Genomic DNA, 57,446 nt, shown 5'->3' with positions numbered 1-57,446 from the left:
GATCACCGGCAAATATCTATCGGGCGCGCTTGAAGTGGCGACACCCGGCGTGCGCCGTGAAGCGAAGAAGAACCGGCGCCTGAAGATCGTCGGCGCGCGCGGCAACAATCTGAAGAACGTCACCGCCGAAATCCCGCTCGGCACCTTCACCGCCGTCACCGGCGTGTCGGGCGGCGGCAAGTCGACCTTCCTGATCGAGACGCTGTTCAAGGCGGCGTCGCGCCGCATCATGGGGTCGCGCGAGCATCCGGCCGAGCATGACCGCATCGAGGGCCTGGAATTCCTCGACAAGGTCATCGACATCGACCAGTCGCCCATTGGACGGACCCCGCGCAGCAACCCCGCCACCTATACCGGCGCCTTCACGCCGATCCGCGACTGGTTCGCCGGCCTGCCGGAAGCCAAGGCGCGCGGCTATCAGCCGGGACGCTTCTCCTTCAACGTCAAGGGCGGCCGCTGCGAGGCCTGCCAGGGCGACGGTGTTATCAAGATCGAGATGCACTTCCTGCCCGATGTCTACGTCACCTGCGACGTCTGCCACGGCAAGCGCTACAACAGGGAGACGCTCGACGTGCAGTTCAAGGGCAAGTCGATCGCCGACGTGCTCGACATGACAGTCGAGGAAGGCGTCGATTTCTTCGCCGCCGTGCCCGGCGTGCGCGACAAGCTCGACACGCTGAAGCAGGTCGGCCTCGGCTACATCCATATCGGCCAACAGGCGACGACGCTGTCGGGGGGCGAGGCGCAGCGGATAAAACTCGCCAAGGAACTTTCGCGCAAGGCGACGGGCAAGACGCTCTACATCCTCGACGAGCCGACCACTGGCCTGCATTTCCACGACGTCGCCAAGCTCTTGGAAGTGCTGCACGAACTGGTCGACCAGGGCAATACGGTGGTGGTCATCGAGCACAATCTCGAAGTCATCAAGACCGCCGACTGGGTGCTCGATCTCGGCCCCGAAGGCGGTGACGGCGGCGGTGAACTGGTCGCCCAGGGCACGCCGGAAGCAATCGTGCGCGAAAAGCGCAGCTACACCGGTCAGTTCCTCAAGGAGCTGTTGGAGCGGCGCCCCGGAGGCAAGCGCGAAGCGGCGGAGTGAAGGTCGGACCCGCTTGGCGTCCGCCGGAGGGCTTTGAATGACCATTAGAAAAGCGGTGGTCGGTGACCTCCAGGCTGTCGTCTCGCTGACCACGGCTGCCTACGCTCCCTACAACGCCATACTCGACGCGCCGCCGATCCCGGTGACAGAAGACTATGCGCCGCGCATTGCGCGCGGCGAAGTCTGGCTGCTGGAGAGCGGCGGCGAACTTGCCGGAGCGCTCACACTGGAGCGGCATGAGGATCACGCCATGATCTTCTCCGTCGCGGTGTCACCGGCCTTCCAGGGCAAGGGGTTCGGCATCGCATTGCTGAAACACGCCGATGAGCAGACGCGCCAATGGGGCCTGCCGGAGATACGGCTCTACACCAATGCGAAAATGGAACGGAACATCGCGCTCTATCTCGCTTACGGCTATCGCGAAACGGGTCGCCGGCCCAATCCCTACCGGCCAGGATGGGTGCTCGTCGACATGGCGAAGGCGACGTGAATGCAGGCCGGAAGCTCCTGGGAAAACCAACTGACCCTGGATGGCGTGGTCCGCTCGTCGCATGCTTATGGCGCCGACTATTTGTCCGAATTCCAGCGCATCCTGCTGCAGCATGTGAAGCCTGGCACGCGCGCCTTTCTGGAATGGGGCATGGGCCACACGACGCTGGCGATCCTTGAGCTGAGGGACAGACTGGCCATCGACAACCTCTTTTCGATCGACGACAGCCAGCCTTTCCTCGATCAACTACTGCCGCAGCTGCCGCAGTGGAGCGGTTTCCATCCGACCTGCCTGGACCTCCAGGGGCCCAAGTTTGGCGACCGCGATCCAGAACTCAATTATTCGACCTGGCCGCTGAGCCTGAAGCGCAAATTCGATTTCATCTTCATCGACGGCCGCCGCCGCATGGAATGCGCGTTCATGGCGACGCTGCTTTGTCATGCCGAGACGATCGTGATGCTGCACGACTATCGCCGCGCACGCTATCAGCCGATCAAGGCTCTCTACGATATCGTTGAGGACGGAAATCAGTTTCGCGTCATGCGGCTACGGAAGGACCTTTACCCCTCTGGAACGCCGACAATCTTTCCCCCGGATGGGTCACCGCCTACTTGACCGAAACTGCCGGTGGCGGATCAATTTTACCAACGCAAGCCCCTCGCGACAAAACACATCGGAGGAAAAGTCCATGAGCAAATCAGGAACAATCCGCCTTGGCATTGGCCGCTGGACCTTCGGTCTTTTGATCGCGCCCGCAGAGGGAACATCGTGACCGCACGGGTTCTCATGATCGCGCTCGACGGAGCGGATGGAGCCTTGCTCGACAAGGCGAGTCGGGACGGTATGCTGCCCAGCCTCGCCGCGTTGCGGGCACGTGGCAGGGTCAAATATCTCACCGCACATGCGGGCGCGACGGATGACGCGCTGTGGGCCTCGTTCCAATACGCCGCCAGCATGGGTGAACACGGCCGCTATCACTATGAGCAACGGCTGCGCAGCGGCAAATTCGGCATGGTCTGCACCGATGAAATCGACCGCGAGACCTTCTGGGAAACGTCGCCGGATCTCAGGATAGGTGTCTTCGACATTCCAAAATGCCGCCTCCCGCGACAGTTCAATGGCATCCACCTCGCCGACTGGCTTGTCCATGGGCGCTATTTCCACGAGCCCAGAAGCTATCCGGCGACGCTTGCCGGTGACGTGGTCACGCGCTTCGGCGCAGCGCCGCCGAGCAGATGTGACCATGAAGGCCGATTGAACGACACCGAGGCTACAGCGGTTGTGGCCAATCTGCGCCTTGCGGTCGCCAGGAAACATGCCGCCGCCCTGCACTATCTCAGCAGCGAGGCCTGGGATCTGTTCATCGTCGGGTTCAAGGAGGCGCACTGCGCCAGCCATGCGCTTTGGGATCTCGTCGACGGGGCGGACCAGAAATTCGACCCGGCCCGCAACAGTCGGCTCGGCGCCCCGATCGATATGATTCTTGGCGACATTGATCGCGCGATCGGCGATCTCGTCTCCTCAGCCGGCCCAAACACTGAGATCGTGGTCTTCTCGACGACGGAAATGCAGCCGAACGCTACGCTTGCTCACCTGATGCCGGAAATTGTCGACCGTATGAACCGCATCCTTGGTGAGTCGCATTGGACGCGGTTCGTACGCCATGTCGTGAAAGCCAGGGACCGGCGCTGGTGGCCGCTTTGCGAAATGCTGCCTTACAACGAGAACTGCGCGGCTCTTCGAATCAATCCATCCGTAGTCTTCAAGGACGGTGGCGTTGAGGTCGAGCGATCAAGACTGCTCGATCAGGTTGAATCCCTCCTGATGGAACTGAGGGAAGACCAGACCAGCCAGCCGGTGATCACGATGATCGACAGGGCGGCTCGACAGCACGCTGGCGCGCGCGCGGCCGAATTGCCAGATCTCTTGGTGCACTATCGCGCTGGCCTGTGCCCAGGCGTGGTGTGCTCATCCAGACTTGGACGCATTGAAGCCAAGCCGCCGGGATTAAGACCTGGCAATCACGCCCCGGGCGGTTTCCTCATTGTCGTCGGGGACAAGCTCGATGCCTCGAAGGTCACCGGCATGCAGAACCTGGGGCCGATGGCAATGCGTGTGCTGAATGGTTCTAGTGGCTTGCCAACGGATGAGAGCGGGTTTGCCCGGTTTTCTTGATCCTCATGATATGACCGCACACATCAAGCGACAGGGAGAAAGACAGTGAGCAAATCGGGAACAATCCGCTCCGGCATGGGCGGCTGGACCTTCGAGCCCTGGGACACGTCCTTCTATCCGGACAAGCTGTCCAAGGCCAAGCAGTTGCAATATGCCAGCCGGCAGGTGCCGAGCATCGAGGTCAACGGCACCTATTATTCCAGCTTCAAGGAGCCGACCTTCGTCAAATGGGCAAGCGAAGCGCCGGACGGTTTTGTCTATGCGCTCAAGGGCAACCGCTTCGTCACCAACCGGCGTGTGCTGGGCGAGGCCGGTGAATCGATGATGCGCTTCCTCGGTTCCGGCGTTGCCGCGCTCGGCGACAAGCTCGGCCCGATCCTGTGGCAGTTCGCGCCGACGAAAAAGTTCGATCCGGACGATTTCGAAGCCTTTTTGAAATTGTTGCCGGAAAAGCAGGATGGGGTCGCATTGCGCCACGCGCTCGAAGTGCGCAACGACAGTTTCATCGTGCCGGAATTCGCGGCACTTGCCCGCAAATACAAGGCGGCGATCGTCTATGCCGACCACGCGAAATATCCCGATATCGCCGACGTCACCGGTGACTTCGTCTACGCACGGCTGCAGACCGGCTCGGACGACAATCCCGACTGCTACACGCCGAAGGGGCTCGATGAATGGGCCGCGCGGGTAAAGACCTGGGCGGAAGGCAAGCAGCCGGCCGATTTGCGGCGCGCCGATCCCGCCACCGACGCGCCGGTGCAGCCGCGCGACGTGTTCGTCTACTTCATCACCGAGGGCAAGGTGCGCGCACCGTTCGGGGCGATGGCGCTGATGAAACGGGTGACAGCCTAACAATTCCGCCAAACGCGGGCGATTGCACGAGAACCAATACTTGGAGCGGTCCGGAGGGATCCGAACCGCTCCATCAGCGTTGACCTGGCGCTTCGCGTCTAAAGCTTGAGATCGAGCCCGATGCTGATGGTATTCTGGTTGCGGCCGCTGCCGAATTGCCCGCCATAAGACGAGGTCAAGGCCAGGTTTTGCGTAAGGTTCGCCGAAAGCCCGGCCTCGACGCGGCCAAAGGCGCCTTTCTGCGAGTCGATGTCACTGAGGAAGGTTGTCGGTGAACTGGTGTAGGACGTGGACACGGAATCGTTTCCAAGGAAGCTGTCGCCAATGCCCGCGCTGACGAAGGCGCGCAGCTTGCCGCCATTGCTCATAGTCCAGTCCCGGGCCGCCGAAACCCCGACGAAGCCCTCGAGATGGTCGACTGAATAGGACGGAACATCAAGGTTGCCGTTGCCGGCGCCCGTTTCGGTATAGCCGTCGACATGCGTGCGCAGATAGGAAAGGTTGGCGAAGGGCGTGATGGTCGCTACCGGCATGTCGAATGGCTGCGCCACGCCGATCCGCGCGCCGAAGCTGCTGCCGTCGATGTCGGCGTCAGCCGTACCCGCGCCCGCAGTGCGCGAATAAGTCCAGGATTCGCTCGACAGCGAGATGCGCGCGTCGAGAATGGTGCCGGTTGGCGCCTGCCAGCGGACATAGGGCGAGACCGTATACTGCTTGTTGTCGATATCGGAATAGACCCCGCCGATGTCGCCGCTGCCGCGCGCGTAGCCACCGGCGATGCCGACCAGCAGCCCCGATGCGAAATTGTGCTCGATGCCGATGCCGGTGAGGTAACCGTTGAAATCGAGACCGCCCGCCGAGTAGTCGCGTGAGCCGGTGGTATAGCCGCCGAAGATATAGCTGCGCGTGCCGTCGACATCGGTGACAGCGACCTTGCCGCCCTTCTCGCCAATCTCGTTGGCGAGAGCGGCAGCGCCGTCCTGCTTTGCGCCGGGTGCGGTTTCGGCCGCGTATTGCAAGGCCCCGGTCGCCAATCCCGGCGCGTAGTAGCCGTTCGTCCAGATCACGGCGTCGCGGTTGAGGATGCCATCAAACGCATCATGCATGCTTTGCGACAGGCCGGTCACCGCGCCGGCCGCAGGCAGGCTGCCGTCAACCTGCACATTCCAGTTCACCAGCGTCTGAAGCTGCTCAACCGTCAGACCATCGAACACCGGGCTGTTGACGAAGAGCTGCGCCTGCTGGATCGCCAGCGCGACGTCTTGCGCGTAGACGGATCCACCGCCGTCCGGCTGGCGCGCATTGTCGCCAAACAGGATATCGACATTCATGACCGACACCGTTTGGCCAGGAGCAACCGTCAACGGATAGACGATGTAGGGGTTGTCGTCGCCATTGACGAAATGAACGGTGGTCTGGCTGAACGCGTAGTTGTTGTTGCCGTAGAGATGGGCAATGACCGGATCGGTCGATTCGCTTCCAGGAGCACCTTGGCCCGTTACCACATAGCCTGGCCCGGAGGCGTGTATGTAAGTGTTGCTATCGGAGCCAAGGTTGCCTCCGAACGCGACATTGGCGCTAATGGCGCTGCCCGTATTGTTGGTGAAACTGTCAAACCAGCGGATGGAATTGGCCGGCAATCCCGGCACTGCTTCGTAGGACTGGGTCTGACGTGCAGCGGTCAGACCGTTGAACGGCGTTGCGTAAGGGCTGTTATAGACGTTCCCGCTGGTCGTGGTGGTGCCGTAGATGGCTCCCCAGCCGTCATAAGCATCGTTGACGACACCATTGGTCGCAGAGGCTTCCGAGACGCCACCCGCGACAGACGAGGAGCCGTTCGCCGAGTCGAAGCCGGGGCCGATGTAGGACGTATTGTTCTTATTGTTGCAATAATCGTTCTGGCCGGGTCCCTGACAGATAAAGAACTGAATTACGCTTTGATCGGCGTGGGCGCTCGTCGCCGGAAGCGTAAGCGCCATGGCCGAAACCGAGGCAAACAAGCCCGCTGTCAGAAATTTCATGCTATCCCCGCTACCTTGCGAACCCGCATCGCAAAAAGCCCCATGACTTTGCGTAAGCCTCTTTGTATGCGGTAACAATCAATGTTTCCTGAAAACATTAGAGATCGGTAATCGAGTTGCAGAATAGCAACAGTTTCTCACTGGAACGCCTCATTGCGGAGGCCCGCAGGCTGCATCTTGCCGGCGATGTCAGGCGTGCCCGCGCCACCGCCGAAGCCGTTCTGCGGCAGGCCCCGCGCAATCTGCAGGCACTGGAAGTTATCGCCTTGCTCGAGATGGAACATGGCGACCTGGGCGAAGCGATTCGGCTTTTGAAACGGATCGCAAAAGAACTGCCCGCCAGCGCCGAGGCGCAATACAATCTGGCGCTGGCTTATCGCTACTCCGGACGGCTTGAACTGGCTGCCACCGGCTTCAACCTGGCGCTCAAGCTGAAGCCCGAACTAGGCCGCGCCCGCGCTGAACTGGCTGACACATACGCTAATCTCGGACGGTTCGAAGACCTCGCCCAGGTCTGCCGCGCGATGATCGAGGCTGGTCCCTACAATCCGCGCCCCTACAGTCATCTCGCTTTCAATATGCCCGCAGCCCTCTCCGAGCAGGATTTGGCGCTGATGACGAAAGCAGCCAGGGATCCGAAACTTCAGCAAGGAACAAAGGCAAGTTTTCTGTTTTCGCTGGCTGAGATCCTTCGTCGGAAGGGCATGCATGATGAGGCATTTGCTGCCCTCAAGGCGGCCAATGATCTCGTCCGGGCGACGCTTGGCAACGAAGCCGCGCCGACACGGGCGATCGCTCCGGCCGGCGAGAAACCGCGGCTGACGCCCCCTGAGGTTGCGGCAACGGCGCACACCCAGGTCTGCGACTATGTCAGGGACACCTTCACGCCGGAGTTCCTGTCAAAGTTCGGCGGCCACGGCGAGCGCAGCCGCATTCCGGTTTTCATCGTCGGCATGCCGCGCTCGGGCTCGACGCTGGTCGAGCAAATTCTGGCCAGCCACCCCAGTGTCTTCGGCGCCGGCGAAATCCCGGACCTGTCGATCCTGACCAACATGCGCTGGCCTTATGGCGGACCTAGCAGCGACGGCGGGAAGCGCCCGAAAGAACCACCTGCTCCCCTCTCCACCTATTTCCGCGATATCGGCCGCGAATACATCGCCAGATTGCGCAAAATCGATGCTCAGGCGTCGATGGTCGTCAACAAGATGCTCGGCAACTACGTCCATATCGGCATGATCGAGCTCTGCCTGCCTGATGCCGTCGTCATCGACATCAGGCGCGACGCGGTCGACACCTGCCTGGCCTGCTATCAGCGCCAGTTCCGCACCGGGCATGAATTCACCTACGACCTCGCCGCCATGGGCGCGCAGTACCGACGCTATGTCGCGATCATGGACCATTGGGACCGCGTCTTGCCCGGAAGGGTGCTTCGCCTCTCCTACGAGGAACTGGTTCGCGATCCCGAGCCGCAGATACGCCGGCTCCTGGATCACTGCGGCTTGCCTTGGAGCGACGAAGTTCTGCGGTTCCACGAGAACGCTCGCCCGGTCAGAACCGCCAGCCTGTCGCAGGTGAGACGTCCAATCAGCACGGCTTCGGTGGCCAAGTGGAAGCCCTATGCCCGGCATCTCGGACCCTTGCTCGAAAGCTTGGGCGACCTGGCAGAGGCAAACCCGATGTCGTTGCCGCGGATCGACGAGGCCGTGAAACGCAGCGAAACCCTCGCATCTTCGCCGCGATCGTAACCTTATCGACACTTCCTTGCTGCATGAATGCGGCGACGCCAAGCCGCAGAGCTGGAGCCGCCGCCGGCAGGGAAAGAGGGGCATGTCGCTCGACTACACTTCACTTCTGCTGGCTGTTGGTTTCTCCGCCGCTTGTCTGAGCCTGACATTGTTCGGCATGTGGCTGACCGCCCGCACGGAAAAATTCCTGCTGACATGGGCGATCAGCCTGGTGTTCGTGGTCGGCGATATCTTCGTCTATGACGCCTATATCGACATGCCCGGGCGCCTGCTCGGCATCGCCACCCTTGCCCTGTTGCTGCTCGGTTTCTCGACCATGCTGGGTGCTGCCTACCAGTTCAGAACCGGCGGCTCGCCGTTGCCGCGGGCGCTGTGGGGTTGCGCCTCGCTGGCGGTGGCGCTGCCTGCAATGGCGCTGGGCTATGACGGCCTCGGCTTCATGTTCGAGAACCTGTTCGCCGCCTTGCTGCTGTTCGCGACGGCATTCGAATACTGGAGGGGCCGCGATGAGGCCCCTGCCCTGACGATCGGTATCACCACACTCTACTCGGCCACCGCCGTTTCCTTCATGCTGTGCGCGGCGGTGCTGGCATGGGACGGCAAGCTGGTTCTCGGCCATGCGCCGAGCAATTGGGCGGAGGAACTGAGCCTCATCGTGGTTATTGCCAGCATGACGGGTATTGGTGCCCTGTCGCTTGCCCTCAACCAGGGGCGTCTGGCCCGGCACCACCGCCGCAATGCCTTGACCGATCCTCTGACCGGCCTGCTCAACCGGCGCGCTCTGTTCGACATGCATGGCCACGTCCCGGTCGGCGCCTTTACCGCGGTGGTTGTCTTCGACCTCGACAATTTCAAAGCCATCAACGACGAATTCGGCCACGCGGCCGGCGACGAGGTGCTGAAGGTGTTTGCCGGGGAACTCGCCGGCAATCTTCGTCAGACCGACGTCGCCGCACGCATGGGCGGCGAGGAATTCGCACTGGTGTTGAAGCGCACGCTGCCGGAGACGGTCGAGGACGCGGCAGAGCGCATCCGCACCGCCTTCGCGACGCGCTTGATAGAAACCGAGACGGGATCGCTGAGGTGCACGGTCAGTGCCGGTTTTGCGTTTGGCAGCAAGGAAGGCCTCAGCTTCGACAAGGTGCTCAGCGCCGCCGACAAGGCGCTCTACGACGCCAAGCGCGGCGGTCGCAACCGCGTCACCGCCTCTCCGTTCCGGCGCGCGAGCTAATCGCGTATCAATGTCGGGCCGGTGATTTGCTGGATAGGCGAAAGCTGCTCTATGCCGCCATGACGATCTCATTGAACGTATCGAGGTCGACGTAGAAGACCTTGGTGATCTCCTCGATCAGGTCGTCGTATTCGCAGCCCTGTGATCGCAAAATGTTGATGGCGGCGATGATGTCGACCCGTTCGGTAAGCCGCCGCTTCTGATAGTCCTCGACGAAACGTTCCATGGCTGTCCCTTAGCCTGTGTGCCCAAACGCGTTTGAACGACAGATCGCAGGAGGGAAGCTAGGAAGCCTTGCTTGCGTGGAACTTGCCCGGCCTTCGCCGCGCCCTCGATCTGCGATAACCAGACTGATACGGAAGCGGCCGACTCACAAAGCCAACAAAAGACTAGCATGCAGCCTCTGGCGCGCCAGAGATGCAGATCGATGGATGGAAGAAATATTGGACTTGCCAGGACTTTGGATCGTCAGCCGAAATGCAGCACCGATTCTAGACGGTAAGAAACTTCCGTACATCAGCCCGGTCTAAATCTTCCGCCGGGCCGGTATGGACGATCTGGCCCCGGTCCATGATGTTGACCTCGTCGGCAAGCTCGCGGCAGAAGTCGAGATATTGTTCGACCAGCAGCACCGCAATGCCGGCCTGGTCGCGCAGATAACGGATGGCACGGCCGATATCCTTGATGATCGATGGCTGGATGCCTTCCGTCGGCTCGTCGAGCACCAACAGCTTCGGCCGCATCACCAGCGCCCGGCCGATGGCCAGTTGCTGCTGCTGACCGCCAGAAAGGTCGCCGCCACGGCGGCCGAGCATCTGCTTCAGCACTGGAAACAATTCGAAAACATGCGCCGGCACATTGCGGTCGGCACGCTTCAACGGCGCAAAGCCGGATTCCAGGTTTTCGCGCACCGTGAGCAGGGGAAAGATCTCCCTGCCCTGCGGCACGAATGCGATGCCCGACCGGGCGCGGTCATACGCCGCGCTCCGGTCGAGCGCCTTCCCCTCGAAGGCAACGCTTCCGCTCGTCAGCCGGTGATGGCCGACGATCGATCTCATCAAACTGGTCTTGCCGACGCCGTTGCGGCCGAGCACGCAGGTGATCTTGCCGGCCCCCGCCTTCAGCGAAACGCCGCGCAGCGCCTGGGCGGCGCCGTAATGGAGCGTGGCGTTGGAAACTTCGAGCATGTCAGCGCCTTCTCCAGAACCGGAGAAAGGCCAGATCGAAGCGATGGAATTGAACCCGCCAGACCATGCTCATCTCCCCAGATAGACTTCGACGACACGCTCGTCGGCCGAGACGAAATCGAGCGTGCCTTCCGACAGCACCGAGCCCTCGTGCAGGCAGGTGACCTTGACGCCGAGTTCGCGCACGAAATGCATGTCGTGCTCGACGACGATGACCGAATGGTCGCGCGCAATGTCCTTGAGCAGCCGCGCGGTCTCCTCGGTCTCAGCATCGGTCATGCCGGCCACGGGCTCGTCGACCAGCAGCAGTTTCGGGTCCTGCGCGAGCAGCATGCCGATCTCGAGCCACTGTTTCTGGCCGTGGCTGAGATTGGCGGCCAGCTCATGGCGCTTATCGCCCAGCCGGATGATGCCGAGAATGTCGTCGATCTGCCGCGCCTCGGCCGCCGAGCGGCGATGAAACAGCGCCGGGAAGATCGAACGCGGCCCCTTCAGCGCCAGCATCAGGTTTTCCTCGATCGTGTGGCTTTCGAAGACTGTCGGCTTCTGGAATTTTCGGCCGATGCCCATCATGGCGATCTCGGCCTCGTCATGCCTGGTCAGATCGACCTGGCCGTCGAAGAACACTTCGCCCTCGTCAGGCCGCGTCTTGCCGGTGACGATGTCCATCATCGTCGTCTTGCCGGCGCCGTTGGGCCCGATGATGGCGCGCATCTCGCCCTTGTCGAGCACCAGCGACAGATTGTTGATGGCGCGAAAGCCGTCAAAGGAGACCGAGACGCCGTCGAGATAGAGGATGGTGTTCGATTTGCTCATGGTCCCTACTCCGCCGCCTGCGGTTCAGGTTCGGACCAGGACCATTCGCCTGGATTTCTCGCCGGCGAGCGAGCGGGCTTCGAGGTCGCGGACGCCACTGCAACCTTGGCGCCGGCCTCTTCGGCAACGGAGGCCGCGCGCAACGCCTTCGCATTGCCGCGCCAGCTGTCCCACATGCCGATGATGCCTTTCGGCAAGAGCAGCGTGACGGCGACGAACAGGCCGCCCAGCGCAAACAGCCAGAGTTCCGGCAGCACGCCGGTGAACCAGGATTTGCCGGCGTTGACGAGCAGCGCGCCGATGATCGGCCCGACGATGGTGCCGCGCCCGCCCACGGCCGCCCAGATCACCACTTCGATCGAATTGGACGGCTCGAACTCGCCGGGATTGATGATGCCGACCTGCGGCACGTAGAGCGCGCCGGCAATGCCGGCCATGACGGCCGATACGGTGAAGGCGAACAGCTTTACGTTCTCGGCCCGCCAGCCGAGGAAGCGCGTGCGACTTTCGGCGTCGCGCACGGCCATCAAGAGCTTGCCGTATTTGGAGCCGACGATCGCCCAGGTGGTGAACACGGCGAACGCCAGCATCACCGCGCTCGCCGCGAACAGGGCCGAACGGGTTGCGTCGGCCTGCACGTTGAAGCCCAGAATATCCTTGAAATCGGTCAGGCCGTTGTTGCCGCCGAAACCCATGTCGTTGCGGAAGAAGGCGAGCAGCAGCGCATAGGTCATCGCCTGGGTGATGATGGAGAGATAGACGCCAGTGACGCGGCTGCGGAAGGCGAACCAGCCGAAGACGAAAGCGAGCAGGCCGGGCACGGCGAGCACCATGATCGCGGCGAACCAGAAATGGTCGAAGCCGTACCAGAACCAGGGCAATTCCTTGTAGTTCAGGAACACCATGAAATCAGGCAGGATCGGGTTGCCGTAGACGCCACGCGAGCCGATCTGGCGCATCAGGTACATGCCCATCGCATAGCCGCCAAGCGCGAAGAAGGCGCCGTGGCCGAGCGAGAGGATGCCGCAATAACCCCAGACTAGGTCCAGCGAAAGCGCCAGCAGCGCATAGCAGAGATACTTGCCGGTCAGCGCGACGATATAGGCCGGGACGTAGAAAGCGCTGGTCGGAGATACCGCCAGATTGAGCAGCGGCACGATGATGGCCACCGCCAGCAGGATGAAGATGGTGATGGCGATGCGGCGGTCCGCGCCGGCGGCGAAGAAGCGTCCCGTGATCATGCTTCCACCGCCCTGCCCTTGAGCGCGAACAGGCCGCGCGGGCGCTTCTGGATGAACAGGATGATCAGCACCAGCACGACGATCTTGCCGAGCACAGCGCCGGCGTAAGGCTCGAGGAACTTGTTGACGATGCCGAGCGAGAAAGCGCCGACCAGCGTGCCCCACAGATTGCCGACGCCGCCGAAGACGACGACCATGAAGCTGTCGATGATGTAGCCACGGCCGAGATTGGGCGAGACATTGTCGATCTGGCTGAGCGCGACACCGGCAATGCCGGCAATGCCGGAGCCGAGCGCGAAGGTCAGCGCATCGACCCACGGCGTCCTGATGCCCATGGAGGCCGCCATGCGGCGGTTGGCGGTAACGGCGCGCATCTGCAGGCCCCAGGGCGTGCGCTTCATCACATAGAGCAGCACGCCGAAGACGGTGAGCGCGAAGACCAGAATCCACAGACGGTTCCAGGTGATAGCCAATTGGCCGATGTCGAACGAACCCGACATCCAGGAGGGATTGCCGACCTCCTGGTTGGTCGGCCCGAAGATCGAACGCACAGCTTGCTGCAGGATCAGCGAGACGCCCCAGGTCGCCAGCAGCGTCTCCAGCGGCCGCCCGTAGAGGAAGCGGATGACGCCGCGCTCGATGATCAGGCCAACCAGAGCTGAGACCGCAAAGGCGAGCGGCAGCGCGATCACCAGCGACCAGTCGAACAGGCCGGGAAAGGACGTGCGGATCACCTGCTGGACGACGAAGGTGGTATAGGCGCCGAGCATCACCATCTCGCCATGCGCCATGTTGATCACACCCATGACGCCGAAGGTGATGGCGAGCCCGATCGCGGCGAGCAGCAGCACTGAGCCCAGCGAAATGCCGTACCAGATGTTCTGGCCGGCATCCCAGAAAGCCAGCGTCGAATTGATGCTGGCGATCGCGGCCGTCGCCGCTTCCTTGACCGCGCCCGAGGCATTGGCCTCGACCGAAGTGAGCAGCGAAACCGCGCCACGGTCGCCGCGCGCGCCGATCAGCGCGATGGCCGCCAGCTTGTCTGCATCGGGCCGGTCGGAGACAAGAACCGAGGCGGCGCGGGCCTGTTCGAGCAGGGCCTTGACGCTGGCCACGCTCTCGTTGGCGATCGCTGTATCGAGCGGCTCGATGTTGGCGGCATCGGGCGTCTTGAACATAGTGTCGGCGGCGGCGATGCGGACAGTCGGATCCTTGGACCCAAGCGTCAACGTGCCCAATGCATCACGGATGGCGCGACGCAGCGTGTTGTTGACAGTGATTTTGGTTATGTCGTCTTCGGAGGCCTCGCCCGCTGCCTCGCCGCTCAGCGGGTCAAAAAGCTGGACGTTTTCGTCGCCTTCCTTGCCGACAAACACCATCGAGTCGGCCGTGCGGATGTAAAGATTGCCGTCCGCCAATGCAGCAAGCGGCCGTTCGACAGCGGGATCCCCTGTGGCTGTCAACTCTTGAACGACAGCTCCCGTCTCGGAAAAGTCGGTTACCGTAGCGAATTTGGCGATGATGCCACGCAGATCCGCCTCCGCCGCGCCCGACGACGACAGCGTCGCCAGCAGGAACAGCAGCATCAGGCCAATCGTGCGGAGCAGACTCATCGGCTTTAGGCGGCCCTTGAAGGTTGAATTTGGCGTCCGGACAGCGGAGGAAACCGTCCGGACGCGCGCGGTCTGACTAAGTCAGCCCTGGGAGGATCAGTTCGTGCCCTTGCCGCCACATTTGCCGGTTTTGACGTTGAAGTTGCCGCAGCTAAGCGGGGCGCGCCAATCGGAGATCAGGTCCTTGGAGTCCGGCAGGTAGTCAGACCATTCATCGCCCATTACCAAGCCCGGTGTCTTCGAAACCGTTTCGAACTGGCCATTGGCCTGGATCTCACCGATCAGAACCGGCTTGGTGATGTGGTGGTTCGGCATCATCGTCGAATAGCCGCCGGTCAGGTTCGGCACCGAAACGCCGATCATGGCATCGATGACCTTGTCCGGATCGGTGGTGCCGGCCTTCTGGACCGCCTTCACCCACATGTTGAACCCGATATAGTGTGCTTCCATCGGATCGTTTGTGGTGCGCTTGTTGTTCTTGATGAACTTGTGCCAGTCGGCGATGAACTTCTTGTTCTCAGGCGTGTTGACGCTCTCGAAATAGTTCCAGGCGGCGAGATGGCCGACCAGCGGCTTGGTGTCTAGACCGGCCAGTTCTTCCTCGCCGACCGAGAAGGCCATGACCGGGATGTCCTCTGCCTTGATGCCCTGGTTGCCGAGTTCCTTGTAGAACGGCACGTTGGCGTCGCCGTTGACGGTCGAGACGACGGCGGTCTTCTTGCCGGCAGAGCCGAACTTCTTGATCGCCGAGACTTCGGTCTGCCAGTCGGAGAAACCGAACGGCGTGTAGTTGGTCATGATGTCCTCAGCCGCGACGCCCTTCGACTTCAGATAGGCTTCGAGGATCTTGTTGGTGGTGCGCGGATAGACGTAGTCGGTGCCTTCCAGCACCCAACGCTTCACCGAGCCGCCGTCCTTGCTCATCAGATAGTCGACGGCCGGAATGGCCTGCTGGTTGGGGGCGGCACCGGTGTAGAACACGTTGCGCTCGCTTTCCTCGCCCTCATACTGGACGGGATAGAACAGGATGTTGTCGAGCTCGGAGAACACCGGCAGCACCGATTTGCGCGACACCGAGGTCCAGCAGCCGAACACAGCCGCGACCTTGTCCTTCGAGATCAGCTCGCGCGCCTTTTCGGCGAACAGCGGCCAGTTGGAAGCCGGATCGACGACGACGGCCTCGAGCTTCTTGCCGAGCAGGCCGCCCTTGGCGTTCTGCTCGTCGATGAGCATCAGCATGGCGTCCTTCAGCGTCGTCTCCGAAATCGCCATGGTCCCCGACAGCGAATGGAGAATGCCGACCTTGATCGTGTCGTCGGCCGCCTTGGCGGGAGCCGACATCAACAGACCGGCGGCGACCACGCTTGCCGAAAACATTTTTGTTATTGTCGAGAAATTACCCCTCATACGGAAGACTCCCAAGCTGGTTGATTGCACCGCAACAATACAATGCAACCCCCATGCCAACCGCTGCAGGGATATTGAAAAGCGATAAATAGCCAAGCGTTATCAGTCGGTTATTATATTAGATTGAACAAACCAAAGAGAGCCGGTTAAAAATTGGTTGAGAGAAATTTGCGCAGCGCACAAGGTATCTGCCTAATTTTCGCCCAATTTCACCAGATGCCTAGATTTTGAACTACGAGCCCATGCCGCGGACGACAAATGTTGCGGCACAGCGCAAAAATAGGGCAAGCTCGCTGCTCAACCGAGCGACGTCATGGCATCCCTGATTTCACGCATTTTTGTCGGCATAGTGCTTCTCGCGGCGGCGACCGGCGCCGCCCGGGCCGACTTCAGCGACGGCAAGATGCCCGACGGCACCTATCACTGCGAAGTCTACCTGCTCGGCATGTTCCTCAACCTCGGAGACATCACGATCAAGGGGAACGTCTATACAGGGCCTGTAACCTTCGGAACCGCCCCGCAGGCTTACAACTATCAGATGAATGCAAATGGCGAGATCTCGTGGCTGGGACCGCTCGGCGGCTACACCGCGGGCGGCAACTCGCTGTCGATGACCCAGGCGACGCTGGATGGCCAGAACCCGCCCTCCTTCGACATCATCATGAAGCAGCCCGACGGCGCCTTCACCGCCTCGACCTGCACCCGGGGCAGCAGCCAATAGGCGAATCCTGGCTATAGCCACCTGAACGCCTGCGAACTTGCCTCCCATGTCATCTGGATGTTGCCGAAACTGGATAGGCAGCGGTGCGCCGTCACCCATCCACATCGAGAGGCAGACACATGGCCAGCTCCCCGTCTTCATCCTCCCCTGTCATTCGCGAAATCATCGCCGAGCGCGTCTCGCGCCGGGCCCTCCTGAAAGGCAGCTTTGCTTCCGGTGCGTTGATCGCCGGCGGCAGCTTTGTCGGCTCGTTGTTTGCCGGCGAAACACATGCGGCTGCGGCACTTTCCACCCTCGGTTTTCCCGAACTGAAGCGCGTCTACGACAAGACCCACGCCGCCGCCGAGGGCTATGAGACAACGATCGTTGCTCGCTGGGGCGATCCGCTTGTCGCCGGCCTGGCGGATTTCGACGGCAACACGATCGCGGCCGCCGAGCAGGAGAAGCGCTTCGGCTACAACTGCGATTACATCGCCTTCCTGCCGCTGCCCAAGGGTTCGGTGAACTCCGACCATGGCCTGCTTTGCGTCAACAACGAATACATCTCGCCCAATGTGATGTTCCCGGGCATGACCGAGGACGACGCCGGCAAGACGATGAACAAGGAACAGGTCGATCTCGGCCTGGCGGCGATGGGCCATTCGATCGTCGAAATCATGTTCAAGGACGGCAAGTGGCAAACCGTCGAGGACAGCCCGCTCAACCGCCGCATCACGGCCAACACCGAAATGACCGTTTCCGGACCGGTGGCCGGCCATGCGCTGCTCAAGACATCCGCTGACGCGACCGGCACGAAGGTGCTCGGCACCAGCTACAATTGCAGCGGCGGTTTTACCCCCTGGGGCACGGTGCTGACCTGCGAAGAAGGCGTTTCCGACCTGTTCGGCGGCGACCCGAAAAAGGCGTCGACCGCGGACATTCTCGGCCGCTACGGCTTTGATGGCTCCGACATCTATGGCCGTGGCCGTTTCCATGACCGCTTCAACATCGACAAGGAGCCGAACGAGCCGAACCGCTTCGACTGGGTGGTCGAGATCGACCCTTACGATCCCCAGTCAAAGCCTGTGAAGCGCACGGCCCTTGGCCGTATGTCGCATGAGGCGTCGACGGTTGTCCTCAACAAGGACGGCCGCATCGTCGTCTACATGGGCGACGACGACTATTTCGAATACATGTACCGCTACGTCTCCAACAAGGCTTACGACAAGGCGAACCCGGCTTCCAGCAACGGTCTTCTGGACGATGACGTGCTCTCGGTTGCCCGTTACGACGCCGATGGCTCGATGACCTGGCTGCCGCTGGTCCACGGCCAGGGCAAGCTCACCGCCGAGAACGGTTTTGCCGACCAGGCCGAGGTGCTGTTGAAGACCCGCCTTGCCGCCGACGCGCTCGGCGCGACCCCGATGGACCGGCCGGAGGATATCGAGACCAATCCGGTCACCGGCCGCGTCTACGCCGTCATGACCAAGAACAAGAAGCGCGACGAATCCAAGGTCAATCCGGCCAACACGCGGCCCGAAAACCTCTGGGGTCACATTGTCGAACTGATCCCGCCTGGCGGTCGCGGGCCCGAGGCCGACCACACCGCCGACAAATATGCCTGGGACCTGTTCGTGCTCTGCGGCAATCCCAAGGACGCCAAGGTCGGCGCCACCTTCCATCCCGACACGTCGGACAATGGCTGGTTCGTCTGCCCCGACAACATCACCTTCGACCCGGCCGGACGGCTCTGGGTGGCGACCGACGGCGCCAATGATTTCGCCCTGCCGGACGGCGTCTATGGCGTCGACACGGAAGGCGCGGCGCGCGGCTTGCCAAAGCTGCTGTTCACCTGCCCGCATGGCGCGGAAGCGACCGGCCCCTGCTTCACCCCGGATGGCACGACGCTGTTCCTTTCGGTCCAGCATCCCTCCGAGGATGCCGAAACGCTCGATAAGGCCCAGTCGCTGTGGCCCGATTTCAAGGATGGCCAGCCGCCGCGGCCATCGGTGGTCGCGATCCGCCGCAAGGACGGCCAGCCGGTCGGGGCATAACGTCCAGCAAATGAAAAAAAGGCGCGGAACCCGGTTAGGTTCCGCGCCAGCAGGCAGTCGGGGAGGTCAGATGGTCTTGGCCGACATCTGGGCGGCGATATAATCGGCCTGGCGGATCGCCAGCGAGACGATCGTCAAGGTCGGGTTTTCGGCGGCACCCGTCGTGAACTGGCTGCCGTCCGACACGAACAGGTTCTTGATGTCGTGCGTCTGGCCATGCTTGTTGACGACGCCGTCCTCCGCCTTCTCGCTCATTCGGTTGGTGCCGAGATTGTGGGTCGAGGGATAGGGTGGCGTCGGGAAGGTGCGCGTGGCGCCGACCGCGTCGTAAAGTGCTGTGGCCTGCTTGTAGGCATGGTTGCGCATCGCCGTGTCGTTCGGGTGGTCGTCGAAATGCACGTCGGCGATCGGCATGCCGTGCTCGTCCTTCTCGTCGGCATGCAACGTGATGCGGTTCTCCTCGCGCGGCATGTCCTCGCCAACGATCCACAGGCCGGCCATATGGTCGTAATGGTCGAGCGCCGTGGTGAAGGAACGTCCCCAGCCGCCTGGATTGAGGAAAGCGGCCATGAACGGCAGGCCGAGCGACAGCGTCTCGAACTCGTAGCCGCCGACAAAGCCGCGTGACGGATCATGCCGCGCCTCGTCGCGGATAATGCCGGCCATGGTGGTGCCGCGATACATGTGCACCGGCTTGTCGAAGATGGCATAGACCGAGCCGGTGGTGTGGCGCATGTAGTTCTTGCCCACCTGCCCTGACGAATTGGCGAGGCCATGCGGGAATTTGGCCGATTGCGAATTGAGCAGCAGGCGTGGACTCTCGATCGAGTTGCCGGCCACGGCGACGATGCGGGCCTTCTGCTCCTGCAGCTTGCCGTCCTTGTCGGCGTAGACGACGCCAGTCACCTTGCCAGAAGCGTCGTGGTTGATCTTGATCACCATGGCGTTCGGCCGGACTTCGAGATGGCCTGTCGCCTCGCCCTTGGGGATCTCGGTGTAGAGCGTCGACCATTTGGCGCCCCATTTGCAGCCCTGGAAGCAGAAGCCGGTCTGCTGGCAGGAGTTGCGGTCGTCGCGCTCGACCGAGTTGATCGCCATGTTGCCGGTATGGCATTCCTTGTAGCCGAGCTTGTCGGCGCCGGCCTTGAGAACCTTGAAATTGTTGTTGCCCGGCAGTCTCGGCCAGTTGTTGGTGCCGGTCACGCCCATCTTGGCTTCCGCCTTGGCGTAATAGGGCTCCATTTCGGTCAGCGTGACTGGCCAGTCGAGAAGGTTTGCGCCCTTCACCTTGCCATAGGTCGTTGCCGTTTTGAACTCGTGCTCCTGGAAGCGCAGCGAGGCACCGGCCCAGTGCGTGGTCGAGCCGCCAACCGACTTGACGATCCAGGCCGGCAGATTCGGGAAATCCTTGGCCACACGCCAGTCGCCGGATGTGGTGCGCTTGTCCTTCCAGGCGAGTTGGGTGAATGAATCCCACTCGTCATTGATGAAGTCCTCATATTCGTGGCGGGCGCCCGCCTCGAGGATGACGACATCGATGCCCTTCTGTGCCAGTTCGTTGCCGAGCGTGCCGCCGCCGGCGCCGGAGCCGATGATGACGACCACACCGTCGTTCTTCAGATCAAATTGTGCTGCCATGGTTTCCTCCCATGAGATCGGTCAAAAGTGGTTGCGGACAGAGCGGCTCAGAGCCACTCGATGTCGTTGAAACCACGCGCGATGTAGCCGCCCTTGGAGTAGGACTCGCCCTCGTAACCGAAGATCGGCCACACCTCTTTCTGGTTGTAGAGACTGACGACAAGACCGCCGCGCACCGCCTGGAAGAAAGGCGTCTTCTCGATCTCGGTGAGCAGCGCCACGCGCTGTTCTTCCCAGCCGAGCCCGCGATAACCACCCTTGCCGGCCTTCTTGTCGAGTTCGGCAATGCCCTTCTCGATCAGCTCCTTATGGGCAGGATCCTTGGCGGCCATCTCGTCATGGCCCTTGACGGCGATGGCGTAATATTTGTCCGGCACCTGGTCATGCGGATAGATATCGCGCGCCAGCTGGATCAACGTCGCCATCGTCTCGGGCTTCAGCGCCGAGGTCTCCAGCCCCCAGGCATGCTCCGGGCTGATGATGGCGCTGCCGGAAATGACAAGCAGCGCACCGACGCCGCCGCGTTTGAGCAGCTCGCGCCGTGACAGGCCGGGCTTCCTCTCATAGATCGTGACCATAGTTTCCTCCCTGCTTGCTGTTCGCACCCCTTGAGGGGTGCCGTTGCTGGCGCCGCGCCGGTACGCGCGGCCGGTTTCCCCTATTGAAAACGTCCCCCACGCTGCAGGACCTCGATCTTGTAGCCGTCGGGATCCTCGATGAAGAAAAAGCGGGCGATGAGCGAACCGTCGCGGTTGAACTCGACGATCTTTTTCGGATTGAGACCGAGCGCGCCGAGCCGGTCGTGTTCGCTGTCGAGATCGGCGACCGAGACCGCGAGGTGGCCATAGCCGTCACCAAGCGCATAAGGCTCCTGCCGGCCCTTGTTGACGGTCAATTCGACTTCAAAAGGCGTATCGGCATTGCTGAGATAAATCAGCGTAAAAGTCTCGAAATCCAGCCGTTGGGCGATCTCCAGGCTGAACGCCTTGCTGTAGAAATCGATGGACCGGGCCTCGTCGAGAACCCGGATCATGGTGTGGATCGCCTTCGCCAAATCAAACTCCGCAGCGTTCGTGCTTTCGAAGGTGATTATGCGCGCCGGTGGAGATAAGGTGGTGGCAGCCGATTACCACGCATAAGATCGGGAAACGGGTACATACGTTAAGGACGAAAGTCCGATTGCCGTAGTCGACGGTCCGGTCGAAAATGAAATCGCAGGCAGTGATCAAAAGGCGCCGATGGCCCCGTCGACGCCCAAGACCAACAAAAACGGGAGGTTACGATGTGCAGAGTGTTTGCCGCACAGGATCCGGAAGGCTATCGCCAGATCAACCGGTCGATTCGCATCGATGGACATTCGACCAGCATCCAGCTCGAGGCGACGTTCTGGGCCTTGCTTGACGAAATCGCCGAAAGCCAGAACCTGACGACGCCCAAATTCATCTCGAAACTTTACGACGAAGCCATCGAGATCAATGGCCAGATTCCCAATTTCGCCTCCATGCTGCGCACCACCTGTGCGCTCTATCTGCGCGGCCACCGACCCAGCATGGACGAACGGATGGCTCTGAAGCAAGAAGCCGCCTAGCGCCCCTCTATGGCAACCTCGAGCGCCAGCCGGCTCATATCGGTGAAAAGCGCCTGGCGTTCCGCATAATCGGCCTGTTCGCCGGTAACCAGATTGTCGACGACGGTCAGCAGCGATAAGGCCCTCGCGCCGAAATGCGCCGCGATGCGGTAGAGCGCGCTGGTTTCCATGTCCACGGCCAGCGCTCCGAGCGCTCTTGCTTCGGCGTAGCGGGTGCGCGCTTCAGGATGGTAGAATATGTCGGTGCAGGCTGTCAGCCCGGCGTGATGGTCGATGCCGAGTTCGGCTGCCTTGGCCAATGCACAAGCGAGCAGGCCCGGATCCGGGCCGGCATCGGCTTGGTAAAGGCCAAAGACCTGACCGCTCTCGGTGTTTTCCGGCCGTGCCGCTTGGGAGATCACCAGGCTGCGCAGCTTGGCCTCGGCGCGGAGGCCGCCGCAGGTCCCGGTGCGGATCAATGTTCGGGCGCCATAATAGTCAAGCAATTCATGAACATAGATCAGAAACGATGAAACACCGATGCCCGTCGACTGAATGCTGATGGGCTGGCCGCGATAAAGGCCGGTATAACCGAGAGCACCCCGCCGGCGATTGACGCAGCGTGGCGCTTCCAGAAATGTCCGCGCCATCCATTCGGCGCGCTGCGGGTCACCCGGCAGCAGCACCGTATCGGCGTAATCGCCCTTGCCTGCCTCGATATGTGGCGTCAACCGCTGCTCCCCCAAGCCCGCCTGCCCTCTCGCCCGCAATCATGGCGTTGTCAGGGCGTTGCACAAGGCTGGCCATTGAAGAAAGCTAAATTAGGACTCCAGCATATCCTTGACGATCGTCGCCAATTGCTTGAGCGAAAACGGCTTCGGCAGGAAGCCGAAATGCGCGTCGGCCGGCAGGTTCCTGGCGAAGGCGTCCTCGGCATAGCCGGACACAAAGACGAACTTGATATCCGGCTGGCGCTTGCGCAACTCGCCAAGCAAGGTCGGCCCGTCCATCTCCGGCATCACCACGTCGGAAACGACGATGTCGACCTTGCCGCCCAGGGCTTCGAAGACTTCCAGCGCCTCGACGCCGGAGGACGCCTCATGCACGGTATAGCCACGCGAGGTCAGCGCCCGCATGCCTCCCATGCGCACGGCATCCTCGTCCTCGACCAGCAGCACCGTGGCCGACCCCGACAGATCCTTGGTGCTGTCGACCGGCTTGACCGGCGCGGCGCTCGGCGCGTCCCCGGGTTCGGCCGCCTTCTTCGCGTCCGCGATGTGACGCGGCAGGAAGATGCGGAAGGTCGATCCCTTGCCGACTTCGGAATCGCAGAAAATGAAGCCGCCGGTCTGCTTGATGATGCCGTAGACCATGGACAGGCCAAGGCCCGTGCCCTTGCCGACCTCCTTGGTGGTGAAGAACGGCTCGAAGATCTTCTTCAGCACGTCGGGCGCGATGCCGCTGCCGGTGTCCTCGACCTCGACCACGACATAGTCGGCCACGGCGAGTTCGCGGTAGGGGAAGGTCTTGCACTCCTCGGTCGTGACGTTACGGGTGCGCACGGTAAGATCGCCGCCGGCAGGCATCGCGTCGCGCGCGTTGACCGCCAGATTGACCACCACCTGCTCGAACTGGCCGATATCGACCTTGACCGGCCACAGGTCGCGGCCGTGATCGATCTTCAGCTTGATGTCGTTGCCGACCAGGCGGGCAAGCAGCATCCTGAGATCGGCGAGCACGTCGGTCAGGTTCAGCACTTCCGGCCGCAGCGTCTGCTTGCGCGAGAAGGCCAGCAACTGCCTGACCAGCGAAGCCGCGCGGTTGGCATTCTGCTTGATATTCATGATGTCGGGGAAGGACGGATCCGACGGCCGATGATTGGTCAAAAGCAGGTCCGACGCCATGATGATGGCGGTCAGCACATTGTTGAAATCGTGGGCGATGCCGCCGGCGAGCTGGCCGACCGCCTGCATCTTCTGGCTTTGCGCCATCTGCCCTTCGAGCGCCTTCTGCTCGGTGGTCTCGACGGCGTAGACGATGGCCGATTCCTCGGCGCCCTCGCCGCCGGTGCCGTCGGCGACGGCGTTGACGTAGAAACGGATGTGCCGGTCTTCGTTGCCGGGCAGCACGGTGTCGATCGGCTCGATGTCGGCCTGCCGCTGCCGGGCTTTCTCGAATGCGGCGGCAAAGGCCGGCCGCTCACGCTCATGGATCACCGTGTCGAGCCGCACGCGGCGATCCACGGCGTCCCGGTCGACGACCGAGGCAAATAGCGACAGGAAGGGCGCGTTGGTGCGCAGGATGCGCCCGCTGGCATCGACGCCCGCGATTGCCATCGGCGTCGAATTGAAGAAGCGGGTGAAGCGCACTTCCGAGGCGCGCAGATCGGCCGACGCATCCTCGCCCTGCGTGCGGTTGAGCACGATCGTGCGCGTCGGGCCGCCGATACCTTCTCGGCTGGCCGAAACGCGATGCATGAAGCGCACTGGCAGTGCTTGCCCCGACATTGTCGTCAGGTCGAGATCGATGACCGCGTTGCGCGTCGTGCCGGGGTCGGCCTTGACCGAGCGCACCAGCGCCATGCCGTCGCCGGCGACGATATCCGGCAAGGTGACGGCGCCGGGCGTGAAACTGGCGAGATCGATGCCCAGCCATTCCGCGAGCGTGGCGTTGATGTAGGTAACGCGGCCGTCCTGGTCGGCGGAAAAGAAGCCGGCCGGGGCGTGGTCGAGGTGATCGATGGCCTTCTGCAGATCGAGGAAGAAACGCTCCTGCTCGGCCCGTTCCTGCGAAATGTCGGCGAGTTGCCAGGCCAGCATCGGCAGCCGCTGGCCCGGAACGCTGAAGGTGCGGGCGCGCGCCCTGTACCAGCGGGCGCCCGGTTCGGCGCCGGGCCGGATCGATTGCGCCAGCCGAAACTCGCCGTCGCCCGGCTGGCCGTCACGCAGGCCGGAGGCCAACCGGTAAATGGTCACCGAGGCCTCGGGAACATCCGAAAGCAGCCCTTCGACCGTCTTGAGGTCGGCGGCCGAGGACGCCCCGGTCATGTCGGCGTAGGCCCGGTTGGCGTAGACGACGCGGCCCTTGGTGTCGGTGACCAGCAGGCCTTGCGCCATCGAATCGACGAAAGCCTTCGACAGTTCATCGCCGGTCGAGCGCGGCGTGACCTGGACGAAGCCGATCGCGGTGGCGAACAGGAAGCCGACGCCGATCATCGCCAGCACGCCCAGCATGCCAAGCAGGAAGGGATCGCCGAGGCGCTCGCGGAACAGGCCGAAGACGATGGCCGCGCCCGTCAGAACGACAATGAAGATGATGAGCCGGGTGACCGCGCCCGGTCGCGTGTTCTGGTCGACGATCGGTACCGGATAGAAATCGCCGCGCGCTTCCTTGGCCATATGCCCCCTGCTCGTGAAGTCCGATGTTCCGACACCCGCCCCTAGTGCATGTCGCCCAAATGTGACTTCGGTTTTGGGAAAACGACATGCATGAAAACAAGGACCTAAAGCGCGTCGCATGAATCGGCCTCAGCGCGACGCGCTTTAGCCGGTTGAATCATATTCTCCTAGTCCGGAAAAGGCCCGGGCGGCAAATGTCAGATAAAAATGATGCTGGCCGGCCTTCCCAGTGTTTCAAGCTGTTCACGATGCGTGAAAGGCAACTTGCGGTGGCCAGCCGCAACGGTCTAGTGTCGCGTCACTTTCCAAACCGATCAGGGGAAACCAATGCAGTGGCTGGATAGCGTGGCGGGCCCTGGTTATGCGGCGGCACTCCTGTGGACCTTCGCGGCGCTGATCCTGCTGGTCATCGTGCTCGTGATCATCAGGCTCGTGCGCAACCTGACATTCGGCACGTTTGTCGCGGGTGGCCGGAACCGCAAGACCCGGCTCGCGGTCATGGACGCCACCGCCGTCGACAGCCATCGCCGGCTGGTGCTGGTGCGCCGCGACGACATCGAGCATCTGCTTCTCATCGGCGGCCCGACCGACGTCGTCGTCGAACGCGACATACGCCTTGCCGCGCCACGCCGTCCGGCGCTGACTGGAGATGGCGGGCTGCAGCCTGTCCCGGCCACCGCGGCCCCGGCGGCAAAACCGCGGCCGCCTCAGCCGGCTCCCGCACCGGCACGACCGGCACCGCAACCGGTGACCGCGGCGGCGGCGCCTGCCCGCCCGCGCCCGGCAGCGCCACCACCAGCGCCCGCACCGAAACCGGTGGCGCAAACCTATCAGTCGACCAATGTCACGCCACTGCCTGCCTACGGCTCCGCCAACGCCAATGCCGTCAGGCACGCGCCACCGCCGCCAAGGCAGGAGAGCATCGACGACGCGCTGATGAAGGACCTGGAGGTTTCGCTCGACCAGCCGCGCGCCGGCGGCCCTGTGGGCAAACCGGTAGCCAAGGCGCCGCAGTCGCTCGACGATGAAATGACCAAGCTTCTGGGCGAACTTTCCAGCCAGAAGAGATGATTGGCGTCTGAGCCGTCCGCCCCGGCGATCGAGCCGAGGTTTGAATACGCTTGCGCGTGATGCAATGGATTTGCCAACAAAAATGGCCGGAAAAATCCGGCCATTTTGAGAACAATTTCACTGCAAGTGCCCTGAACCACAGCCCAGAAGCAATGCGTCAGTCGTCGCGATAGACTTTTTCGCGGCGCTCATGCCGTTCCTGCGCTTCGATCGACAAGGTGGCGATCGGGCGGGCGTCGAGCCGCTTCAGCGCGATCGGCTCGCCAGTTTCCTCGCAATAACCGTAAGTGCCTTCATCGATGCGCTGCAGCGCCGAATCGATCTTTGAGATGAGCTTTCGCTGACGATCGCGAGCCCTGAGCTCGATGGCGCGGTCCGTTTCCGAAGAGGCGCGATCCGCGAGATCGGGGTGGTTGGCGTTTTCCTGCTGCAGGATTTCGAGAGTTTCGCGCGCTTCGCGCAGTATGTCATTTTTCCAGGTGACGAGCTTTAGGCGGAAGTAGGATTTCTGCCGTTCGTTCATGAACGGCTCGTCTTCGGAGGGTACGTAATCGGCGGTAACGATGTCGTTCATTCGACTCACCCAAACTGCCCCAAATTTGGCGCCTATATATTCGCCGCCAGACGCCTGCACAAGCGCAATCGGCCATCGACTCACGCAATTGTTAAAGTGCCCGGCCGGCGCTCGTTGGAGCGGGATGCCTCTGATTCGATGGAGAAAGTGCCCTCGACCCTTTGCCAACCTGCCTCGTGCGTGATCCATTGCCCGGGGAACACGCACCGTTGTGCGCCATGTGCTTCTTACGGCTAATCGCGTATGGCTTCGGCTTTCGGCATCATTGGAGGTTGGGTGAGCAGGCTCTATCTGTTGCGGCACGCCAAGGCCGGTTGGGCGCTGCCCGGTATGCGCGATTTCGATCGCCCGCTCGACGCATCCGGCCGCGCCGATGCCGAGATGATAGGCGCCGCCATGCGCTCACGTGGCTATGTCCCCGACCTGACTTTGTGCTCCAACGCCAAGCGCGCCAAGGAAACGCTCGAAGGCCTGGCCGGCCAGACCGACACCGGCAAGGTGCTGTTTTTCGACACGCTCTACAGCGAAGACGCGGCCGGTTATCTCCGTCTTATCCGCGAGCATGGCGGGCCGGGTTCACTGCTGGTCATCGGCCACAACCCGATGACGGAGGATCTTGCCATGGCGGTTTCGGGCGACGGCGACGAGACGGCACGTGCCACGCTCAATCATGGCTTCCCGACCTCGGGCCTGGCGGTCGTGCGTTTCCTGGACGATCTGGCGAAAGCCGCCCAGGAAGCGGGTTATCTCGAAGCGTTTCTGACACCGGCCGATCTCTGATACCGGTTCCGGCGCCATTTCAAAGCCGGGTTTCAACGCCTATATCGGACGGACCGAAGCCCGAGAGATCACATTTTGGCATCATCGCTGACCACCTTCACCGACGAGGCAAGAATTGCCCTCGATACGCTGTCGGGACGCGCCACCGGGCTTTTTTCTCCGTCACTGCGGTTGGGCGTTACAGGCCTTTCGCGCGCGGGCAAGACGGTGTTCATCTCCGCGCTGGTCCACAATCTGATCCATGGCGGGCGCCTGCCGCTGTTCGAGGCGCAGAAATCCGGGCGCATCGCGCGCGCCTTCCTCGAAGAGCAGCCTGACGACGCCGTACCGCGTTTCCAGTACGAGGACCACGTCGCCGCCTTGGTCAACGACCGCGCCTGGCCCGATTCGACGCGAGCCATCTCGGAACTGCGGCTGACCATCGAATATGAATCGGCCTCCGGCTGGAGCCGCATGTTCTCTTCAGGCAAACTGTCGGTCGACATCGTCGATTATCCCGGCGAATGGCTGCTCGACCTGCCGCTGCTCGGCAAATCCTTTGCCGATTTTTCACGCGAGGCCATCGACATGGCCGCTCTGCCGGTGCGCGAGGATCTTTCGCGGGCCTGGCGGGCGATCTCGGCGGAAATCGACCCGAATGCCGACGCCGACGAGATGACGGCACGCCGCCTCGCCGAAAGCTTCGCCGCCTACCTCAAGGCCTGCAAGCTCGACGAACGCGCGCTTTCGACCTTACCGCCCGGCCGTTTCCTGATGCCTGGTGATCTCGAAGGCTCCCCCGCCCTGACCTTCGCGCCGCTGGCCGGCCTCGACAGGCGTCCGCGCCCGGGGTCGCTGCACGCCATGATGGAAAGGCGCTACGAGGCCTACAAGACGCATGTCGTGAAGCCTTTCTTCCGCGAACACATCACCCGCCTGGACCGCCAGATCGTGCTGATCGATGCCATGCAGGCGCTGAACGCCGGCCCTGGCGCCATGGCCGACCTCGAGCGCGCCGTGACCGAAATCCTCAGCTGTTTCCGCCCCGGCCGGGGCAGCTTCCTGACCGACCTGTTTTCGCGGCGCATCGATCGCATACTGGTCGCCGCGACCAAGGCCGATCACCTGCACCACGAAAGCCATGACCGGTTGCAGGCCATCGTGCGGCGGCTGGCCGACCGCGCCGTGGCGCGGGCGAATTTCACCGGCGCCGATGTCGACGTGGTCGCCATGGCGGCGGTGCGGGCAACCCGCGAAGGCACGGTCAAGCAGGGCCGCGAGACCTTGCCTGTCATCATAGGCACGCCGATCGCCGGCGAGAGGATCAACGGCGAGACATTCGATGGAAAGACCGAAACCGCTATATTTCCCGGCGACTTACCGGAGAAGATTGATGCAGTGTTCGACATCTCCGGCCCCGACCACAGGCAGGATTCCGAGGACCCGGCAATCCGCTTCGTCCGGTTCCGTCCGCCAAAACTCGAACGCACCGCCGAGGGCGTCACGCTTTCTTTGCCGCATATCAGGCTCGACCGCGCCTTGCAGTTCCTGATCGGAGACCATCTGGCATGACCCTGCCCCGCAAGCCGGCGGCCTTTCGCATCGAGCCGGAGGTCAAGCCAACTCAAGAGGCGCCAAAGCCGCGCCAGGCTGAGCTCTCGCGCAAACCCCGCGCAATGAAGACCGATGTCGCGCTGGTCATACCGGCGGAAGTCGACGTTTTCGACGAGCCCGACATTATTGCCGCCGAACCGCCGCCGGCGATCGCCCCCAGAAAGCGCTCGCTATTCGGCAGCATCTTCTTCGGCGCCATCGGCGTGCTGGTTTCGCTGGCCGTCGGCTTGTGGACCGACCAACTGATCCGCGACCTCTTCGCCCGTGCCGAATGGCTGGGCTGGCTGGCCGCCGGCATGGCCGCTATCGCATTGCTGGCGCTTCTGGTGATCCTGATTCGCGAATTCCTGGCGATCGCCCGCCTTGCCGAAGTCGAAAAACTGCAAAAACGCGCGCTCGACGCCATCGCCCGCGACGATCCCAAGGCGGCACGATCGGTGGTCGACGAGCTTTCGGCTTTCGTCGCGGCCAAGCCGGAAACCGCAGCAGGCCGGCGGGCGCTGGCCGAACTGCGCGGCGAAATCATCGACGGCGGCAATCTGGTGCGCCTGGCTGAAACGGAGATTCTCGGCCCTCTGGACGCGAGAGCCAAGGTGATGATTCTTGAGGCCGCCAAACGCGTCTCGCTGGTGACGGCGGTCAGCCCGCGCGCGCTCGTCGATGTCGCCTATGTCGTGTTCGAGGCCGGACGCCTCATCCGCCGTCTCTCGGAACTCTATGGCGGACGCCCGGGAACGCTGGGTTTCTTCCGCCTGGCGCGCAGCGTGCTGGCGCATCTGGCGGTCACCGGTTCGATCGCCGTCGGCGACAGTTTCGTCCAGCAGATCGTCGGCCACGGCCTGGCGGCACGGCTTTCGGCAAAACTTGGCGAGGGCGTCGTCAACGGCATGATGACGGCGCGCATCGGCATCGCGGCGATGGAAACGGCGCGCCCCCTGCCCTTCAGCGCCGCGAAGCGCCCGGGACTGGGCGATTTCCTCTCGGCACTGACATCGTTTGCCGCAAAGAAGGACACCGAAACGCCCGGCCCCGGCAAATAGCGTTTTACGCTTCGAGACGGTGAACGGATTGCGGTTTCGAGGCCTCGCAGTGACGAAGCATTAACCAATCTTCTTCATGGTCAGACCGGTTCCAAACAGCCTCTTTGTTGCCGGGTGTCGTCGATGAAAAGCGTAATTCTGTCCAGCGTCTTGCCCCTGGCCGTCGCGATCACAGCAGTCGTCGGTGTCGCCTCGGGGGCTTCCGCTACAGAGCCGGACAAGCAATTCTTCCAGGCAGCCGAAGGCAAATGGGTCGGCCCGGGCGAGATCGTCGCCGGCAAGTACAAGGGCACGAAATTCAACTGCAGCTTCACCGGCTCGACGCCGGACGGCAAGATGGGCATGACGCTCGACGGCGGCTGCCGGGTCGGCATGTTCACCCAGCAGATGTCGGCCAAGATCGAGCGCAAGGGCCGCGATTACAAAGGTTCCTTCATGGGTGGCGCGGACGGCGCAGGCCTCGATATCATCGGCGGCAACGTTGTCGATGCCCGCAAAGTGGTCTTCACCATCAACCGCAACCAGTTGCGCGGCGTGATGCAGGCCCGTATTCCCGACGACAATTCGATGACCGTGACGGTTGCCGTGCGTGTCCAGGACCAGCTGGTGCCGGTCATCGGCATGAGCTTGAAGCGCGTCGATGCCGTCGAGGTCGGCTCCATCGCGCCGAACTGAGCGCCTATCGCGCTGTACCCCTGACACATCCCAAAAGCAAAGAGGCGGCAGCCCATCGCTACCGCCTCCTTGAACCAGTCGAATCAGGCGCTTAGCCCTTGATGGCTGCCGTCACCTCGTCATACGCCTTGCAGGCGTCGGCGAGCGTCGTGGCGCCCTGGTACTTGGTTGTCACCGCCTGGACCTTGGCGGTCAGGTCAGCCGCCTTGGACGGATCCTTGGTGATCGCTTCCTGCAGCGCGGCAGCCATGTCCTGCGCCTTCTTGGTCGCGATCTCGGCCGTGCATTCAGGTGCCTTCGAACAGGCCGAACCGGCAAGCACCGCCAGGCCGACGGCAACAAGCAAAAACTTCTTCATGTCAGTCATCTCCTCAAAAGGGCGCGACTTGATCGTCGCTCACCCTCCAATGGCCGAAGCCGAGCGTCCTTAGCCCTCGATTGTGGCAACACGCAACGCGCGCATGGCGTAAACTTGTGTAACGTGCCTGCAATATTGTCCGGGCCGGATTCGGCCTACTGTGTCAGCGGCAAAGTTTAGTTGCGCGGCTGTAGCAGCGCCAGGATGGCTGTCGATGCGGCAAGGATAGCAGTCGCGGTCAAAGGCGCTGTAGGGCCATAGGTGTCCACAGCATAGCCGCCGACAACCGCGCCGATGGTGATGGCAACCTGAAAAGAGGCGACCATCAGGCTGCCCGCTGCTTCCAGCGCGTCCGGCGCTGCGCGAGACAAATTTGTCGGCAGCACCACCGGCGCCATGCCGAAGGCGAAGCCCCACAGCGTAGCGAAGCCAAAGGCAACGCCAATGTGCACGCCCCAAAGCACCAATGCCAGCGCCGCAAACGCCATCAATGCGGCGGTAACCACGAGAGCCACGTGGATATTGGCGTCGGCCATGCGGCCACCGGCAATATTGCCGATCACTGCGGCGATGCCAAATCCGAGCAACGCCAGGGCAATTGGCCCGGTTGCAAGGAGCGTCACATGTTCGAGAAAGGGACGCACATAGACCGAGCCGGCAAAATGCCCCGTCATCAGCAAAAGAATGGCAAGCATACCAAGTTGAATGCCACGCCGCCGTGTCAGCCGAAGGACGTCTGCAAGACTATTGCTTGCCGTTGCAGGCAAAGACGGCAGGCTAAGCAACTGCAGCAACATGGCAACCACGGCCAGCCCCGCTGTCATGGCCATGGCGCTGCGCCATCCCAGCCAGTCGCTGATCAGCGCACCCATCGACGGTGCGGCAATGGTGGCGAGCGAGACGCCGAGGGTGACGATAGCCATGCCCCGACCTGTCGCATTGGCGCCAACCAGCCTCGCGACGACGGCGACCGAAAGCGCCCAGAAAGCGCTGAGAGCGATTCCCAGCCCGGCCCGGCCTAACAACAGCAGCCAGAAATTGGGCGCCAGCGCCGCAAGAATATTGGAAGCGACCGCTAGGGCCATGAGGCCAACCAGCACCGTCTTGCGGTTCAATCGGCCGATCAGAACATTGCTCAACATGGCCGTCACGGCGCCGACAGAAGCGGTGGCGGTGACGACCTGTCCGGCCGTTCCCTCGCTGATGCCGAGATCGCGCGCCATTGGCGTCAGCAGACCTGCCGGCAGAAATTCGGCTGAGACCAGGGCAAAGCTGGTGGCCGCCAATGAAATGACCGCGAACCAGGTGGTTGCGCTCCACGCGGCCGGCGCAGCGGCATCAACGTCTATCGCCGCGTCTTCAAGTTGTAATGTTGTGTCAGTCACGGAAAGATCTCCAAAGTTTGGAGATCTTCATAAACGAGTCTTTTCGGATGATATGTATCTCAAAATCCGAAATCCATGTCTATTCGTCCAGGAATTGTGCGACGCACAACGCCTGGCGAAACATTGGTGATGCGCTTGAAGGCGCGAGCGAAGGATGCCTCGGAATCATAGCCCAAGCGGGTAGCAACCTCGGCCACCGACAAGCCGTTTTGCCCCAACAACTCGCGGGCAAGCTGCATGCGCAAACGGGCGAGATAGCGTGCAGCACCCTCTCCCAATACAGCGCTGAAGCGCTCGGCGAAAATCGAGCGCGATTGGCCTGCCAGGCTGGCGAGGCTTTCGAGCGTCCAGTTATGGCCGGGGTCTCTGTGCATGGCTGCCAGAGCGCGGCCAATATGGGGGTCGCGGATGGCAGCGAGCCAACCGGTGGTCGAAGCTCCCGTACAATTGACCCAGCAGCGAATGAGCCGGGCTGTCAGCAAGTCCGCCATACGCGACAAGATGGTGGCGCTGCCCATCTGCGGTTGCGCGGCCTCCGCGGTCATGGCCGCCAGCAACGGACCAACCACCGGGTCATTGCCGGCCACGTCGCAACCCTTGATGATAGGCGGCATCAGCGTGATCAATGGGTTTAAAGCACAGGCGCCTAAGGCCATTGAGCCGCAGAAAAGGGTGCTTGTCGCGCCCGTGCCTTCCCGTACGACTTCGCAGACGTTGCTCCCCAACTTGGTTACCCGGCAATCATCGAGCGAGCCGCTTGCAACGTCCGGAGCGCTGGCCAGCCGATGGGCGATGCCTTGCGGCAGCAGCACCAGATCGCCATCGCGCAACTCCTGCCAGCCTTGCGCTTCGGTATGGATCCAGCAAGGCCCCTGGCCGACAAAATGAAAACGAAGCAGCGATTGTTGCGGAAACTCTATGCTCCAAGGATGTCGGAGCTCGCAGCGGCCATAATTGACGCCGCTCAAGCGAAAGTCTTGTAGGACTTCGCTGAGCGCATCCATCGGAATATGGGACGGCGGAGACGGCCGGGACGAATGGATAGTCATCCCGCCGATATAGATACCAATCGTCCGGCAGGCAAGCGGACACGGTTGTTCCACCAGGGGAAACGCTTCAAAGGCACCTACCCGTCCTGGCAGGCTCCCCGCCCTTGCCTCCCGCTCCAACTGCATGCAAGGAGTGCTGTCGGACATAGGGACAAGAGGCATGGCAGCGGAAGCGTCGGGCAGCGATCTCATTCAGGTGGTGGCGCTGCTTGCCGCGGGTGTCGTCGCCGTTCCGATCTTCAAACGCATGGGCCTCGGCTCGATCCTGGGCTATCTCGCCGCCGGCGTGGTGATCGGCCCGTTTGGCCTTCGTATCTTTTCCGAATCAGGGGCCATCCTGCATGTCGCCGAACTCGGCGTCGTCATGTTCCTGTTCATCATCGGACTGGAAATGCAGCCGTCGCGGCTGTGGGGCCTGCGCCGCGAGATTTTCGGGCTCGGCGCGCTGCAGGTGGGCGTCTGCGCGGTTCTGCTGACCGGTGTCGGTGTGGCCGGAGGCTTTCCAGTCTCGCAATCCTTCGTCGCCGGCGCCGGTTTCGTGCTGACTTCGACGGCGATCGTCATGCAGCTGCTCGAGGAACGTGGCGAAATCGCCTCGCCGAAAGGCCAGCGCATCGTTTCCATCCTGCTGCTGGAAGATCTGGCCATCGTGCCGCTGCTGGCCCTGATCGCGTTCCTGGCGCCGGGCGGCGCCGACACCAGCGTGTCGGAAAGGCTGACCGAGGTCAGCATCGGCCTTGCCGCGATCGTCGGGCTGGTGCTGGCCGGGCGCTATCTGCTCAACCCCTTCTTCCGCATCCTGGCGGATGCCCGCGCCCGTGAGGTGATGACGGCCGCGGCACTTCTGGTCGTGCTCGGATCGGCACTCGCCATGCAGCTCAGCGGTCTGTCGATGGCGATGGGCGCGTTCCTGGCCGGCGTTCTTCTGTCCGAATCGACCTTCCGCCATCAGCTGGAAGCCGATATCGAGCCGTTCCGCGGCATCCTGCTCGGCCTGTTCTTCCTTGCGGTCGGCATGTCGCTCGACCTGCACGTGGTGGTCGCGAACTGGAAGCTGATCGCCATCTATGTCGTCGCCTACATGGTGATGAAGGCGCTCGGCATTTACATCGTCGCCCGCATCCTCAAAACAGGCCATCGCGAAGCGCTGGAACGCGCTGTCTTCATGGCGCAGGGCGGTGAATTCGCCTTCGTCCTCTACTCCGCCGCCGCTGCGGTCGGCATCATCGACAGCCAGGCCAACGCGACGTTGACGGCAATCGTCATCATTTCCATGGTGCTGACGCCATTGGCGATCATCGCCTTGCGCTATGTCACGCCGCGCGACGAGCAGTCGCTCGACGGGGTCGATGTCGCCGACGGCCTCACCGGCAGCGTGCTGGTCATCGGCTTCGGCCGCTTCGGCCAGATCGCCAGCCAGCCGCTGCTGCTGCGCGGCATCGACGTGTCGATCATCGACAACGATGTCGAGATGATCCAGGCGGCCGCCGATTTCGGCTTCAAGGTCTATTATGGCGACGGCACGCGGCTCGACATCCTGCGCGCCGCGGGCGCGGGCCAGGCACGCGCCGTGCTGATCTGCGTCGACAAGGCCGATGCCGCCGTTCGCATCGCCGAGCTCGTCAAGGCTGAGTTTCCCTTGCTTACCGTGCTGGCGCGCGCCTTCGATCGCGGCACAGCTCTGCAACTCATCCGCGTCGGCGTCGACTATCAGCTGCGCGAGACCTTCGAATCGGCGCTGGTTTTCGGCGGCTCAGCCCTGGAATCGCTTGGCGTCGATCCTGAAGACGTCGCCGAGACGATCGAGGACGTCAGGCGCCGCGACACCGACCGTTTCGAAACCCAGCTCGCCGAAGGCATACGCGCCGGCCAGCGCTTCTTGCGGGGCAATATCGGTACGCCGATTCCGACACCGCTCTCCACGCCGCGCCGCCCTGGTAAGGCCCTCAATGAAGAGACGGCCGGCGTTCTGCACAAATCCGAAACTGCCGATTGAACTAAGGATTCATGCATGGACTTGGACAGCAGGGCCCTGTCGGTCACCAAATTCTGGCGTGACGCCGGCGAGGATGCCTGGTTCGAGAAGAGCTTTCGATGCCGCTTTTCGCGACCGCTTTCTCGACCTGCACCATGCCGCCGCGCGGCGCGAATGCGACGCCTGGTCGGAGCACGCCGAAGGCTCGCTGGCGCTGATGATCCTGCTCGACCAGTTTCCGCGCAATTGCTTTCGCGGCACCGGCCATATGTGCGCCACCGACCCGCTGGCGAGGCATTTCGCTCAAAAGGCGGTCACATCAGGGCATGATCTGGCGCTGGAACCGGAACTCCGCGTGTTCCTGTATTTGCCGTTCGAACATTCGGAAAACCTTGCCGACCAGGACATTTCGGTCGAACTGCACACCGCCAGGGCCGAGTTCAACCTGAAATACGCACTGGAGCATCGCGACATCATCCGGCGCTTCGGCCGCTTTCCGCACCGCAACAGGATGCTTGGCCGCGAGACGACACCGGAAGAACAGGCATTTCTCGACGGCGGTGGGTTTTCCGGCTGATCGCTATGACGGCCAGCGACCACCTGACGGAGAGCTCAGGTCAGCCACCAATCCCGGCCGGACGGCAGGCATTCGATGCCTGATGCGTCGACTGCAGCCAATCGCTCCGACACGCTTCGCCCGCCGACAGCAAGGTCCGGCGCGATTTCGGCCAGCGGCGCCAGCACGAAGGCGCGCTCCAGCATGCGGGGATGCGGCACTTCCAGCCCGGTCTCGTGGATGACGCGGTCGCCGAACACCAGAATGTCGATATCGATCAGGCGTGGCCCCCAGCGTTCCTCGCGCACACGCTTCAGCTTCCGCTCCGCGTCGAGGCAGAGGTCGAGCAGCGCCCGCGGCGAGAGCCGGGTCGACAATTCGGCCGCGGCGTTGAGGAAATCGGGCTGATCAAGCTTGCCCCAGGGCGGCGTGCGGTAGAGCGAGGAGACGGCGGCGACGCGCGTGTCCGCATCGGCGTCGAGAATGCGCAGCGCAGCAGCCATCGAGGCAGCCGGGTCGCCCAGATTGCCGCCAAGGCTGAGGTAGACGGTGTTACTCGGGCCAGACAACGGTCACCTCGACATAATCGAGCACACCCGGCACCGGCGCGTTCGGCTTGCGCACGGTGATTTCGGCCCTCCTGATCTGCGGAAACCGCTCCGTCAGCGCCTTTGCCACTTCCATGGCCAGGGCCTCGATCAGGAAGCGCCGCTCGCCGGTGATGATCTTCTCGATCACCGTGAAGGCAATGCCATAATTGACGGTTTCCTCAATGGCATCGTCGACGAGCGCGCGCCCGGGTTCGACCGACAGCACAGCGTCGACATAGAAACGCTGGCCGAGCGCCTCCTCCTCGTCGAGCACGCCATGCCGGGCAAAGAAGGCGCAGTTCTTCAGACGGATGACATACATGGCTCAGCGTCCCGATGCGGCGGTTTCACGCGCCAGCATAGCATCCGCCACGGCCAGCGCGTCCACGTTGATTGCGACATCATGGACGCGGAACAGATGCGCGCCCTTGAGCCTGAGAATGACGCTGGTCGCCGCCGTCCCGGCGGCCCGGTCGGAAGCATCGCGGCCAGTGACGGTGCCGATGAAGCGTTTTCGCGAGGTGCCGGCCATCAGCGGAAAGCCGAGCGCATGGAGCTCGGAAAACCGCGCCATCAGGTCGAGATTTTCCTCAGCCGTCTCCTTGGCGAAGCCGAAGCCCGGGTCAAGCACGATGCGATCGTCCGCAATGCCGTTGCGGCGGGCGATCTCCAACGATTTTTCCAGGAACGCAAACTGGTCGGCGATGACGTCGGGCAGCTTCTCGCGGTCCCGCCCCGTATGCATGATGATGAGCCCGGCGCCGGTTTCGGCGGCGACCCGCGCAATATCGGGCTCGCGCTGCAGGCCCCAGACATCGTTGACGATATGCGCGCCGGCAGCCACCGCCAGCCGAGCGGTTTCGGCACGATAGGTGTCGACCGAAACCAACACCTCACTGGCGCTCGCCAGCGCCTCGATCACGGGCAAGACACGCGCCTGTTCCTCGCTGGCCGATAGGGTGGCGGCGCCCGGCCGGGTCGATTCTCCGCCGACGTCGATGATCTGGGCCCCCTCCCCGATCATGCGGCGCGCCTGGCTCAGCGCCGCTTCGGGCGCATCAAACAGGCCACCGTCGGAAAAGCTGTCGGGGGTGACGTTCAGGATGCCGACGACCACGGCCTTGCCGCCAAGGTCGAGATGGCGTCCATGCGCCAGCTGCCATCGCCTCGCCGTCATTGTTCATCAACCATGGGGCTCATCAACCAAGGGCTCATCAACGATGTGTGATCCGCAAAGGATCAATTCCGTTGCGTCGGCAACGGCCGTAAAGCAAGGTGGGTAAAGAGGCAATATGATGAAACGATCCCTGCTTTGCGCGCTGCTGCTTGCCGTGACCGCCGTCCCGGCGGGCGCAGCCAATCTGGTGAAAACATACAGCTATTTTTCCATTGGCGGCAGCACGCTCGAGGATATCGAGAAGCAGCTCTCCACACATGGGCCTCAGGTCAAAAGCACGGGCTCGCGCCACCCCGGCGCCACCCAGATGGCCTTCACCACCCGCATCAGCTACGCAAAGCAGGCTGGCTCCTGCCGGATCGCCGACGCGGCCGTGACCGTCAAAGTCAAGGTGATCCTTCCGGAATGGCGCCGCCCGCGCAAGGCGGACCCTGACGTGAAGCTGTTCTGGGACACGCTGGCCGCCGACATCAAGCGCCACGAAGAACGCCATGTCGAGATCGCCAAGAACCATGCCCGCGCGCTGGAAGACGCGCTGAAGGCGACCTATCCGCAGAAGGATTGCGGTGCGGCCAAGGCCAAGGCAGCCGAGATCACCGCCGCCATCCTCGCCAGGCACGATCGTGCGCAGGTGCAGTTCGATCGCGTCGAAAGCGTCAATTTCGAGAGCCGTATCCTGCGGCTCATGCGCTATCGCATCCAGCGCATCGAGAACGGCCGGTTGCCGCCACCGGCCTGAATTGCATCGGCGCCCTCAATGGCGCCGATGCAAGCCAAACGGGCCGAAGCGTAGTGCCAGTTTCGAAAAGTTTCGAAGGGCAGTCGAAATCGGCCTATACGGAAACGACATATCACGGGTTGGCAGGGCACAACCCTCGAGGCACGAGCACCACGACCGATCGCGCGGCGGACACACCAGGAAAGCCCAATCGGTGACCGGACAGCGCGCAAAGCACATGGACAAAGACTATGGACCAGGCTGCCGACAAGCAGACCATGGCGGCTGCCGCCACACCGCTGACCGAAAGTGAGAAGAATGCCATCATCGGCGGCGTTCTCCTGTCCATGCTGCTGGCGGCGCTCGATCAGACCATCATTGCGCCAGCCATGCCGACCATCGCGCGAGCGCTCGGCCATGCCGAGTATCTGCCCTGGATGGTCACCGGGTATCTCCTGACCGCAACCGCCGTGGCACCGCTCTACGGCAAGATTTCAGATGTTTATGGCCGTCGCCCGACCGTTTACGCGGCGATCCTCATCTTCCTCATCGGATCGGTGGTCAGCGCCATGGCTCCCAACATGTTCATGCTGGTGATAGGGCGCGCGATCCAGGGTGCCGGCGGCGGCGGTCTGTTTGCGCTGGCGCAAACCGTGATCGGCGACCTCGTGCCGCCCCGCGAACGCGCACGCTATGCGGCATGGGTCTCCGGCACCTGGGCCGTTGCCAGCATTGCCGGGCCATTGCTGGGCGGCACCTTCGCGCAGCATCTGCACTGGTCGCTGATCTTCTGGATCAACATTCCGCTTGGGCTCCTGGCCATGGCGATCATCAACAAGCCGCTGAAGAAGCTGCCGATCGCAGCCAAACATCACCGCATCGACGGATTGGGCGCTGTACTGCTGGTCATCGCCACCGCACTTCTGCTTCTGGCACTCAACTGGGGCGGCAGCACCTATCCGTGGTTCTCGCGCGAAATCTTCGGGCTGGTGGCCTGTTCTGCCGTGTTCTGGGCCTTGTTCGCCCTGAGGCTGCTGAGGGCCGCCGAGCCGTTGATCTCGCTTGAAGTGCTGAGCAACCCGATCATGCTCGCCGGTGCGCTGTCGATGTTCCTGCTGCAGGCGGCGAATATCGGCGCGTCGGTCTACTTGCCGGTCTATTTGCAAACCGTCATCGGGCTGTCCGTCAGCGAATCGGGAATGGCCATGCTCGGCCTTCTGCTCGGCACGGTCGCCGGTGCCGCTTCCAGCGGCCGCCTGATCCCCCGCTTCGTGCACTACAAGCGTATCGCCATGTTCGGCATCACTCTGGCCATTGCCAGCATCGGCGTGCTCAGTGCCATTGCGGAACACGCCTCGCTGCTCGAGGTCGAGATCCTGACCACCCTGATCGGCTTGGGCGGCGGCACGACATTCCCGGTCGCGACCGTCTCTGTCCAGAATGCCGTCGACCGAGCCCATCTCGGGGTTGCGACCGGCGTACTGACCTTCCTGCGTACGCTGGGTGGCGCGTTGGGCGTCGCCCTGCTCGGCGCCGTCGCGCTCGGCTATGGCCTGCCGCTCTCCGCCGAGGGCTCGCAGACGCATATTCAGCTGACATCGGCGTTGCCGTTCGTGATGATCTTCATCACCGCCGGCATCACGCTGATGCTGGGGCTTGTCGCAATGATGTTGATGCCGGAAAGGGCGCTGCGTGGCCGCGACGAGGCGGCCGCGCCCGTTCTCGCGGAATAGAAACGCTTCTTACCCCACCACGCCGAGCTTTTTCTGCAGGCTGGTCGACGAGGTCGTGTACTGGAACACGATCCGCTCGCCGGGGCTGATGATGCGCTTGGCCGCCTGCGCCATCAGCGCCACTTCGTGGAAGCCCGACAGGATCAGCTTCAGCTTGCCTGGATACGAGTTGATGTCGCCGACCGCGAAAATGCCGGGCACCGATGTCTGGAACTTCTCGGTGTCGACCGGGATCAGGTTTTCGTGGAGATTGAGCCCCCATTCCGCGATCGGCCCGAGCTTCATGGTCAGGCCGAAGAAGGGCAGCATGCGCGTGCATGGCACTTCGATATCGCCGTCCGGGCCACCCTTGATGGTGGCCGATGACAGCTGGCCATCGGCCCCTGCGAGCCCGGTCACCTGGCCAACCCTGAATTCCAGCTGCTTCATCTCCTGCATGGCATACATTTTGTTGACGCTGTCGGGCGCCGCGCGGAACTCGGGGCGCCGATGGACCAGCGTCACGCTCTTTGCCACCGGCTGCAGGTTCAGTGTCCAGTCGAGCGCCGAGTCGCCGCCGCCGACAATGACAAGGTCGTGGCCGCGAAAATCCTCCATCCGGCGCACCGAATAGAAGACGCTCTTGCCCTCATAGGGCTCGATGCCCGGAATGGGCGGGCGCTTAGGCTGGAACGAGCCGCCGCCGGCGGCGATCACCACCACCTTGGCTTCGAATACCTCGTTCTCGTCGGTGGTGACGCGAAAGCTGCCATCCTCCAGTTTCTCGAGGCTGGAGACCATGCGGTTGTAGGTGAAGTCAGGCTTGAACGGATGGATTTGCTCGAGCAGCTTGTCGACCAGCCCTTGCGCCGAGATCGAAGGCCAGCCGGGAATGTCGTAGATCGGCTTTTCCGGATAAAGTTCCGCGCATTGGCCGCCGGGTTTGTCGAGAATGTCGATCAGGTGGCATTTCATGTCGAACAGGCCGAGCTCGAACACGGCGAACAGGCCGACAGGCCCTGCCCCGACAATGAGGGCGTCTGTCTTGATTGTTTCGGTCATGCGATGTGTCCCCTTGGGAATGGGGCGAGACTGCATGAGCCGTGGCCTGCTGCCAAGCAGCAAGTGTCAAAGAAATTGGATCGTGGGCCGGCGCCGCCTTAGCCCTGGCGCTCCGGCACCCGCACCACCAGGCCGTCGAGCGCGTCGCGCACCTTGATCTGGCAGGACAGCCGCGAATTCGGCTGGACGTCGTAGGCGAAGTCCAGCATGTCCTCTTCCATCGCCTCCGGCTCGCCGACTTCCGCCGTCCAGGCCTCATCGACATAGACATGGCAGGTGGCGCAGGCGCAGGCGCCGCCGCACTCCGCCTCGATCCCCGGCACGGCGTGGCGGATGGCGTTTTCCATGACCGTCGAGCCGTTTTCGGCATCCACGTCGAATTGTGTGCCGTCATGGGCGATGAAGGTCAGTTTGGTCATTTGTCACCTGAGAGTTTCCGCCGAGATAATCACTCCGGCAGACAAGTCAACTGCCGCGCGAAAGCGCCGCTCGGTGACGTTTTTCCACAAACCGGGTCAGCGATTGATGGCGGCGATGAAATCGCGCACTTCGTCGATGAGCTTGCCAAGCCGCTTGAGCGTCTGGCCGTCTTCCGGGCTCCGCTCGATCTCGGTGGCGCAATCGGCGATGGCGAAGGCGCCGACGCCGCGAGCCGACCCCTTCAAACCATGCGCCAGCAGGAGCCGATCCTTGAGATCGGCATCGACTATTTTGTCGCGTACCGACAGCGCCTGCTGTACAAACAGCGCCAGCACCTCCTGCTCGAGGGCGCGGTCGCCCATCGTCTGCCGGGCAAGGTGTGCCAAATCGACCGGTCGGGACTGTCTGGTTCCCGATACGTCGCCCCCGGGCATTGAGAAGGCAATGCCGCTTTCGCCACGCATGAACTCGAACTCCGTTTTCTTCGGTCGCCTGAAAAACTAGGCGAATCCAATGGACAACGGGTTAATGAATGGCCGGGAAAAATGTTGCGAAAGCGGCGCCTAAATCACGCTTCCGTTAACCTTATATTTAAAGTTTTACGTATCCCGCGGAATGCATGTTTTCTTTACCCCCCTGTGTCATTACGATACGAGGGGTCCATTTTCAGCCTCCTGCGCGGGGTACGACAAAGACAATTATAAGCCCGCGGCAGCTAGTACAGGGTAGCGAAGGCATGGCAAAGAAACCAACGACGACGACGAGAAATCTCGACAGCGACGTGGCCAGGGAACTGGAAAAGGCGCTCGATCTCGACCTCAGCAGCGATGTCGGCAGCGGCGATCTCGATATCGCGGCTTCGATGGAAGATCTGGAAGCGCAGATATCTCAAGCCGCCGACGAACTGGCCCGCGAGGGACGCAGCCAGAAGCCGGCCCCCGCCGCCAATCAGGCCCCCATTGCCAATCAGTCCGCGCCAAAGGCCAAGCCCGCCGAACTGCGCCCCGTCGAGACACGCAATGGCAATGGCACGCAGCCCGCGGGCTTTGCGCCGGCCAATGACGATCGTCAGAAAGATTACAAGACACTCCTGCACAGCCTCAACAGGCGCGCCTCCAACACCGTCTACTGGATCGTTGCCTTTGTCTCGCTGGCCTGGATCGCGGGCGCCGGCGGGCTGGCCAACCTGCTGTTCGGACCGAGCATCTGGCGGATCCGCACACTCGACCAGTTCCTTGCCCGTCCCGAGTTGATTGGCCTCGCCATCGCGGCGATCGTACCGATCATCCTGTTTTGGGCCTTCGCGGCCATGATTCGCCGCGCCCAGGACATGCGCATTGCCGCCCAGTCGATGACGGAAGTGGCCTTCCGCCTGACCGAGCCGGAAAACATGGCGCAGGATCGTGTGATGATGATCGGCCAGGCCGTTCGCCGCGAGGTGGCGGCCATGGGCGAAGGCATCGAACGCACGCTTGCCCGTGCCGTCGAGCTGGAAACGCTGGTCCACAGCGAAGTCAACCAGATCGAACGCTCCTATTCGGAAAACGAAACCCGCATCCGTTCACTGGTCGACGGGCTCGGCAGCGAGCGCGAGGCGGTCGTCACCCATGCCGAGCGCGTCCGCGCCTCGATTTCAGGGGCGCATGAGACGCTCAGGGATGAAATCGGCGCTGCCAGCGACATCATCCGCGATTCGATCCTCAACGCCTCGACCAAGCTGTCGATGACGATCACCAATTCCGGCGACACGCTGATCGACCGCATCAATGAAAGCTCGATGTCGATCTTCGATTCGGTCGAAGGCCGGCTCGACCGTATCACCGACAGGCTTTCGACCTCCGGCGAGGCCTTCGCCAGTCTGCTCGACACGCGCATTGCCAAGCTGACGGACACGACGGACGGCCTGACCCGGTCGCTGACCGATCTGCTCGACGATCGCACCACCGGCATGGTGTCGCTGCTGGGCGGTGCCGCGCGCACCCTCAATTCGGAATTCGAAGCCAGCCTCAACGGCATCGAGCGCACGCTCGCCGAACGCGGCCAGGCGCTGATCAGCGAGTTCCAGACCCGCGCCGAAGCGCTGGACACCGGTACCCAGAAGTTGAACGCCGCGCTCGAGGCCCGCGCCCGCCAGATCAACGAAACGCTGGTCGAGCGCGCCCGCGAGATCGCCCACACCTTCGCCGAAAGCAAGGACACGCTGGCCGCGATGATCGATCAGGGCAAGATCCAGATCGGCGCCGACATGGCCGACATCGTCACCTCGACGTCGAGCATGCTGGAGGCCCGCGCCAGCGACTTTGCCGGGCGCATGGAAGCGGCACGTCATGTCGTCTCGCGTTCCTTCGATAGCGACATCCAGCGGCTTGCCGACGCCCGCGTCGGCATCGAGGAAGCCGTCGAAAACCACAGCCGCAAGCTCTCCGAAAGCCGCGAGCGCATGGCCGCCGCCATGGAGGCGGATCTGGAGAAATTCGCCGAAGGCCGCGCCGGCATCGATGCCGCGGTGACCAACCAGGTGCAGAAGCTGGCCGAAGGCCGCAGCCTGATCGCGCGCGCTCTCGAAGAGGATCTGCGCAAGGTCAATGAATCGCGTGCTGCCATCGACGCGTCGCTGGGCAGCCACCTCGAAAGGCTGGAAGAGGGCCGCAGCCGGCTCTCGCTGGCTCTCAACGAAGACTCTGGAAAACTCGTGCAAGCTCGTACGATCATTGATGAAATGGTCGCCGGCCACGTTGGAAAGCTCGCCGAAGGCCGCAACATCCTGTCGCGCGCCCTGGAAGCCGACCTCGGCAAACTGTCCGACAGCCGCGCCAGCATTGACGGGCTGGTCGCCGGTCAGGTCGAGAAGATCGCCGAGGGCCGTGCGGTGCTCGCCAAGGCCCTGGAAAACGATATTGCCGGCATCAAGAGCCTGATCGAGGCGCATTCGGCAAAGCTGGTGGAAGACCGCAGCCAGCTCGGCCGTTCGCTCGAGAGCGATCTCTCGGGCATCAGGGGCCTGCTTGACGATCATTCGGGACGGCTTGCCAACGACCGCAGCCTGCTGTCGCAGACGCTCGAAGCCGACCTTGCCAAGCTCGCCGAAAGCCGCTCGAGCATTGATGGCCTCGTCGCCGGCCAGGTCGAGAAGCTGGCCGAGGGCCGCGACATTCTCAAGCGCGCGCTGGAATCGGATCTCAACACCATCAAGGGCGTCATATCGAGCCAGTCGGAAAAACTGGCGGAGGACCGCGGACAGCTTTCGCGGGTTCTGGAAGCCGACCTGCAGAATGTGAACAGCGTCATCGCCGACCACATGAACAGGCTGGTTCAGGATCGTTCGACCCTGTCGAAAGCTCTTGAGGACGATCTCGCCAAGCTGGCCGACAGCCGTTCCAGCATCGACGGCCTCGTCGCCGGCCAGGTGGAAAAACTGGCCGAAGGCCGCGACATCCTCAAGCGCGCCCTGGAAGCCGACCTCAACACGATCAGGAGCACCGTTGCCGACCAGTCGCAGAAGCTGGTCGACGACCGCGCGCAGTTCGCCCAGGCGCTCGAAGCCGATCTCGAAACAGTCAACGGGTTGGTCAACAGCCACTCTGAGCGACTTGTTCAAGACCGTTCGACACTGTCGAAAGCGCTGGAAGTCGACCTCGGAAACGTCAGCGGGTTGGTGAACAGCCACGCCGAAAGACTCGTCCAGGACCGCTCGACACTTTCCAAGGCATTGGAAGACGACCTCGCCAAACTGGCCGAAGGCCGGTCGAGCATTGACGGGCTGGTTTCCGGCCAGGTCGAGAAGCTCGCTGAAGGCCGAGATATCCTCAAGCGAGCTTTGGAAGCCGACCTCAACACGATCAGAGGTGCAGTTGCCGACCAGTCGCAGAAGCTTGTCGATGACCGTGCACAGTTCGCGCGAACCCTGGAAGCCGACCTTGAGAGCGTCAGCGGCCTGGTGAACAGCCATGCGGAAAGGCTCGTCCAGGACCGTTCTACTCTGTCGAAGGCCCTCGAGGACGATCTTGCCAAGCTGGCCGAGAGCCGTTCGAGCATCGACGGCCTGGTGGCCGGCCAGGTCGAGAAACTGGCCGAAGGCCGCGACGTGCTCAAACGCGCTCTCGAAGCGGATCTCGCCAAACTCGCCGAAAGCCGCTCCAGCATCGACGGCCTCGTCGCCGGCCAGGTCGAGAAGCTGGCCGAAGGCCGCGACATTCTCAAGCGCGCCCTCGAAGCCGACCTGCGGATGCTGACCGAAAGCCGCGGCGATATCGACGGTATCATCGCCGGCCATGTCGGCCAGCTGGCCGAAGGCCGCAACATGCTGAGCCGCGCGCTGGAAGACGATCTCGGCAAACTTGCCGAGACCCGCAAGGACGTCGACCGTTCGCTGTCCGGCCACATCGATCAGATCGCTGCCCGGAGCACCGACATTTCGGCCGCGATCGCCGCCGATGTGGACAAGATCGAGCAGGCGTTCAGCCGCCAGACCGGCATCATCGAGGAACGCGCCGGAACCATGGAGCGCGCGCTGTCGACCGGCGTCGACAACGTCCGCAGCGTGCTAGAGAAGAGCGCGGTCTTCGTCGCCGGCGCCCTGCGCGAAAAGGTCATGGAGGTCACCAGCACGCTGCATGAGCAGGCCGGCGCGGCCTTCAGTGACGCCGATCGCAAGATTGCCGAGCGCGCCGAGCAGACCTCCGCCGCCCTTCTGGCGCGGGCCGAAGACATCGCCCGCACCTTCGAGGAAGCCGACCGTCGCCTCCACGCCCGTGCGGAAGATACGTCGAACGCCTTGCTGGCCCGTGCCGACGACACCTCCAGCTCGCTGCTGGCCCGTGCCCATGAAACCGCCGATCAGCTGGCCGCCCGAGCCGGCGAGATCGCCGGTACCTTCGACATGGCGGACCAAAAGCTCGCCGCCCGCGCCCAGGCAACCACCGACCAGTTGGCGGCCCGGGCTCAGGATACCGCGGATCATCTCGCCGCCCGTGCAAACGAGATCGCCGGGGCCTTTGACGCGGCCGACCAGAAACTGGTTGCCCGCGCCGTCGAGACAGCACAGTCGCTGGCCGCCCGCGCCGGCGACATCCTGCGCAACTTCGAAAGCGCCGACCAGCGGCTCGGCGTGCGCATCGGCGAATCGGCCGAAGCGCTGGCCGCCCGCGCGTCGGACCTTGGCCGCATCTTCGATGCCGCCGATCAGCAATTGGTCTCGCGTATCGCGGAAGGTTCGGACGCGCTGTCCAACCGTGCGTCGGAAATCGGCCGCATCTTCGACGAGGCCGACCAGCGCCTGGTCGCGCGCATCGCCGACAGCTCTTCGACGATCGGCGAGCATGCGCAGACCATCGTCGGTGCTTTCGCCAACACCGAGCAGCGGGTCGCTGACCGTGCGCGCCAGACCGGCCAGGAGATGGCCGTGCATGCCCGCGAAATCGAGCAGGCACTTGCCGGTGCCGACGAGCGTCTTGCAACGAGCGCGGCGGCCGCGGCCGCCCGTGTCGAGGAGCAGATCGCCAGTGTCGAGAACCGCCTCGCCTTCACCACCGAGACGATGGGCCAGAGGCTCAACGAGCAGGTGTCGAGCGCCGAGGCGCAGCTCGTCTCGCGCGCCAATGTGATCGCCGAGACCTTCACCGCTGTTGGCCAGCATATCGGCCAGAGCACCAACGATGCCGCCAAGACGATCGGCGCCAACACCCGCGAACTCAACACCATGCTCGCGGCGCGCTCCGCCGAAATGTCTAAAATCCTCGACGAGACCGCGCGGCCGCTGGTCGAGCGTTTTGCCCAGGGCGGCTCGGAACTGCAAAAGAGCATGGAAGAGGTCACCGAACGCGCCACGGAGAAGTTGCGCAGCGAAAATGCAGCCTTGGTCAACGCGCTCGCCAGCCGCACCGCCGAGACCTTGTCGGCGGTCGAAGGCGCCCGCTCGTCGCTGTCGGACAGCGTTGCCGATCTGATCGGCCGCATGACCAACTCCAGCTCGCAGCTCGGCCAGCTGATCGAGCAGGCCGCGGTCAACCTCGGCCAGGTCGACGAACGCCTGACCGGCAGCACGCAGAGCTTCGCGGCCACCACCGAAAAGGCGGCTCAGACCTTCGCCAGCTCGGCGCGTCTGGTCGATTCGAACACCACGAGGCTGACGGAACTGTCTTCGTCGACCTTGCGCGAAGTGGCCTCGATCGCCACCAAGTTCGATGAACACAGCCGTCTGCTGGCCAGCGCCTCGGACCTGTTGAGCTCGGCCCAGAGCAACCTCGAACACACGCTGGAAAGGCAGTCGTCGCTCGAAGATCTCGCAGTCGGCCTGGTCAAGAAGTCGGAAGATCTCGAAAGGGTCATGCGCTCGTTCGAGAACCTCGTCGGCCAGACGCTGCAGAACGCCGAAGGCAAGACGATGGAATCGGCCGACAAGATCCGCAACGCCATCACCGATGTCGTCGATTCCGCCACCAAGCGCTTCGCCGATGCCACCGATGAGATGCGGCGCACCGCGAGCTCGATCAAGAGCGAACTCGACCTGACCCGCGCCGAGCTCAAGAAGGGCGTCATCGAGATGCCGGAAGAGGCAAAGGAATCGACCTCCGCCATCCGCCGCGCCGTTTCGGAGCAGATCAACGCCCTGAAGGAGCTTTCGGACATCGTTGCGAAGTCCGGTCGCGGCGGCGGCGATGCCGCTGAGCCACGCCCGCTGCGCCCGGCGCCGCAAGCGCCGGCGGCACGTCCTGCCGAGCCGCCGCGTCGCGCGCCGGCACCGCAGCCGGAGCTTCGCACGCCCCAGGCGCCGCTGGGTGGCGCAGCACTTCGCGGCACGCTCGATCTCGAGCGTCCGGCCGAGGCGGCACCGCGCCAGCGTCCTGACGCCGGCGCCCGCACGCCGCAGGGCGGCTGGGTGCGTGATCTCCTGACCGCGGCATCGAACGATGCGGATCTCAGGCCGGCAGCACCACCTTCGGCGCCCGCGGAAGCACCGCGCGCGGCCCCTGCCCAGCGCTCGCCGCTGCATGTTGTGGAATCACTGAACTCGCTGTCCGTCGATATTGCGCGGGCGATCGACCACGATGCTTCGATCGAGCTGTGGAACCGCTATCGGCGCGGCGAGCGGGACGTGTTCACGCGCCGGCTCTACACGCTGAAGGGTCAGCAGACCTTCGACGAAATCCGCCGCAAGTATCAGGGAGAGGCCGAGTTCCGCGCCGCTGTCGACCGTTACTGCGACGACTTCGAAAAGCTGCTCAAGGATGTCTCGCGCAACGACCGCGACAACATCATGGCGCAGACCTACCTGACGTCGGATACCGGCAAGGTCTACACCATGCTGGCCCACGCCAGCGGGCGGTTGCACTGAGCGGCCGATACGGAAGAACAAAAAGGCGGGCCATGGCCCGCCTTTTTCATGTGTGGCAGATGGAATTCAAACGATCCCGGTGGTCCAACAGGTTGAGAATTCGATCATGCCGGCCTTGCCAGAATCTACGCCCATTCCTTTGCCTGACAGTGGTCCTGACAGGTCGGGGATTTCGCAAAGCCTCGCGGGTTCGAGCCCAAGCCGGGATCGTCGCCAACGCGAAGTGAGGGCTTTCTTCTCACTCACCCCCTCCGGCCCATTTGTTGGGAAAGGGATGCCCCTCCCCAGTCTGCAACAAGTCCTTCAAACTGGCCATATAAACCGCCCAACTCAAAGAATAGTATGGAAAGCCCTCGGCGATTTCGCGCCAGCCGTAGTGGCGAAGTTGCAACGCAGTCCGCTCACCCTGCGGGATGATCTTGAACTCAACCTCGGTTTCAGCCCAGTCCGACAGAGGCCCACCGACAGAGCGCCAGAGCACTAGTCTGTCAGGCGCGAGTTCGAGCACACGCATCGTCATCGACGCAGTCGGTGCAAACCAAAACTGCAGCTCGCCGCCGATAACGGATTCACCGCGCGTGTCGGGTATCCACCACGAAGCCAACCGCTGCGGCGTAGTGATCGCTTCGTAAATCGCTGCCGGGGTCGCCTTGATTCGAATTTCATGCCAGATTTGAGCTTCAGCCACTGCACTCTCCTTGTTCAGTTTCGTCGGGGAGCTTCGCCGACTCCCACCTTCGATCGATGGTCAAAGACGTGATCGATAGCCCACCCGTGGTGAAAGTGCGGAGACAGCAAGCGCCCCCCCTCAGATCGGTGGTCTTTCGGCCTTTCAGGGGGGAGCGGTCCGGCAGGCGGGCGGTGGTATTGAGATGCATCGGTCTCAATTCGAGCTAGGTGCGAGCAAACAATCTTCGTTGCAATTCACCTTTGAAAGGCTACCCTTAGGTACGGTTGCAAATCAAACGAAGATAATTCGGAAAATGACGCAATTGACCGGGCTTGACCGAACAGATTTCGCTTTGATGGCGCTTCTGCAAGAAGACGCTTGGCTATCGACAAAAGAGCTTGCGGCTTCCGTAGGTCTTGCGCCCTCGTCGGTGCATGAGCGCCTGAAGCGCTTGCGTTCAATAGGAGTTTTGCACGGCGCGCATGCTCACATAGACTCAGCCAAGGTTGGCTTCGAGGTCGAAGCTCTGTTGATGATCGAGATGGCAAAGCACGATCGGGATCTGGTAGACGAAGTCCTTCATAAACTTTCGGCGATTCCGGAAGTCCGTTCCGTCTATGTTATTAGCGGTCGGTTTGATCTGGTTGTTCATGTCGTGGCAAAGAACATTCGTGCCCTCAAAGATCTAGCGCTAGATCGGCTTACGAGAGGCATGGGTATTTCAAAAATAGAAACTTCTATTATTTTTGAATCTCGCCGCCATTGGGGCCTGCCAATTCCTTCTGAATAGGTGGAGCGTTCAAGGAACATCGGCGCCGGAGTTATGCCGCTGGCACGCGATCAGCCACGTGACCTTCTACAAGTGGCGTCAAGCAGCTGCCGTCAGATCACCGAGTCTGTCCAGCGCACGATGTCCTTTGCCGCCTGGCCGAACGCGCTGTCGAGCGCGCCGACATAGGCAGGGTTGCCACTGCCCGAAACCGGTGCGGATGCCGTAAAGCTCTTGGAAGCGCGCACTTCGCCGTTGCGGTCGTTGAGGATGCGCACGAACAGGTCGACCTCGGCGTGCTCGCCGCCGTCGACACTCACTTCGAAGGACCGGATCTCGACGATCACCTGGTAGTCGATCGCCAGGCCCTCGCCCGGCTTGCCGACGCCGGCAAAGCTGCCCGAGCGCTGGAAGGTCTCGGCCAGCCGCGCCTGTACGATCAGCGGCAGGCGGTCGGCCCATTGCGCGCCCTTCAGATACTGGATCGAGCGGTCCGACGGCTTGATGACGATGTTCTGGCTGTCCAGTGCCTTGAGCGCCGAAGGCTGGGCGATCAGGATTTGCTTGCGGCTATGACCATGGGCGTCAACCGAAGGCGCCGACAGCTCAAACGTATCGAGCGGCGCAGGCTTGCCGCCCAGTACCGCACAGCCGGCAAGCGATAGCGCAAGCAACGCCGCAGCCGGTGTCAATCCAACCGTTCTCACCCACACCGACTTCACGCGCGATCCCCGTTGTCCCCGGATCGTAAGATCAACCCGCATCCGCAGGTCATGTTCTTGGGGCGCGCCGACGCCGAAGTCAACGCCGCGCCCTGCCATCGAATTGCCGAACCTCGCCGTCGCCACCCGAAAGAATGCGCTGCGGGTTGCGGCTGAGATCGGTGACCGCCTCCTCGATGCGGCTGATCGAGCGCCGGCTGTCCTGCACCAGCGCCTCGACATTCGACAGGCCCTGGCCCGAGAAGCGCGCCAGATTGTCGGTGATGACGCCAAGCCGCGCATTCAGCGTATCGGCAACCTGCTTGAACGACTTCAGCGTATCCCTGGCATCGGCCATCACGCCATCGGCCTGCCCCGATCCAAGCAAGGTATCGACCTTGGCGAGGATGCCGTCGACGCGCACCGAGGCATCGTTGAGCCGCTGCGCCAGCTGCTTGGCGTTCTTGATCGTCTGGTCGATGTCGTCGGCGCGGTTGGCAAATTTTTCGGTCACCACGGCGATGTCGGCGGCGGCCTTGTTGGCGTTTTCGCTGGCTTTCTGGATATTGGCCAGAGCGGCACGCACCTGCGCCGGGTCGACCCCGTCGAGCACGCCATCGACCTTGGCCAGCGTCCCTTGCGTCTGCTTGGCGAAATCATTGACGGACCCGACCGCGGTGTCGACATTCTTGATCACACCGTCGAGTTGTTGCGACGTCTGCTTGAGGTTCGCGGTCACCGTATCGACATTGGCGACGATGCTCTTGATCTTGTCCCTGTCGACCGCAGTGAGAATCCCTTCTGCGGCCTTCAGTGTGCCGTCGAGCTTGCCGGACAAGCCTTTCAGCTCATCGGACAGCGCGCTGACACTGGACAGGAACTTGTCGATGCCGTCGGAATTCTTGGCCAGCGCATCGGAGAACGTCTGCACATTCTGCACGGTCTGCGTCAGCGGCCCGCGGACATCCTTGGTGAAGCCCTCGAGTTCGGTCAGCACCTTGTCGGCACGGGTGAAGATGTTCTGCGCCGTTTGCAGCAGATTGGTCACTGCAGAAGGGTTGGCGATGATCTCCGCGACCTTGCCTTCCTTCTCGGCCTGATCGAGGAGTTTGACCTCCTTGGGGTCGGCGCCCTTGAGTTCGATATTGGCCTGGCCGGTGAGATTGGCAAGGCCGAGATCGGCCTGCGTCGACTTGGTGATCGGGGTCAGCCGGTCGATTTCAGCGTCGGCGATGGCGACCGTCGGATTGTCAAGGTCGAGATAGACGCGCTTGACCACACCGACCTTGACGCCGTTGAACAGCACCAGACTGCCGGGGCCGAGGCCGGAAGCCGAACCCGGAATGCGCACGCGCAGCAACGCGGTCTCGCCCCTGTCACCGATCGCCGCCGTCCAGTAGACGAAGGCGAATGCCGCCAGGATCGCAACCAGCGTGAAAATGCCGACAATGACGTAGTTGGCTCTGGTTTCCATGGCTTCACTTATGGCTATGCACGTGCGGCAAGATCAAGTTGCCGGGCGCGTTTTCCGCGGAAATAGGACTTTACCCACGGCTCCTCGCTCTTCAGCATGTCGTCGATGGTGCCTTCGACCAATACTTTCTTCTTGCCCAGCACCGCCACGTGGTCGCAAGCGGTAAAGAGCGTGTCGAGGTCGTGCGTCACCATATAGACGGTCAAATCCATCGTATCGCGCAGCTTGACTACCAGTTCGTCGAACTCTGCCGCACTGATCGGATCGAGGCCCGACGTCGGCTCGTCGAGAAAGACGATGTCCGGATCGAGTGCCAGGGCGCGCGCAAGCGCGGCGCGCTTGATCATGCCGCCGGAAAGTTCGGAGGGGAATTTCTGCGCCGCATCCGGCGGCAGGCCAACCAATTCGATCTTGAGCAACGCCAACTCATCCATCAACTTTCTTGGCAGGTCGAGATATTCGCGCATCGGCACCTGAACGTTTTCCTGCACGGTCAGGGCCGAAAACAGCGCACCATGCTGGAAGAGCACGCCAAGCCGCATGTCGACGCGAAGGCGTTCCATGTCGCTCGCTTTATCGACATCGACGCCGAACAGCTTGATCGTTCCGGATTGCTTGCGCAGCAGGCCAAGGATGGTGCGCAAAAGCACCGATTTGCCAGCGCCCGAGGCACCGACAAAGCCCAGGATTTCGCCGCGTCTGATATCGAGCGAAAGTTTGTCGAGGATCAGCTTTCCGTCGATGGCAACGGTGACGTCGCGCACCGAAAGGACGATTTCGTTCTCGTCCACTTCCTTCATTTTGATGCTATTGCCCTTCGCCATCTGTCAGAACGCGATCGCTGCATAGAATATGGCGAAAAGCCCATCCAGGATGATGACGACGAAGATCGACTTCACCACCGAGGCTGTCACGTGCTGGCCGAGCGATTCAGCACTGCCGCCGACCTTCATACCTTCGACCGAGGCAATCGTGCCGATGATCATGGCCATGAACGGCGCCTTGATCAGGCCGGCAAAAATGGTGCTGAGGTCGATGGCGACGCGCAGTCGGTCGATAAACGCCGCTGGTGTGATGCCGGAATAAAGCCAGGCAGCGGCCATACCGCCGCCAAGCGCCGCGAAATTGGCAATGATGGTCAGGCAAGGCAACGCGATGACAAGCGCGACCAGGCGCGGAAACACCAGAACGCCGATCGGGTTGAGGCCGATAACCTTCAGCGCGTCGACCTCCTCGCGCATCTTCATCGAGCCGATCTCGGCGGTGATCGCGCTGCCGGAGCGGCCGGCGATCATGATGGCCGTCATCAGCACGCCGAGTTCGCGCAGGATCAGCACGCCGACCAGGTCGACGACAAGGAGGTCGGCACCGAAATAGCTGAGCTGGTAGGCGCCTTGCTGGGCAACGATGGCGCCGACGATCGCCGACATCAGCACCACCACCGGAATAGCGCCGACACCCATGCGGTCGATCTGGTTGAAGATCGCCGCCGGGTTGACGCCGTGACCCCGCCCGAGCTTCATCTGCGCGCCGCGGATGGTGGCGCCAAGGATGTTCATGGAAGCAAGGAAGTCGTCCCGCATCTCGTAGACGCGCCGGCCTACCGCCTCCAGCGCCCGAATGACGATGTTGGGCGGCCGCGCCGGACCGGATTCGGGCTCGCGCCGGACGGCCTCGCTGACGGCGTCGAGCAGGATGGAAGCGATCTCGCTTTGGCCTTGCATCCGGACCTCGACGTTCTTCTTCTCGAAGACGCTGACCAGCCGGTCGATCAGCCAGGCGCCGGCGGTGTCGATCTTCTCGATATGCGAAAGATCCAGCGCCAAGGTCTTGAAACCGCTTCGTTTCTCGATTTTGCGCATGTCGGCGTCGATCACCGCCACGGTCCGTGTCGTCCAGATTCCGGAAAACGCACAGCCGAGAACGCCATCTTCCTCGCCGACCGCCACGCGCGGTTGGTGGTCAGCCTCCGAGGCGGTGGTGCCGCTTGCGTCGCGCTTGCCGATGGTCAACATGGCGTCCTGTTTAGCCTGATGGGTCCGACCTTGTCGATTTGCCGACGACCCTTCTGGCACAGCCGGAGCAGAAAAATATGGCGCGTGTCATTTCGGTTGAGGCCGAGCGTTTTCCAATCGCCGGCACCTTCACCATTTCGCGCGGCTCCAAGACCGAGGCCGAGGTCATCACCTGCACGATCAGCCAGGACGGTCATAGTGGTCGCGGCGAATGCGTTCCCTACAAGCGCTATGGCGAAACCATGGACGGCGTGCATGCCGCGATCGAGGCGATGCGTGAGCGGATCGCCGGCGGTATCGACCGGACCGCCCTGCTCGACGCAATGCCGGCGGGAGCCGCGCGCAACGCCGTCGACTGCGCGCTGTGGGATCTTGAAGCCAAGATCAGCGGCAAGCCGGTGGCGAACGCAATCTGGCCGGCTCCGCTGCGTCCGCTCGAAACCGCCTACACGCTGTCGCTGGCCGAACCCGAGGCGATGGCGGCGCAGGCCCGCGCCAACGCTGGCCGGGCACTGTTGAAGGTCAAGATCGGCGGCGACAACGACATCGCCCGGATTCGCGCAGTGACGGAAGCCGCGCCTCAGAGCCGAATCATCCTTGATGCCAATGAGGGCTGGACTGACGACAACATAGTCGCAAACCTCGCTTTTGCCGCGGAGCAAGGCATTGCGCTCGTGGAACAGCCCCTGCCCGCCGGCCGGGACGAAATCCTGCGCCACATCGCGCATCCAGTGCCGATCTGCGCCGATGAAAGCGTGCATGAGGCGAAGAACCTGGAAACGCTGGTCGGCCTCTACGACGCCGTCAACATCAAGCTCGACAAGTCGGGTGGCCTGACGGCAGCGCTCATGCTGCGTGACCGCGCCCGGGAACTCGGTTTCGGCATCATGGTCGGCTGCATGGTCGGCACATCGCTGGCGATGGCGCCGGCGGTCCTGCTCGCCCAGGACGCCGATTTCGTCGACCTCGACGGTCCGCTGCTACTTGCCCGCGACCGTGTGCCGGGTCTCGCCTACCAGGGTTCGCTCGTCTCCCCGCCGGACCGGGCGCTTTGGGGCTGAGCGCGCGGCAAGCCCGATCAGCACGAGGCCGACGATCGCGATCGGGATCATCACCAGGAAACCATCGACGCCGAGACGGTCATAGAGCGGGCCGGAAGCCAGCGTAACGGCGGCCATGAAGAAGCCGTTGAAGAAATAGGCGATGCCTTGCGCGGCGCCCGTGCGCTCTTCGGAGACGGTCTCGGCGATCATTCTCTGCAGGCCGATGAGCACCATCGCGACAGACACCGAATGCAGCGACTGCACGGCGAAGAAGCCGGGGATGCCAAGGCCGAGCTGCCATACCAGGGGAAAGATGATCCAGCGCACGATCGAACCGATGCCGGCGATCACCATCACCTTGACGACCGACACGGAGGCGAAAATGCGATTGAAAAACAAAAACATGCAGACTTCGGACACGACGCCCCAGGCCCACAGCAGGCCGACGACGGAATCGCTGATGCCGATCGATTTCCAGTAGATGGAAACGAAGCCGTAGAGGAAGGCGTGGCTGGCGGTGATGATGCCGACGCCAAAGGTGAAGTAGAGGAAATAGGCATTGAACAGGCTCGGCGCCGCATGCTGGATTTCCGCCGCCGACAGCGGTGAGGCCTTGCGCGGCCGCCCCATGCGCGGCGCCAGCAGCCCGGCGACGAGCGCCGCGCCAAGGGCAAGGAATATGATCACCGGAACGGCCTGGGGACCGGTGGCCGCCAGGATGAAGCCACCCGCAACATTGGCGCAGAGATAGCAGATCGAACCCCATTTGCGCATGCTTGCGTAGTTCGAGCCGAAGCGGCGCACGCCCGAAAGCGCCAGCGAATCGGCGATCGGCGAATGCGGCGTCCAGACAATGGTCAGCGCCAGCGACACCGCCAGCACCATCGCGTAGGTCGGCGTGAGGAAATAACCCGCCGAGAGCAACAGCGAGGCTGCCACCAGCGCGACATAGACATTGGCGCGGTCTCTCGCCCGATCGGCGAGCGTCGTCAGCAGCGGTGTCGTCACCACGCGCAGGAACATCGGCGCCGCCAGGATGACCGCGATCTGCTCGGCGTGAAACCCTTTGGCCTGCAGCCAGAGCGGGAAATAGGGCAGATGCGTGCCGAGCGATATGAACAGCGTGCCGAAAATCAGGCTCATGCGCAGCTCGAAATGGCGCGGCTTGACAAGTTGTTCGGGCGAAAGCGGCGGCAGGGACATGAATCGATCCAATTACGCCGCGTACGATCGGCCGGCGACGTAGATCGATCCCTTAACATGGCGGAAAACCAGACGAAACCGGCTGGACTAATCGATTAACGCTTAAAGCGGTCGCAACCTTCGCATCAGGCCGCCTGCCCGACCCGATCCTCGATGAGCATCGGGATGAAAGGTTCGTCAAACGACTCCGGCAGCACCTGCGCCCAGGTCAGGATTTCCATCCGGCCATCGAAGTGCTCGACCACGGCCGTGCAGCTTTCCACCCAGTC

The 57,446-nt window shown here is 62.7% G+C and carries 50 protein-coding genes and 1 pseudogene (2 of these 51 only partly in view); 22 read left to right on the top strand and 29 right to left on the bottom strand.

Annotated features, from left to right (window positions below; genetic code table 11):
* The 5 genes from uvrA to CKW40_RS11965 form a co-directional block, all read left to right on the top strand.
* Positions 1-1,099 carry the 3' portion of an excinuclease ABC subunit UvrA gene (gene uvrA, locus CKW40_RS11985; protein WP_095200091.1) on the top strand. It extends 1,823 nt beyond the left edge of the window, so 1,099 of the gene's 2,922 nt are visible here — the last part of the coding sequence; its start codon lies off the left edge, out of view; the stop codon is at positions 1,097-1,099.
* Positions 1,100-1,136: 37 nt separating this feature from the next.
* A complete protein-coding gene (locus tag CKW40_RS11980; protein WP_095200090.1) occupies positions 1,137-1,589 on the top strand; it encodes a GNAT family N-acetyltransferase in 453 nt (150 codons plus the stop codon).
* Positions 1,590-2,204, top strand: coding sequence for a hypothetical protein (locus CKW40_RS11975; RefSeq protein WP_095200089.1), 615 nt, complete (start codon positions 1,590-1,592; stop codon positions 2,202-2,204).
* Positions 2,205-2,375: 171 nt separating this feature from the next.
* Positions 2,376-3,764 carry a hypothetical protein gene (locus CKW40_RS11970; protein WP_095200088.1) on the top strand — a complete coding sequence of 463 codons (1,389 nt, stop codon included), beginning with the start codon at positions 2,376-2,378 and terminating at the stop codon, positions 3,762-3,764.
* 45 nt (positions 3,765-3,809) lie between these two features.
* Positions 3,810-4,616 (top strand): DUF72 domain-containing protein, encoded by an 807-nt coding sequence (locus CKW40_RS11965; RefSeq protein WP_095200087.1) that lies wholly within the window; start codon positions 3,810-3,812, stop codon positions 4,614-4,616.
* Positions 4,617-4,714: 98 nt separating this feature from the next.
* Here CKW40_RS11965 and CKW40_RS11960 read toward each other — a convergent pair whose 3' ends face one another.
* Positions 4,715-6,637, bottom strand: a complete 1,923-nt coding sequence (locus CKW40_RS11960) for an autotransporter outer membrane beta-barrel domain-containing protein (RefSeq protein WP_095200086.1) — start codon at positions 6,635-6,637, stop codon at positions 4,715-4,717.
* Positions 6,638-6,753: 116 nt separating this feature from the next.
* Between CKW40_RS11960 and CKW40_RS11955 the strand changes: the two genes are divergently transcribed.
* Both CKW40_RS11955 and CKW40_RS11950 read left to right on the top strand, forming a co-directional pair.
* Entirely contained in the window at positions 6,754-8,382 is a 1,629-nt protein-coding gene (locus tag CKW40_RS11955; RefSeq protein ID WP_095200085.1) for a tetratricopeptide repeat-containing sulfotransferase family protein, read from the top strand.
* A gap of 82 nt (positions 8,383-8,464) precedes the next feature.
* Positions 8,465-9,613: a GGDEF domain-containing protein gene (locus tag CKW40_RS11950; RefSeq protein ID WP_095200308.1), complete on the top strand. Its 1,149-nt coding sequence runs from the start codon at positions 8,465-8,467 to the stop codon at positions 9,611-9,613.
* Between the two features lie 49 nt (positions 9,614-9,662).
* Here CKW40_RS11950 and CKW40_RS11945 read toward each other — a convergent pair whose 3' ends face one another.
* The 6 genes from CKW40_RS11945 to urtA form a co-directional block, all read right to left on the bottom strand.
* Entirely contained in the window at positions 9,663-9,839 is a 177-nt protein-coding gene (locus CKW40_RS11945) for a hypothetical protein (RefSeq protein ID WP_019858306.1), read from the bottom strand.
* A 265-nt stretch (positions 9,840-10,104) separates the two neighbouring features.
* On the bottom strand, positions 10,105-10,800 hold the full coding sequence (gene urtE, locus CKW40_RS11940; RefSeq protein WP_013895283.1) for an urea ABC transporter ATP-binding subunit UrtE: 696 nt from the start codon (positions 10,798-10,800) through the stop codon (positions 10,105-10,107).
* 69 nt (positions 10,801-10,869) lie between these two features.
* Positions 10,870-11,616 carry an urea ABC transporter ATP-binding protein UrtD gene (gene urtD, locus CKW40_RS11935; RefSeq protein WP_095200084.1) on the bottom strand — a complete coding sequence of 249 codons (747 nt, stop codon included), beginning with the start codon at positions 11,614-11,616 and terminating at the stop codon, positions 10,870-10,872.
* Positions 11,617-11,621: 5 nt separating this feature from the next.
* Complete coding sequence (urtC, locus tag CKW40_RS11930; protein ID WP_095200083.1) at positions 11,622-12,857, bottom strand: urea ABC transporter permease subunit UrtC; 1,236 nt, start codon at positions 12,855-12,857, stop codon at positions 11,622-11,624.
* A complete protein-coding gene (urtB, locus tag CKW40_RS11925; protein WP_095200082.1) occupies positions 12,854-14,470 on the bottom strand; it encodes an urea ABC transporter permease subunit UrtB in 1,617 nt (538 codons plus the stop codon). The genes urtC and urtB overlap by 4 nt, the downstream gene beginning before the upstream one ends.
* A gap of 96 nt (positions 14,471-14,566) precedes the next feature.
* Positions 14,567-15,847: an urea ABC transporter substrate-binding protein gene (gene urtA, locus CKW40_RS11920; RefSeq protein ID WP_244571161.1), complete on the bottom strand. Its 1,281-nt coding sequence runs from the start codon at positions 15,845-15,847 to the stop codon at positions 14,567-14,569.
* A 343-nt stretch (positions 15,848-16,190) separates the two neighbouring features.
* On the opposite strand from urtA, the gene CKW40_RS11915 reads away from it, so the two are divergent.
* Positions 16,191-16,598: a hypothetical protein gene (locus CKW40_RS11915; RefSeq protein WP_095200080.1), complete on the top strand. Its 408-nt coding sequence runs from the start codon at positions 16,191-16,193 to the stop codon at positions 16,596-16,598.
* 119 nt (positions 16,599-16,717) lie between these two features.
* On the top strand, positions 16,718-18,631 hold the full coding sequence (locus CKW40_RS11910; protein ID WP_095200079.1) for a PhoX family protein: 1,914 nt from the start codon (positions 16,718-16,720) through the stop codon (positions 18,629-18,631).
* Positions 18,632-18,697: 66 nt separating this feature from the next.
* Here CKW40_RS11910 and CKW40_RS11905 read toward each other — a convergent pair whose 3' ends face one another.
* From CKW40_RS11905 to CKW40_RS11895, 3 genes are all read right to left on the bottom strand, one after another.
* Positions 18,698-20,269 carry a GMC family oxidoreductase gene (locus CKW40_RS11905; RefSeq protein WP_095200078.1) on the bottom strand — a complete coding sequence of 524 codons (1,572 nt, stop codon included), beginning with the start codon at positions 20,267-20,269 and terminating at the stop codon, positions 18,698-18,700.
* A 47-nt stretch (positions 20,270-20,316) separates the two neighbouring features.
* On the bottom strand, positions 20,317-20,847 hold the full coding sequence (locus tag CKW40_RS11900) for a Twin-arginine translocation pathway signal (RefSeq protein ID WP_095200077.1): 531 nt from the start codon (positions 20,845-20,847) through the stop codon (positions 20,317-20,319).
* An 80-nt stretch (positions 20,848-20,927) separates the two neighbouring features.
* Complete coding sequence (locus CKW40_RS11895; RefSeq protein ID WP_095200076.1) at positions 20,928-21,323, bottom strand: VOC family protein; 396 nt, start codon at positions 21,321-21,323, stop codon at positions 20,928-20,930.
* Positions 21,324-21,551: 228 nt separating this feature from the next.
* Here CKW40_RS11895 and CKW40_RS11890 point away from each other — a divergent pair, with 228 nt between their 5' ends.
* Positions 21,552-21,857 carry a ribbon-helix-helix domain-containing protein gene (locus tag CKW40_RS11890; RefSeq protein WP_095200075.1) on the top strand — a complete coding sequence of 102 codons (306 nt, stop codon included), beginning with the start codon at positions 21,552-21,554 and terminating at the stop codon, positions 21,855-21,857.
* On the opposite strand, the gene CKW40_RS11885 is transcribed toward CKW40_RS11890, so the two are convergent.
* Positions 21,854-22,567: a purine-nucleoside phosphorylase gene (locus CKW40_RS11885; RefSeq protein WP_095200307.1), complete on the bottom strand. Its 714-nt coding sequence runs from the start codon at positions 22,565-22,567 to the stop codon at positions 21,854-21,856. The genes CKW40_RS11890 and CKW40_RS11885 overlap by 4 nt on opposite strands.
* A 90-nt stretch (positions 22,568-22,657) precedes the next feature.
* Positions 22,658-25,234 (bottom strand): cell cycle histidine kinase CckA, encoded by a 2,577-nt coding sequence (gene cckA, locus CKW40_RS11880; protein ID WP_095200074.1) that lies wholly within the window; start codon positions 25,232-25,234, stop codon positions 22,658-22,660.
* Between the two features lie 327 nt (positions 25,235-25,561).
* Between cckA and CKW40_RS11875 the strand changes: the two genes are divergently transcribed.
* The gene (locus tag CKW40_RS11875) at positions 25,562-26,305 is read left to right on the top strand and encodes a flagellar biosynthetic protein FliO (RefSeq protein WP_095200073.1); all 744 of its coding nucleotides are present in this window, start codon (positions 25,562-25,564) and stop codon (positions 26,303-26,305) included.
* A 157-nt stretch (positions 26,306-26,462) separates the two neighbouring features.
* Here CKW40_RS11875 and dksA read toward each other — a convergent pair whose 3' ends face one another.
* Positions 26,463-26,879, bottom strand: coding sequence for an RNA polymerase-binding protein DksA (gene dksA, locus CKW40_RS11870; RefSeq protein WP_006202025.1), 417 nt, complete (start codon positions 26,877-26,879; stop codon positions 26,463-26,465).
* Positions 26,880-27,155: 276 nt separating this feature from the next.
* On the opposite strand from dksA, the gene CKW40_RS11865 reads away from it, so the two are divergent.
* The 4 genes from CKW40_RS11865 (at position 27,156) to CKW40_RS11850 (ending at position 30,967) form a co-directional block, all read left to right on the top strand.
* On the top strand, positions 27,156-27,659 hold the full coding sequence (locus tag CKW40_RS11865) for a SixA phosphatase family protein (RefSeq protein ID WP_095200306.1): 504 nt from the start codon (positions 27,156-27,158) through the stop codon (positions 27,657-27,659).
* 75 nt (positions 27,660-27,734) lie between these two features.
* Positions 27,735-29,210 carry a YcjX family GTP-binding protein gene (locus CKW40_RS11860; protein WP_095200072.1) on the top strand — a complete coding sequence of 492 codons (1,476 nt, stop codon included), beginning with the start codon at positions 27,735-27,737 and terminating at the stop codon, positions 29,208-29,210.
* On the top strand, positions 29,207-30,292 hold the full coding sequence (locus CKW40_RS11855) for a YcjF family protein (protein WP_095200071.1): 1,086 nt from the start codon (positions 29,207-29,209) through the stop codon (positions 30,290-30,292). The genes CKW40_RS11860 and CKW40_RS11855 overlap by 4 nt, the downstream gene beginning before the upstream one ends.
* Positions 30,293-30,415: 123 nt before the next feature.
* Positions 30,416-30,967, top strand: coding sequence for a hypothetical protein (locus CKW40_RS11850; protein WP_095200070.1), 552 nt, complete (start codon positions 30,416-30,418; stop codon positions 30,965-30,967).
* Between the two features lie 91 nt (positions 30,968-31,058).
* Here the strand turns inward: CKW40_RS11850 and CKW40_RS11845 are convergent, their stop codons facing one another.
* The 3 genes from CKW40_RS11845 to CKW40_RS11835 all read right to left on the bottom strand — a co-directional run bounded on the left by CKW40_RS11845 (position 31,059) and on the right by CKW40_RS11835 (position 33,759).
* Entirely contained in the window at positions 31,059-31,325 is a 267-nt protein-coding gene (locus CKW40_RS11845; RefSeq protein WP_095200069.1) for a hypothetical protein, read from the bottom strand.
* Positions 31,326-31,501: 176 nt separating this feature from the next.
* Positions 31,502-32,710 (bottom strand): MFS transporter, encoded by a 1,209-nt coding sequence (locus tag CKW40_RS11840; protein ID WP_095200068.1) that lies wholly within the window; start codon positions 32,708-32,710, stop codon positions 31,502-31,504.
* A gap of 59 nt (positions 32,711-32,769) precedes the next feature.
* On the bottom strand, positions 32,770-33,759 hold the full coding sequence (locus tag CKW40_RS11835) for an AraC family transcriptional regulator (RefSeq protein WP_179297943.1): 990 nt from the start codon (positions 33,757-33,759) through the stop codon (positions 32,770-32,772).
* A 160-nt stretch (positions 33,760-33,919) separates the two neighbouring features.
* Between CKW40_RS11835 and CKW40_RS11830 the strand changes: the two genes are divergently transcribed.
* Both CKW40_RS11830 and CKW40_RS11825 read left to right on the top strand, forming a co-directional pair.
* Entirely contained in the window at positions 33,920-35,755 is a 1,836-nt protein-coding gene (locus tag CKW40_RS11830; protein ID WP_095200067.1) for a monovalent cation:proton antiporter-2 (CPA2) family protein, read from the top strand.
* A gap of 15 nt (positions 35,756-35,770) precedes the next feature.
* A pseudogene (locus CKW40_RS11825) lies at positions 35,771-36,311 on the top strand (DUF924 family protein).
* A 35-nt stretch (positions 36,312-36,346) separates the two neighbouring features.
* On the opposite strand, the gene folK reads toward CKW40_RS11825, so the two are convergent.
* Genes folK through folP form a run of 3 tightly spaced genes read right to left on the bottom strand, consistent with a single transcriptional unit; the run spans position 36,347 to position 38,057 of the window.
* On the bottom strand, positions 36,347-36,859 hold the full coding sequence (gene folK, locus CKW40_RS11820) for a 2-amino-4-hydroxy-6-hydroxymethyldihydropteridine diphosphokinase (RefSeq protein ID WP_095200066.1): 513 nt from the start codon (positions 36,857-36,859) through the stop codon (positions 36,347-36,349).
* A complete protein-coding gene (folB, locus tag CKW40_RS11815) occupies positions 36,843-37,202 on the bottom strand; it encodes a dihydroneopterin aldolase (RefSeq protein WP_010909658.1) in 360 nt (119 codons plus the stop codon). Before folB ends, folK begins: the two co-directional genes overlap by 17 nt.
* 3 nt (positions 37,203-37,205) lie before the next feature.
* Complete coding sequence (folP, locus tag CKW40_RS11810; protein ID WP_095200065.1) at positions 37,206-38,057, bottom strand: dihydropteroate synthase; 852 nt, start codon at positions 38,055-38,057, stop codon at positions 37,206-37,208.
* A 115-nt stretch (positions 38,058-38,172) separates the two neighbouring features.
* Here folP and CKW40_RS11805 point away from each other — a divergent pair, with 115 nt between their 5' ends.
* Both CKW40_RS11805 and CKW40_RS11800 read left to right on the top strand, forming a co-directional pair.
* On the top strand, positions 38,173-38,796 hold the full coding sequence (locus CKW40_RS11805; protein ID WP_095200064.1) for a DUF922 domain-containing Zn-dependent protease: 624 nt from the start codon (positions 38,173-38,175) through the stop codon (positions 38,794-38,796).
* A gap of 230 nt (positions 38,797-39,026) precedes the next feature.
* Positions 39,027-40,508 carry an MDR family MFS transporter gene (locus CKW40_RS11800; RefSeq protein WP_095200063.1) on the top strand — a complete coding sequence of 494 codons (1,482 nt, stop codon included), beginning with the start codon at positions 39,027-39,029 and terminating at the stop codon, positions 40,506-40,508.
* Between the two features lie 9 nt (positions 40,509-40,517).
* On the opposite strand, the gene CKW40_RS11795 is transcribed toward CKW40_RS11800, so the two are convergent.
* From CKW40_RS11795 to CKW40_RS11785, 3 genes are all read right to left on the bottom strand, one after another.
* Positions 40,518-41,549, bottom strand: coding sequence for an NAD(P)/FAD-dependent oxidoreductase (locus tag CKW40_RS11795; RefSeq protein ID WP_095200062.1), 1,032 nt, complete (start codon positions 41,547-41,549; stop codon positions 40,518-40,520).
* A gap of 98 nt (positions 41,550-41,647) precedes the next feature.
* Positions 41,648-41,968 (bottom strand): 2Fe-2S iron-sulfur cluster-binding protein, encoded by a 321-nt coding sequence (locus CKW40_RS11790; RefSeq protein WP_095200061.1) that lies wholly within the window; start codon positions 41,966-41,968, stop codon positions 41,648-41,650.
* A gap of 96 nt (positions 41,969-42,064) precedes the next feature.
* On the bottom strand, positions 42,065-42,433 hold the full coding sequence (locus tag CKW40_RS11785) for an Hpt domain-containing protein (protein ID WP_095200060.1): 369 nt from the start codon (positions 42,431-42,433) through the stop codon (positions 42,065-42,067).
* Between the two features lie 272 nt (positions 42,434-42,705).
* Here CKW40_RS11785 and CKW40_RS11780 point away from each other — a divergent pair, with 272 nt between their 5' ends.
* Complete coding sequence (locus CKW40_RS11780) at positions 42,706-49,302, top strand: kinesin (RefSeq protein ID WP_095200059.1); 6,597 nt, start codon at positions 42,706-42,708, stop codon at positions 49,300-49,302.
* A 238-nt stretch (positions 49,303-49,540) separates the two neighbouring features.
* Here the strand turns inward: CKW40_RS11780 and CKW40_RS11775 are convergent, their stop codons facing one another.
* Positions 49,541-49,990, bottom strand: a complete 450-nt coding sequence (locus CKW40_RS11775; protein WP_179297929.1) for an SRPBCC family protein — start codon at positions 49,988-49,990, stop codon at positions 49,541-49,543.
* 295 nt (positions 49,991-50,285) lie between these two features.
* Between CKW40_RS11775 and CKW40_RS11770 the strand changes: the two genes are divergently transcribed.
* On the top strand, positions 50,286-50,762 hold the full coding sequence (locus CKW40_RS11770; RefSeq protein ID WP_179297928.1) for an Lrp/AsnC family transcriptional regulator: 477 nt from the start codon (positions 50,286-50,288) through the stop codon (positions 50,760-50,762).
* A gap of 92 nt (positions 50,763-50,854) precedes the next feature.
* On the opposite strand, the gene CKW40_RS11765 is transcribed toward CKW40_RS11770, so the two are convergent.
* From CKW40_RS11765 to CKW40_RS11750, 4 genes are read right to left on the bottom strand one after another with little or no spacing between them, the layout of a single operon-like run.
* Positions 50,855-51,505 carry an ABC-type transport auxiliary lipoprotein family protein gene (locus CKW40_RS11765; RefSeq protein ID WP_179297927.1) on the bottom strand — a complete coding sequence of 217 codons (651 nt, stop codon included), beginning with the start codon at positions 51,503-51,505 and terminating at the stop codon, positions 50,855-50,857.
* Between the two features lie 37 nt (positions 51,506-51,542).
* Entirely contained in the window at positions 51,543-52,916 is a 1,374-nt protein-coding gene (locus CKW40_RS11760; protein ID WP_095200055.1) for an MlaD family protein, read from the bottom strand.
* Between the two features lie 14 nt (positions 52,917-52,930).
* Complete coding sequence (locus CKW40_RS11755) at positions 52,931-53,740, bottom strand: ABC transporter ATP-binding protein (RefSeq protein WP_095200054.1); 810 nt, start codon at positions 53,738-53,740, stop codon at positions 52,931-52,933.
* 3 nt (positions 53,741-53,743) lie between these two features.
* Positions 53,744-54,931: an ABC transporter permease gene (locus CKW40_RS11750; protein WP_095200053.1), complete on the bottom strand. Its 1,188-nt coding sequence runs from the start codon at positions 54,929-54,931 to the stop codon at positions 53,744-53,746.
* A 77-nt stretch (positions 54,932-55,008) separates the two neighbouring features.
* Between CKW40_RS11750 and dgcA the strand changes: the two genes are divergently transcribed.
* A complete protein-coding gene (gene dgcA / locus CKW40_RS11745; protein WP_095200052.1) occupies positions 55,009-55,992 on the top strand; it encodes an N-acetyl-D-Glu racemase DgcA in 984 nt (327 codons plus the stop codon).
* On the opposite strand, the gene CKW40_RS11740 is transcribed toward dgcA, so the two are convergent.
* Together CKW40_RS11740 and CKW40_RS11735 are read right to left on the bottom strand one after the other, a co-directional pair.
* Positions 55,912-57,177: an MFS transporter gene (locus CKW40_RS11740; RefSeq protein ID WP_095200051.1), complete on the bottom strand. Its 1,266-nt coding sequence runs from the start codon at positions 57,175-57,177 to the stop codon at positions 55,912-55,914. The genes dgcA and CKW40_RS11740 overlap by 81 nt on opposite strands.
* Before the next feature lie 125 nt (positions 57,178-57,302).
* Positions 57,303-57,446, bottom strand: the 3' end of a protein-coding gene (locus CKW40_RS11735; protein ID WP_095200304.1) for a UDP-2,3-diacylglucosamine diphosphatase. 672 nt of this gene lie beyond the right edge of the window; the window shows 144 of its 816 coding nt (coding positions 673-816); its start codon lies off the right edge, out of view — the gene reads right to left on this strand; its stop codon occupies positions 57,303-57,305.

This window comes from Mesorhizobium carmichaelinearum, assembly GCF_900199455.1.
Taxonomy (GTDB): Bacteria; Pseudomonadota; Alphaproteobacteria; order Rhizobiales; family Rhizobiaceae; genus Mesorhizobium; species Mesorhizobium carmichaelinearum.
The sequence above is the reverse complement of the archived record's forward strand: the minus strand, read 5'-3'. Positions and strand labels throughout refer to the sequence as shown.

Excerpts from the sequence above, each read along its gene's own strand:
- CKW40_RS11980 (WP_095200090.1), top strand. The coding sequence starts at position 1,137 with ATGACCATTAGAAAAGCGGTGGTCGGTGACCTCCAGGCTGTCGTCTCG.
- CKW40_RS11975 (WP_095200089.1), top strand. The coding sequence starts at position 1,590 with ATGCAGGCCGGAAGCTCCTGGGAAAACCAACTGACCCTGGATGGCGTG.
- CKW40_RS11970 (WP_095200088.1), top strand. The coding sequence starts at position 2,376 with ATGATCGCGCTCGACGGAGCGGATGGAGCCTTGCTCGACAAGGCGAGT.
- CKW40_RS11960 (WP_095200086.1), bottom strand. The coding sequence starts at position 6,637 with ATGAAATTTCTGACAGCGGGCTTGTTTGCCTCGGTTTCGGCCATGGCG.
- CKW40_RS11950 (WP_095200308.1), top strand. The coding sequence starts at position 8,465 with ATGTCGCTCGACTACACTTCACTTCTGCTGGCTGTTGGTTTCTCCGCC.
- CKW40_RS11945 (WP_019858306.1), bottom strand. The coding sequence starts at position 9,839 with ATGGAACGTTTCGTCGAGGACTATCAGAAGCGGCGGCTTACCGAACGG.
- urtE (WP_013895283.1), bottom strand. The coding sequence starts at position 10,800 with ATGCTCGAAGTTTCCAACGCCACGCTCCATTACGGCGCCGCCCAGGCG.
- urtD (WP_095200084.1), bottom strand. The coding sequence starts at position 11,616 with ATGAGCAAATCGAACACCATCCTCTATCTCGACGGCGTCTCGGTCTCC.
- urtC (WP_095200083.1), bottom strand. The coding sequence starts at position 12,857 with ATGATCACGGGACGCTTCTTCGCCGCCGGCGCGGACCGCCGCATCGCC.
- urtB (WP_095200082.1), bottom strand. The coding sequence starts at position 14,470 with ATGAGTCTGCTCCGCACGATTGGCCTGATGCTGCTGTTCCTGCTGGCG.
- urtA (WP_244571161.1), bottom strand. The coding sequence starts at position 15,847 with ATGTTTTCGGCAAGCGTGGTCGCCGCCGGTCTGTTGATGTCGGCTCCC.
- CKW40_RS11915 (WP_095200080.1), top strand. The coding sequence starts at position 16,191 with ATGGCATCCCTGATTTCACGCATTTTTGTCGGCATAGTGCTTCTCGCG.
- CKW40_RS11910 (WP_095200079.1), top strand. The coding sequence starts at position 16,718 with ATGGCCAGCTCCCCGTCTTCATCCTCCCCTGTCATTCGCGAAATCATC.
- CKW40_RS11905 (WP_095200078.1), bottom strand. The coding sequence starts at position 20,269 with ATGGCAGCACAATTTGATCTGAAGAACGACGGTGTGGTCGTCATCATC.
- CKW40_RS11900 (WP_095200077.1), bottom strand. The coding sequence starts at position 20,847 with ATGGTCACGATCTATGAGAGGAAGCCCGGCCTGTCACGGCGCGAGCTG.
- CKW40_RS11890 (WP_095200075.1), top strand. The coding sequence starts at position 21,552 with ATGTGCAGAGTGTTTGCCGCACAGGATCCGGAAGGCTATCGCCAGATC.
- cckA (WP_095200074.1), bottom strand. The coding sequence starts at position 25,234 with ATGGCCAAGGAAGCGCGCGGCGATTTCTATCCGGTACCGATCGTCGAC.
- CKW40_RS11875 (WP_095200073.1), top strand. The coding sequence starts at position 25,562 with ATGCAGTGGCTGGATAGCGTGGCGGGCCCTGGTTATGCGGCGGCACTC.
- dksA (WP_006202025.1), bottom strand. The coding sequence starts at position 26,879 with ATGAACGACATCGTTACCGCCGATTACGTACCCTCCGAAGACGAGCCG.
- CKW40_RS11855 (WP_095200071.1), top strand. The coding sequence starts at position 29,207 with ATGACCCTGCCCCGCAAGCCGGCGGCCTTTCGCATCGAGCCGGAGGTC.
- CKW40_RS11850 (WP_095200070.1), top strand. The coding sequence starts at position 30,416 with ATGAAAAGCGTAATTCTGTCCAGCGTCTTGCCCCTGGCCGTCGCGATC.
- CKW40_RS11845 (WP_095200069.1), bottom strand. The coding sequence starts at position 31,325 with ATGAAGAAGTTTTTGCTTGTTGCCGTCGGCCTGGCGGTGCTTGCCGGT.
- CKW40_RS11835 (WP_179297943.1), bottom strand. The coding sequence starts at position 33,759 with ATGACTATCCATTCGTCCCGGCCGTCTCCGCCGTCCCATATTCCGATG.
- CKW40_RS11830 (WP_095200067.1), top strand. The coding sequence starts at position 33,920 with ATGGCAGCGGAAGCGTCGGGCAGCGATCTCATTCAGGTGGTGGCGCTG.
- folB (WP_010909658.1), bottom strand. The coding sequence starts at position 37,202 with ATGTATGTCATCCGTCTGAAGAACTGCGCCTTCTTTGCCCGGCATGGC.
- folP (WP_095200065.1), bottom strand. The coding sequence starts at position 38,057 with ATGACGGCGAGGCGATGGCAGCTGGCGCATGGACGCCATCTCGACCTT.
- CKW40_RS11805 (WP_095200064.1), top strand. The coding sequence starts at position 38,173 with ATGATGAAACGATCCCTGCTTTGCGCGCTGCTGCTTGCCGTGACCGCC.
- CKW40_RS11800 (WP_095200063.1), top strand. The coding sequence starts at position 39,027 with ATGGACCAGGCTGCCGACAAGCAGACCATGGCGGCTGCCGCCACACCG.
- CKW40_RS11795 (WP_095200062.1), bottom strand. The coding sequence starts at position 41,549 with ATGACCGAAACAATCAAGACAGACGCCCTCATTGTCGGGGCAGGGCCT.
- CKW40_RS11790 (WP_095200061.1), bottom strand. The coding sequence starts at position 41,968 with ATGACCAAACTGACCTTCATCGCCCATGACGGCACACAATTCGACGTG.
- CKW40_RS11785 (WP_095200060.1), bottom strand. The coding sequence starts at position 42,433 with ATGCGTGGCGAAAGCGGCATTGCCTTCTCAATGCCCGGGGGCGACGTA.
- CKW40_RS11780 (WP_095200059.1), top strand. The coding sequence starts at position 42,706 with ATGGCAAAGAAACCAACGACGACGACGAGAAATCTCGACAGCGACGTG.
- CKW40_RS11770 (WP_179297928.1), top strand. The coding sequence starts at position 50,286 with ATGACGCAATTGACCGGGCTTGACCGAACAGATTTCGCTTTGATGGCG.
- CKW40_RS11765 (WP_179297927.1), bottom strand. The coding sequence starts at position 51,505 with ATGCGGGTTGATCTTACGATCCGGGGACAACGGGGATCGCGCGTGAAG.
- CKW40_RS11760 (WP_095200055.1), bottom strand. The coding sequence starts at position 52,916 with ATGGAAACCAGAGCCAACTACGTCATTGTCGGCATTTTCACGCTGGTT.
- CKW40_RS11755 (WP_095200054.1), bottom strand. The coding sequence starts at position 53,740 with ATGGCGAAGGGCAATAGCATCAAAATGAAGGAAGTGGACGAGAACGAA.
- CKW40_RS11750 (WP_095200053.1), bottom strand. The coding sequence starts at position 54,931 with ATGTTGACCATCGGCAAGCGCGACGCAAGCGGCACCACCGCCTCGGAG.
- dgcA (WP_095200052.1), top strand. The coding sequence starts at position 55,009 with ATGGCGCGTGTCATTTCGGTTGAGGCCGAGCGTTTTCCAATCGCCGGC.
- CKW40_RS11740 (WP_095200051.1), bottom strand. The coding sequence starts at position 57,177 with ATGTCCCTGCCGCCGCTTTCGCCCGAACAACTTGTCAAGCCGCGCCAT.